Origin of the sequence: Rathayibacter sp. VKM Ac-2926 (genome assembly GCF_022815565.1) — a bacterium.
Classification (GTDB): Bacteria; Actinomycetota; Actinomycetes; order Actinomycetales; family Microbacteriaceae; genus Rathayibacter; species Rathayibacter festucae.
The window spans coordinates 449,144-506,814 of sequence record NZ_JALGRS010000001.1; the positions used below are offsets into that span (position 1 = coordinate 449,144).

Below are 57,671 nucleotides of genomic sequence, written 5' to 3' on the forward strand. Positions count from 1 at the left end.
CGAGGTCGATCAGCGGTCCGCCGCCGGCGAGCTCCTTGCTGGTGAACCAGGAGCCGATGCCCGGAATGCCGGTGCGCCGCTGCCAGCTGGCGCGGGCGTGGTAGATCTCGCCGAGCGGGGCGTCGTCGAGGTAGGTGCGCAGGTAGGCGACGTCGGCGCGGCGGCGGTGGTTGTAGGCGATCTCGAGGACGCGGTCGTTCGCGCGGGCCGCCTCGACCATCTCGGCGGCGAGCTCGGCGGTGGTGGCCAGCGGCTTCTCGCAGAAGACGTGCTTGCCGGAGGCGAGCGCGGCGACGGCGATCGGGTGGTGGAGGTGGTTGGGCACGCCGATCGAGACGACGTCGAGGTCGTCGCGGGCGACGAGCTCCTCCCAGTCGGCGTAGAGGTCGGGGACGCCGCGGGTGGCGCCGAGCTCGCGCAGGCGCTCCTCCTCCTGGCCGGCGAGCGCGACGACGCGCGCACCGGGGAGGGCCTGGAAGGCGTCGAGGTGGGTGGTGCCGGCGAAGCCGAGGCCGACGACGCCGACGCGCAGCTCCCCCGGGATCTCGGTCGTGCCTGTGTTCTCGGTCATGCCGTCGAGCCTAGTCGAATTGATTCGAGCGCTCGATAAACAGGTGGGTGGGTCTCGATACGCCGCCCGCGGCGGCTACTCGACCAGCATGCAGTGACCGGCGAAGGACAGCTTCATGCTGGTCGAGTAGCCCCGCAGGGGCGTATCGAGACCACCGTCGTCAGCAGGGTGGATCTCGATACGCCCGCTCCGCGGGCTACTCGATCAGCATGCAGGCGCGCGCTGCAGGCGCACCGCGATGTACTCGCGGCCCGGCAGGTCGATGCGGAAGCGGCCCGAGTAGGTGCCGGGCAGGCGCTCGACGGTCATCGCCCAGGTGTCGAGGACGTCGACCGTGTACGAGACGTCGGGCTCGAGCAGGAAGCGGCGGTAGGTGGGGCGGTCGAAGCCGAAGTAGTAGAGGTAGTACTCGCCCTCGACGCCGGCGCGCGGCACGTCCCAGTCGAGCGGGATCGGCTCGAGGCCGTTCGCCGGCCCCTCGGCCAGCACCGACTCCAGGAACGCGATCCGCGCCGGGCTCGTCCCGCGCAGCTCGCCGCCCTTCGACCACCAGAGCACGTCGTCCGGGTGCACGTAGGTCTCGCCGTGGCCGACGTAGCCGCCGCGCAGCGCGCCCTCCCAGAACCGCCGCACCAGCTCCTCGCCGGTGATGTTGCCCCAGCCCTGGTCGATGTCGCCCTCGTAGGCGCACTCGTCGATCACGACCGGCTTGCCCCAGCGGCGCCACTCGGTCGTCATCTCGGCCGTCTTGTAGACGTCCTGCCGCTGGATGCTGGCGTGCGTGATCCACGGCCGGGAGTGGTCGTAGAACTCGCGGCAGTTGTGGATCGAGAGCAGGTGCCGCGACGGGTCGTCCTCCCCCACGATCCCGGCGAAGCGCTCCCAGTCCTCCTCGGTCTTCTCGAACAGCAGGTCGTACTCGTTCGCGAGCGACCACCAGACGTTCGCGAACGAGGCGAGCCGCGCCACGGCGTAGCGCACGTAGCGGTCGTCGGCGACGGCGTCCATCGTCGAGAAGCCCCAGCGGTCGTAGGCGTGGAAGAGGATGAGGTCCGCCTCGATGCCGAGCTCGCCGAGCTGTTCGATCCGCCGCTCGAGGTGCGCCCAGAACGCCGGATCGAAGCGCTGCCAGTCGAACCCCGCCTCGGGCGAGCCCTCGAACGGGTAGAGCTCGGGCTCGTTCTCGTTGAAGAGGTACGACTTCGGGAAGACGCACATCCGCATCTTGGTGAAGGGGGCGGTGGCGAGCGCGGCGAGCGTCCGCTCCTCCAGCTCGTCGCCCTGGTGCGTCCAGGCGTAGGAGGTGGTGCCCAGCGGGCGGTGGCGGGTGCCGTCGGCGTGCGCGAAGTGGAAGGTGTCGGCCACCCGCACCGGGCCGTGCTGCCCCGCCACCGCCGCGGTCACCGAGACGGAGCCGGTGACGCCGTCGAGCGAGCGGGCGTTGCTCGAGGTGGTCCAGGCGTACTCGCCGGCGGCCTCGGGCATCCAGCGCAGGCGGTGGACGCCGTCGCCGTCGTAGAAGCCGGGCACGCGCACCGAGCCGGCGGGCCCGTCCACGATCGCCGAGAGCGCGACGTCGACGAACGGGTTGCCGTGCGACGGGCCGCGCAGCTCGATCTCGACGCGCCCGAAGACGGTGGCGGTGGCGGGCGCGGAGACGACGGCCGACGCGAGCGGGACGTCCTCGCCCTCGTAGTCGCCGGAGGGCTCGACGTACCTCTCCTGCTCGCGGACCGGCGCCGGCTCCTCCGTCGGGATCGCGGCGACCTCGGCCAGCAGCGCCTCGCGCTCGGCCGCGTCGAGCGACTCCTCGGTGTCGACGACGAGCCCCAGCGGATAGCTGTGCAGGGTGTGCAGGATCGAGGAGTGCACCAGCCCGGGGAGGCGGCGCTCGACGATCGCGTGCCCGCGCGGGTCGCGGAGGACCTCGAACAGGCGCGTCTCGCGCGAGAACCGCTCGGCGGTGTCGGTGGTGTGCGGCACGGTCAGCCCTTCACGGCGCCGGCGAAGGCGCCCTCGACGAAGTAGCGCTGGAACATCAGGTAGACGATCAGCACGGGGAACACGGACATGATGGTGAAGGCGTTCAGCGGCCCGTACGAGCTGGTGAACTGCGACTGGAAGCCCTGCAGCGCGAGCGGGATCGTCCAGGAGTCCTGGCTCTGCAGCAGCGCGAGCGCGATGGAGTACTCGTTCCAGGTGGAGACGAAGTCGAGGATGAACAGCGCGGCGAGGGCCGGGCGGGCCAGCGGCAGGATGATCGTCAGGAACAGCCGCCAGTTGCCGGCGCCGTCGATCCGCGCGCTCTCGTCGATCTCCTCGGGGATCTGCCGGAAGAAGCCGTAGAGGATGAAGGTCTGGTACGGCAGGCCGAACGCGATGTACGGCAGGATGATGCCGAAATTGCTGCTCAGCAGCCCCAGCCCGTTGATCACCTGGAAGAGCGGCGCGATCGCGACCTGGATCGGCACCATCGCGCCGAGCGCGATCACGCCCATCAGCAGGCGCTGCCGGCGGAACCGCATCCGGGCCAGTGCGAAGGCGGCGGCCGCCGAGATGAAGAGGCCGATCGGCACCTTGAAGAGCGCGATGATCAGGCTGTTGCCGCCCGCGGTGAGCAGGTTGCCGCGGTCGAGCGCCTCGACGTAGTTGCCGAAGTCGGGCGACCACGGCGGCACGAAGGCCGGCGTGCTGAAGATGTCGGCCTCGCTCTTCAGCGAGGTGAAGACCATGAAGATCAGCGGGACCGCCCAGATCAGGACGGCGAAGACCAGCGCGATCCAGAGGCCGATCCGGATGTAGTCGCGGCCGCCGACCGGGCGGCGGGGGCGCTTGGGCGGCGCGACCAGGCCGGGTGCGCTGGTCGGGATGCTCGTGACGCTCATGAGTTCTTCTCCTGACGAGCCGTCCACACCATGTACGGGACGACGATGACGAGGGTGATCACGAGCAGGACGGTGGCGATCGCGTTGCCCTGGCCGTACTCGTGGTTGTTGAAGGACTGCTGGAACGACCAGAGCGCGAGCACCTGCGTCTGCTGCGCCGGGCCGCCGCCGGTCATGCCGACGATCAGGTCGAACACCTTGATCGAGTTGATGATCGTGAGGACCACGACGACGACCGTGGTCGGCCGCAGCGCCGGGATCGTCACGTTGCGGAACACCTGCCAGGCGTTCGCGCCGTCGAGCCGGGCCGCCTCGACGTGATCGGGCGAGACGCTCTGCAGGCCGGCGAGGAAGAGCACCATGTTCGTGCCCGCGATCTGCCAGACGAAGGCCGCGAAGATCGAGTAGAGCGCGAGGTTCTTGTCCCCGAGCCACTGCACCTCGGCCAGCCACGGCAGATCGAACAGCTGGGCGAGGTTCACGCCCACGCCGTAGTTCGGGTTGTACATCCAGCGCCACATGTTCGCGATGGCGATCGGGGCGAGCACGCCCGGGATGTAGAAGAGCGAGCGGAAGGCGTTGCGCCCGAACAGCGGCCGGTTCAGCGCCAGCGCCATCACCAGTCCGAGGCCGACCGGGATGAAGAGCGACAGCACCACCCAGATCAGGGTGTTCGAGAACGCGGTCCAGAACACCGGGTCCTGGGTGAAGATGCGGACGTAGTTCTGCAGTCCGACGAAGACCTGCGGGGCGCCCTGGAAGCCGGACCACTCGAAGAAGCTGAGCCGCACCGACTCGAGCGAGGGGCCGACCACGAAGACGAGGTAGGCGGCCAGCGCCGGCGCGAGGAACGGCAGGGCGGCGACGAAGCCGGTGCCGCCGAAGCGGGCGAGGGCCCGGCGGCGCGGATGCTTCCTCCGCGGCTGCTCCGGCGCGGACTGCCGCGGGCGGGCGGGGGTGGATGTCGTCATGGCGGACCTCTCGGACGTCTCGGACGCGGGGTGCTCGGGCACGGCGGCGCTCGGGCGGAGGGGACGCGCGGCCCCCTCCGCCCCGGGCGTCACTGCTGGTCGATGAACTTCTGGAACTCGGCGCCGGCGTCGGCCGGGTCGAGGTCGCCGGTCGCGACCAGGTTCTGGATGCGCCAGTACTCGGTGGTCTGCGACTGCGAGAGGTTCTGGTCGTTGTTCATGTAGACGCCGGTCGCCGCCTCGGTGATCGGGTTCCAGAGGGCGTCGAAGGCGCTCTGGTCCTCGGGGGTGACGTCGACGTTGACCGAGCGGCTGCCGAAGGTGGCGATGAACTTCGCCTGCGCCTCGGGCGAGGTCAGGTAGTCGAGGAACTTCGCGGCCTCGTCGGCGTGCTCCGAGTTCGCGGAGATGTAGTTGTTCTCGTTGAAGCCGTAGATGCGGTCGGTGCCCGTGGGGAAGGCGAAGATGCCGACCGAGTCCTCGGACATCCCGGCGTCGCGGATCTGCTGGTTGAACCAGTCGCCCTCGATCGCCATGGCCGCCTTGCCGGCGAAGAAGAGCGAGCTCGACTCGTCGTTGTTGATCGAGATGAAGCCGTCGTTGACGTAGTCCGACGTCCAGGTGGCGAACTCGGTGAAGGTGTCGGTGACGCAGGACTCGTCGGCCCAGCTCGCCTCGCCGGTGACGAGGGCCTGGTAGCCGTCGGCGCCGCACTCGGTCTCGAGCAGGCTGTCGAGCAGGCGCATCACGTGCCAGTTGACGGTGCCGCCGAACTCGAACGGGGTGATGCCCGCGTCCTTGAGCTTCCCGGCGTCCTCGACGAGCTCGTCGTAGGAGGTGGGCGCGGCGTCGATGCCGGCCTGCTCGAAGAGGTCCTTGTTGTAGAAGACCGCCTCGGTGCGCTGGGTGTAGGGCACGCCGTCGTAGCCGCCGTACTGGGTGACGGTGGACATCGTGGTGTCGGAGAATCGGTCGGCCCAGCCGTACTCGTCGTAGTACTCCTTCAGGTCCAGGCTCGCGCCGGCGTCGATGAACTCGCCGCCGAGACCGGGGCCGGCCCAGGAGAAGAAGAGGTCGGGGGCGCCGCTCGTGCCGAGCGTGGTGCGCAGCGCGTCCTTGTGGGCGTCCACCGCCCGCTGCTCGACCTTGACGGTGATGTCGGGGTTCGCCTCCTCGAAGTCGCTGACGATCTCGTTGATCGTCGCGTTCGCGGAGTCGGCCGACTCGGTGAGCTTGAACCAGGTGATCTCGGTCTTGCCGCCGGAGTCGCCGCCGCTCGCGGAGCAGCCGGCCAGGCCTGCGAGGAGAAGAGCGCCCGTGGCGAGGGCGACGGATCGGGTCAGAGCACGGGAACGGGTCAGAGCACGCATCGTCGCGTCCTTTCGCTGCTCGACATCGCAGCAGCGCGACATCGACGTCGGATCCGCCGATCAGGGCCGGGACTGGAGCTCCAACGGCGGTGGATGAGGGATACGTTATCGATAACACATTCGGGCGACAATGCGCGCAACCGGTTGATGGGTCACGATCGGGTAACGGCGATCGGCCCGGAATCGGCTCAGTAGAGTGAGCGGGTCGCCGCCAGGGAGGGAGCCTCGATGCCGAGCACGTCCCTGCCCCGCGCGCGGCCGAGCATGGCCGACGTCGGGCGGCACGCCGAGGTCTCGGCGCAGACCGTCTCCCGCTTCTTCACCGGCGGCTACGTCGCTCCGGCGACCCGGGTGCGCATCGAGGCGGCCATCGCCGAGCTCGGCTACCGGCACAACCGCGTCGCCCGGAACCTCCGGGTCCAGCGCACCGACACCGTCGGCTTCCTCGCGATGGGGCCGCTGAACTACGGGCACTCCGAGCTGCTGACCGGGGTGAGCCGCGCCGCGCGCGCCGAGGGGCTCTCGCTGATCACGGCCCTGCTCGAGGTCGGGCCGGACGCCCCCGGAGCCCGCGAGGAGATGCGGCACGCGGTCGACAAGCTGCTCTCCTTCCAGGTCGACGGGATCATCGTCGGCACGCCCTACGGCGGGCTCGACGAGCTGGTCGAGTACATCGCCGCCTCGGTGCCGGTCGTGACGCGCTCCGAGCGCGGCGGCCCCGTGGGCGACTCGACCTACGCCGACTCCTACGGCGCCGGCCACCTCGGCACCCGGCACCTGCTCGAGCTCGGGCACCGGCGGATCCTGCACCTCGCGGGCCCCGGCGACCGCAACGAGGCCGTCGACCGCGAGCGCGGCTACCGGGCGGCGCTGACGGAGGCGGGGGTCGCCCCGCTCGAGGTGCTGCGCTGTGCGGAGTGGGACGCCGAGTCGGGAGCCGCGCAGGGCCGGGCCGTCGACCCGGAGTCGTTCACCGCGGTCTCGGCCGCCAACGACCAGATCGCGCTCGGCTTCCTCCGCGCGATGTCCGAGCGCGGCCGGACGGCGCCCGGCGACTACTCGATCGTCGGCGTCGACGACATGCCCGACTCCGCGTACTACTCGCCGCCGCTGACGACGATGCACCTCGACCACCAGCTGCTCGGCGAGAAGGCCCTGCAGATGCTGGCCGCGCGCATCCGCACCGGCGAGCGCCAGGAGCGGACGGCGGTCACCGCCCGCCTGGTGCTGCGCTCGTCGACGGCGCCGCTGCGCTGATGCGCGGTCTCGAGACGCCGCAGCGCGGCTACTCGACCACCATGGGAAGAGCCGCCTGCCTCATGCTGATCGAGTAGCCCTCGCAGAGGGCGTATCGAGATCCACCGTGCTGCAGGACATGGTCTCGAGACGCCGCTCCGCGGCTGCTCGACCAGCACGGGATGCGGCTCGACCGGTGTGCTGCCGGCCTCGTGAGTCCGCTGGGCGCCCGTCTACGGGAGGCGGATCAGGCGGGCTCCCCGGACCTCCAGGTGGACGAGCGCTCCCTCCGGAGTACGGCCCGACACCTGGGTGATGCTCGAGACGCGCCTCGTCTCGAGGTCGTGCGCCGAGAGCGTCGTCGACCGGGTGAGGGTCCGGGTCTCGCCCGGCGCGAGGAAGACCCGCTCCTTCCCGCCGCGCAGCCGCACGTCCTGCAGCTCGACGTCGCCGGTGTTGGTGACCGTCACGGTCCACGTCACCCTCGTGCCGATCCTCGGCTTCTCCCCCGGAGCGAGGGCCGGCGAGCCGGCGACGCGGCCGGCGAGCCCGGGCACCGCGGGGTGCTCGACCGCGGGGGTCGGCGTGGGCGTGGGCGTGGACGTGGGTGTGGGTGTGGGTGTGGGTGTGGGTGTGGCCGTCGGAGTCGGCGTCGGGGCAGGAGTCGGCGTCACGGCGGGGATCGGCAGGCGGTAGGAGTAGTCGGGACTCGCATACGAGCCGGTGGGAGTGGGGATCCGGCCGAAGCTCCCCGCGGTCTCCGCGTATCCCCTGTCGAGATCCTGCTGCGTGACCGTCCTGTTCTGGACGACGTCCGTCGACCGCCCCGGCTCGATCCGGGTGCCGGCCAGCGTGAGCGGGACGTCGCCGGTGTTCGCGACATGCAGCGTGTACTGCACCGGAATGCCGACCTGCACCGTCTCGCCCGGCTTGATGAGGAACTTGCCGGTGACGGTGATCGTCATCCCGGGATGCTCGACCACGGGTCCCGCCGACGGAGCGGACGTCGGCGTGGGGACGGTCGTCGGCGACGGGGCGACGGTCGGCGCGGGAGCAGGAGGCCCGGAGTCCACCGTCAGCGTCGCACCCGGAATCGGGATCCGGACGGAGTAGGACGGAGTGGTGTAGAAACCGGTCGGCGTGGGCACCCGCCCGAGACTCCCCTCGACCTGCACGAAGCCCTGCTTCAACTGCTCCGGACTGGCGTCCGCGATCAGGGGGAGGTCGACCGAGTGGCCGGGCTGGAGCAGCATCCCCTCGATGACGAGTGGGACATCACCCGTGTTCACGACGTGGCGGAAGATGTGCAACGGGGTCTCGACCGAGACCGTCTCCCCCGGCCTCAGGTCGAAGCGTCCGGTGACGGTGATCGTGATCCCGGGGTGCTCGACCGCGACGGACGGCTGCGGACCGGCGCCGGGGATCCGGAGGAAGTACTCGGCGATGGAGTACGGGACGGTCGCGCCCGCGGGGGTCCTCAGGGTGCCTTCGTCGCCGGCCGTCCGGACGACCCCGAGGACGAGGTCCTCCGGTGCGACAGTTTGATTCTCGATCCATTCGTATGTCGCACCGACGGCGAGCTCCTCCCGGAGGCCCTTCAACGGGACGTCGCCGGTGTTCTTCCAGCGGTAGGTGAACGTGACCGGGGTGCCGACCACGATCGGCCGACCCGGCTCGACGACGAACGCTCCGGTCACACTCGTCTCGACGGCGGGGTGCTCGGCCGCCTGGGTCGGCACCGAGGATGACGGGGCGGGATCAGCGGCCTGGGCGGTGGTCGCCGCCGCGCCGAGCAGCGCGACGGTCATCAGGACGGAGGCGGCGGCCGCGGGGCCGCGGTGGCGACGGCGGGTGCGGAGGGGCCGGGGGCGAGGACGGGACACGGGTGCTCCTCAGGGGTGGCGAGCGGGGTTCGGGGGTCGAGCCCGGACAGGGTCGCACCCCGGCCGCGCTCGCGCCCAACCTCTGACACCGACGCGGCAGAACGGCACGGATCGTGCGGTGCAGCTGGACCTCAGCTGCGCGCGGACTCCACGGCGGACAGGCGGGCGAGCAGCTCGGCCAGGTCGCGGCGCACCACCGGGGCCTCGAGCGCGTCGCGGTCGGCGGCGTCGTAGGCACCGGCGAAGGCCTCGAGCTGGCGGTGCAGCTCGGTGCGCGCGGTGCCGCGGGCGACGGGCTCGAGGCGCTGCGCCAGGCGGACGCCGGCGCGGACCACGAGCGGCTGGTCCAGCGCGTAGGCGCGCAGGGCGAGGTAGACCTCGGCCAGGAGGTCCGCGGCGGTCGGCCAGGTGCACCACAGCCGGGCGACGCCGTCGGCGTCGCGGAAGCGGGTGCGCGGGCCGTCGCCCCGGCAGAGCTCGACGAGCGCGCCGGTCAGGGCGTCGAGTGCGCTGACCGCGGTGTACGGGTCGTTGGTGCCGGTCGCGAGGCCGCGGACGCCGATCTCGACGACCTGCTGCACGGCGTAGCGGAGGTCCTGGTGCGGGGTGCGCGCGTCGGCGATCACGACCGCGGCGAGCGCCGCCTCCTCGAGGTCGCTCCCGCCGACGAGCTCGAGCACGGGGTCGCCGGCCAGGACGTGGTCGCCGGGCGAGGCGAGCGTCCGCAGCACCGCGTCGTGGCGGGCGCCGAGTGCGACGAGGCGCTCGAACTCGAGCTGCTCGACGTAGCCGGAGCGCGGCGCCGTCAGCACGACACCGCCGGCGGGGAAGGGCTCCTCGCGCCGGTCCCGCTCGTCTTCGTCGCCCGACAGCTCCGCGATGACGTCCTCGAGCTCGCCGAGCACGCGCTTCTGCAGCGTGGTCACCTGCACCGACAGCGCGATGTGGTGGATGAAGTAGACCAGCACCGCGACGTCGCCGACGGCCAGCACCACGGCGAAGCCGACCGCGACGACGGGCACGAAGGCGAGGGTGGCGTCCTCCTCGGTGTGCACCGAGCGGAGCACGATGAGCGAGTAGAGGAACGTCGAGGTCAGCACCGCGAGGACGACCTGGTTGCCGCGGTCGGCCATGAAGTTGCGGACCAGCCGGGGCCCGTAGGCGGAGGACGTGGTGGCGAGGACGGAGATCGTGATCGAGAACGAGGTCGCGGCGACCCCGAGCATGGTGCCGCCGATCGCGGAGAGGATCGCCCGGCCGCCGGTCGCGGAGAGGTCCTCGACGAGGGGGAGGTCCTGGATGCCCGCGCGGATCAGCAGCCGGTCGAGCTCGATCAGCCCGAAGGCCAGGGCGATCGCGAGGACGCCGAACAGGGTGGGTAGGAACCAGAACGATTCGCGGGCGTGCAGGAGCCGGGAGCGCATCCTCGAAGGCTAGACGGGCGGGTCTCCTCCATGCTGATCGAGCAGCCCTCGAGAGGGCGTATCGAGGTCCGCCGTTCTGCCGGACGTGGGTCTCGATACGCCCTGCGGGCTACTCGACCAGCATGGGTCGCCGCCCCTGCGGGCAATCGCGGCCTACGGGACGATGACCGCGCGGCCGCGGACCGTGCCGTCGTGCAGGTCGGCGTAGGCCCGGGGGGCGTCGGCGAGGGCGTAGCGCTGCACCTCGACGTCGATGCGGCCCGCCTTGGCGAGCTCGAAGACCTCGATCAGCTCGCTGCGGGAGCCCCAGTAGGGGATCCGCAGGGCCGCGTCGTAGGCGATCGTGCCGAAGCCGACGGTCGCCTGGCCGCCGCCGATGCCGACGATGGTGACGTCCGACTCGACGGCCGCGACCGCCGTGGCCGTCGCGATGGTCGGGCCGGCGCCGACGAAGTCGAAGACGGCGTCCGCGCCCAGCCCGCCGGTGATCTCGCGGATCCTCTCGGCGGCGGAGGCGTCGCTGATCAGCGTGACGTCCGCTCCGACGTGCTTCGCCAGCTCGAGCTTCTCCTCGCTGACGTCGAGCGCGATCACCGTCGCGCCGGAGAGCGCCTTGAGGATCTGGATGCCGACGTGGCCGAGCCCGCCCGAGCCGATGACGACGGCGTAGGTGCCCGCGCCGAGCTTCGGGAGGCTGCGCTTGATCGCGTGGTACGGCGTGAGCCCGGCGTCGGTGAGCGAGACGTTCTTCACCGGGTCGAGGTCGCCGATCGGGATCAGGTGGCGGACGTCGTCGACGATCATGTACTCCGCCATCGAGCCCTGGTTGCCGAGGCCGGGCGGGCGGATGCCCTCCGCCTCGGCGTTGGTGCAGTAGTTCTCCGCGCCGCGCGAGCAGTTGAGGCAGTGGCCGCAGCCCCACGGTCCGTAGACGGCGACGGCCTCGCCGATCTGCAGGCCGGTCTCGACGCCGGGGCCGAACTCCTCGATCACGCCCGCACCCTCGTGGCCGAGGGTGAGCGGCAGCGGGTAGTGCTGGGCGAGGTAGTCCTCCTCGGGGAGGCTCATCACGTAGTCGTCGGAGTGGCAGACGCCGGCGGCGGTCACCTTCAGCAGGATCTCGCCCGGACCTGGCACGGGCTTCTCGATCTCGACGACCTCGGGGGCCTGTCCGACGGTGGTGTAGCGCAGTGCCTTCACGGTTCCTCCTTCGCCGGGCCGCGCTCCGCGCAGTCCGACATCTGTCTGCTATCGGGTGCCCCTCCAGTATCCGCCGCTCTCCGTCGGCGCGCTCGGACCGCCGGGGAGGGTTGACCTCGGCCCTCGCGCAGGACGAGGTCCGAGCCGTGGTGTATCCATGGGGAGGGCGCAGGCGGACCGCCCGGGACGACGGAAGGCGCGAGGACATGGCCCCACCGCGCCGGAAGGCGACGCTCGAGTCGGTCGCCGAGCGCGCCGGGGTCTCGCTGAAGACGGCGTCGAACGCGGTCAACGGCACGGGCCGGATGGCCGACGGCACGCGGGAGCGCGTCCGGGCCGCGGTCGCGGAGCTCGGCTACACGGTGAACGTCGCGGCCCGCAATCTGACCCGCGGACGGACCGATGCGGTGACGCTCGCCGTGCCGACCCTGAAGGCCGCCTACCTCGCCGAGCTGGCGGAGGCGGTCATCGAGACCGCCCGCGACATGGACCTCGCGGTCTCCGTCACGACCTACCCCGACGACGGCGGGGACGGCTCGCGCCGGCTGCTGCAGCGCTTCAACTCGCAGCTCACCGACGGGCTGCTGCTCTCGCTGTCGGAGCACGAGACCCTCGACCGCTCGGCGCTCGCCGTCGAGTACCCCCTGGTCTGCCTGGGGACCCGCGACACCTACGAGCTGGTGGACCGGGTAACGACCGACGACGTCGCCGACGCCCGCGCGGCCACGGCGCACCTCCTCGCACGCGGCAGCACCGCGCTGGCCGTCGTCGGCGCGCACTCGCCCTTCGACGCCGACCGGATCGGCGCCGCCCGCGAAGGGAACGCCGAGCAGCGGCTGCGCGGGGTCGTCGAGGAGCTCGCCGCCGCGGGCCGCGCGCTCGATCCGCGCCTGGTGGGCGTCACGGGCTACGACTGGACGATCGGCTCCGGCTTCCGGGTCGCCCGCGCGCTCGTCGAGGCGGGGGTGCCGTTCGACGGCCTGGTCTGCTTCAACGACGTCCTCGCGACCGGCGCGATCTCGGCCCTGCGCGAGGGCGGACTGCGCATCCCGGACGAGGTGCAGGTGATCGGCTTCGACGACATCGAGGAGTCGGCGTTCCTCTCCCCGCCGCTCACCTCGATGGACTCGCGGATCGAGTGGATCGCCCGCACGGCGCTCGAGCGGCTGGTCGCGCGGATCGACCGGGTGGAGGCTCCCGCGACCACGCTCTTCGCCCGATCGCAGGTCGTCGCCCGCGGCACGACACGCTGATCAGAGAAAAGTCTCCTTGCCCTCACAGGATCCTCCAGGCTAGATTCGCGTTCGTGGTACAGCGCTGTACCACGGTGGACCTGCGACGACGGAGGCACGACATGACGCGTACGACGACGAGGCGGCTCCCCGCCCTGATCGCTGCTCTGCTCGCCGGGCTGCTCGTGCTCGCCGGCCTGTCGCCCCTCGCCGGGCAGACCGCCGAGGCCACCGAGATCCGGACGACGACGGTCGCCTTCACCGAGACCACGACCGTGCGCGGCACGCCGGACGCCACCTTCTACGAGGGCGCCTGGTCGAAGAACAGCACGCACACCTGGGCGACCGGCGGCGCGGCCTTCGAGATCGCCTTCACCGGCGAGACGGTCGCCCTCTCGGGCCGGAAGGCCACCACCAACGGCACCGCCGACGTCTTCGTCGACGGCGTGAGGATCGGCTCGGCCGACTACCGCGGCACCCGATCGACCACGACGGTCCCGATCGCGAGCTTCACCGGGCTCGCCCCCGGCGACCACGTCCTCCGGGTCGTCACGGTCGGCTTCATCAACCACGCCTCCGCCGAGTTCACCAGCGCCGTGCTCGTCGACGAGCGCGCCCGCCTCGCCGCCGCGCTCGACCGGGTGGGCGCGCTCGCCGCAGCCGACTTCACCGCCGCCTCCTGGGCCCCCTTCTCGACCGCCGTCGCGACCGCGACCGCCGCCCGCGACGACGCCGCCTCGACCGACGCCGCCCTGCTGGCCGCCCGCAGCGCCCTCGAGGCCGCCGAGACCGGCCTCGTCCGGATCTCGGGACTGCGCGAGCGGCTCGACGAGTACCGCACCCGCGTCCCCTCCGCCTACACCGCCGCGTCCTGGGCACCGTTCGCCGCGGCGACGGTGACCGCGGGCGAGGTCCTCGACGACGCCGGAGCGAGCGCCGCCGCCGTCGTCGCCGCGAAGAACGGGCTGCAGACCACCGCCGCCGCCCTCGTCCCGCTCGCCGACGGCACGCTCGAGACCATCGAGAACGATCGGTTCTGGCTCGACACCGCGGGCGACCCGATCTTCTCCCAGGGCGGCGGGATCTTCCGCTTCGGCGACCGCTACTACTGGTACGGCGTCGAGTACACCGGCTCGCAGCTCTACTACGACTCCCCGACCCGCACCTACACCCGGGCCGGCGAGGGCGACTTCGTCGCGGTGACCGCGTACTCCTCCGAGGACCTCGTGAACTGGACGTTCGAGAACGACGTCGCCACGAGGGACACCGCGCTGCACATCCCCGCCTCGAAGGACGTCACGGGCAGCTACTTCTCGGACATGGAGACGCTCGCCGACGCGGTCTGGATCGGCCGGCTCGGCGTCGCCTACAACGAGCAGACCGGGAAGTACGTCCTGCTCACCCAGTTCGAGAGCCCCGACCCGGCCCGCGTCACGAACGCCGGAGTCCTCTTCCTCAGCGGGGACTCGCCCGTCGCCGACTTCAAGTACGCGAACCTGCAGACCCATATCCCCGGCGTCTACCGGAACCCGAGCAAGCCGGGCTGGGAGCAGGGCACCGGCGACCAGACGGTCTTCACGGACGACGACGGCGCGGACTACCTCGTCTTCTCCTACCGCGACGGCCGCAGCCGCACCTACGTGGGCCGGATCAGCGACACCGACTCGCTCTCGGTCGAGACGGCCGTCGAGGTCTACCGCGGCGCCGGGCGCGAGGGCAACGCGATGTTCAAGCTCGACGGCCAGTACTACGTCGCGAGCTCGGACCTGCACGGCTGGAACACCTCGCAGACCTACCTCGTGCGCTCGCTCGAGGGCCGGATCCAGGGGCCGTACTCGAGCATGTACGTGCTGCCCGGCACCGAGAAGGACTACAGCCACGTCACCCAGAGCGGCTTCTTCCTGACGGTGCAGGGAACCGAGCAGGACACCGTGATCTACGCCGGCGACCGCTGGGCCGACTTCGCCTGGAACGGCCTCGGCTACAACCAGTGGCTGCCGCTCAGCGGGACCGGCGCGGACGTCCGCTTCGAGTCCCTGAGCGAGTGGGACCTGAACGCCCGCTCCGGCGAGTGGCAGGTCGGCGCCGGCAACAACTGGATCCTCAACCCCGACTTCGCCGCCGACCGGATCGCGGTGACCACGGTCACCGGCTGGACGCAGACCACCGACCCCGCCTCGACGACCACCGGCTTCGTCTCGAACCCCTCGCCCGGCGCCGACGGCTCGCGCTACGCGCTCCGGCTCGGCGCGGCGCAGGCCTTCTCGGGCGGGGTGCAGCAGCAGGACGAGGTCCCCGCGGGCGTCTACACGCTGTCCCTCCGCGCGGACCGGCCGGGCGGACTCGACTCCGCGCGGATCGTGGTCACCGGCGCGGACGGCGTCGAGCACCGCACCGAGATCCCCGCCACGAGCGGCTGGGCCGACGTGCGCTCGGCGGAGTTCTCGCTGCCGGCCGGCACCGCCACCGTCGCGATCCTGGCGAGCGGCCCCGGCGGCGCGGGCCTGACGGTCGACGCGCTGGCCCTCCGGCGCCAGGCCGCGGCCACCTGGTCGGCGACCTCCGTCTACCAGCAGGGCGACAGCGTGCTCTTCCAGGGCTCGCTCTGGCGGGCCTCGTGGTGGACGAGCAACCAGACCCCCGGCGACCCGAACGGCCCGTGGCAGCAGCTCGCGACCGCACCCGACGGCACCGCGGTCTGGACGGCCTCGCGCATCTTCGACACCGGCGACGTCGTCGTCCACCAGGGCCAGCGCTACCGCGCGAAGTGGTGGACCCGCAACCAGACCCCGGGCGACCCGTACGGGCCCTGGCAGCCGCTCGGCTGAGCCCGGGCGCCCCCTCCGCTTTTTCCTCCCGCAGCACCACTGCATCCGCAGCAGCACTGCACTTCCCACACAGCACCCCCACCCACACAGAAGGAACGAATCCGTGCGAAGAAGCTCCAAGAAGTTCACGACCGTCGTGGCCGTCTCCCTGCCCCTCGTCCTCGCGCTGAGCGCCTGCGCGGCCGGCGGCGGCGGTGGCGGGAACGCCGCCGGCGGAGGCGACGGCGACGAGACGCTCAGCGTCTGGGCCTGGGACCCGGTGTTCAACATCGCGGCCCTCGAGGAGGCCGAGAAGATCTACCAGAAGGACCACCCGGACTTCAAGCTGGACATCATCGAGACCCCCTGGGACGACCTGCAGCCCAAGCTGACCACCCTCGCCCAGTCGCAGCAGTACGAGGAGCTGCCCGACGTCTTCCTGATGCAGAACAACGCGTTCCAGAAGAACCTCGTCAACTACCCGGAGATCTTCAGCGAGCTGCCCGCCGACGCCGTCGACTTCACGGAGTTCCCCGAGGCCGTCGCCGCCTACTCGACCCTCGACGACGTGCACTACGGCGTGCCGTTCGACTCCGGCACCGCGGTCACCGCGCTGCGCACCGACGTCCTCGAGGCGGCCGGCTACACGATCGACGACTTCACCGACATCACCTGGGAGGAGTTCCTCACCAAGGGCAAGGACGTCCTCGCGAAGACCGGATCGCCGCTGCTCTCGGGCCAGGCCGGCTCCTCGGACATGATCATGATGATGCTGCAGAGCGCCGGAGCCAGCCTCTTCGACGACGAGGGCAACCCCACCATCACCGACAACGACGCGCTGCTCGCCGCGATCGACGTCTACAAGCAGCTCGTCGACTCGGGCGTCTTCGTCGAGGTCAACTCGTGGGACGAGTACCTCGGCACCTTCGTGAACGGCTCCGTCGGCGGCACCATCCAGGGCATCTGGATCGTCGGCTCCATCCAGACCGCCGAGGACCAGGCCGGTGACTGGGCGATCACGAACGTCCCCTCGCTCGACGGCATCTCCGGCGCGACCAACTACACGGCCAGCGGCGGATCGTCCTGGGCGATCAGCGCGAACGCCGACGTCGACCTCGCGGCCGACTTCCTCGCCTCGACCTTCGCCGGCTCGACCGAGCTCTACGACACGATCCTGCCGAAGTCCGGCGCCGTCGCGAACTGGCTGCCCGCCGGCTCCTCGACCGCCTACGAGCAGCCGAACGAGTTCTTCGCCGGCCAGCCGATCTTCGCCGAGGTCGCCGAGTTCGGCGCCGAGGTGCCGAGCAACAACACCGGCGCCTACTACTACGAGGGCCGCGACGCCGTGAGCGCCGCGATCACGCAGATCATCGGCGGTGCGGACCCCGCCTCGGCGCTGGAGGAGGCGCAGAAGAACGTCGAGTTCGCCATGAGCTAGGGCTCGCCGCGAGCCGGCGTCACCGAGACCCGACGTCGCCGCGAGCCGGCTCGCACCCCGGGCCGGGGAGGACTCCTCCTCCCCGGCCCGTCCCTCCCCATCCCTCTCCTTCCGAGAATGCGAGCCCGCCCGTGTCGACCTCCGCCCCTCCGCGCCCGCGCCTGCGCGTCCCACCCCGGCCGCAGCGCGATCTCCGCAGCCGCCCGATCCGCATGACCGGGGAGCGCCGCCGCAGCCTCACCGGCTGGGCCTTCCTCCTGCCGGCGGCGGTGCTCATCTTCCTGGTGAGCTTCCTGCCGATGATCCAGGCCTTCCTGCTCTCGCTGCAGACCGGCCGCGGGGCGAACCTCAGCTACGCGCAGCCGTTCTGGCTGAACTACGAGCGCCTGCTGCAGGACGAGATCTTCCGGCTGACGCTGCAGAACACCTTCATCTACCTGATCATCCAGGTGCCGGTGATGCTGATCATGGCGCTGGTGCTGGCCAACCTGCTCAACACCAGGAACCTGAAGTTCAAGACCTTCTGGCGCACCGCGATCTTCCTGCCGTGCGCCGTCTCCCTCGTCGCCTACTCGCTGGTCTTCCGCACGATCTTCGCCAACGACGGCTTCGTCAACGACGTGCTGATGGGCATCGGCCTGATGGACTCGCCGATCAACTGGCTCGGCAATCCGGACACCGGGCGCTTCGTCATCATCCTCGGACTGCTCTGGCGCTGGACCGGCTACAACATGGTCTTCTACCTGGCGGCGCTGCAGAACGTCGACTACTCGAGCATCGAGGCCGCGCGGATGGACGGCGCGAACGCGCTGCAGACCTTCTGGCACGTCACGATCCCGCAGCTGAAGCCGATCATCCTGCTCACCGCGATCATGTCGACCAACGGGACGCTGCAGCTCTTCGACGAGTCGTGGGCGCTGACCAGAGGCGGCCCGGCCTACACGACCATGTCGATGTCGCACTACCTCTACGAGGTCTCGTTCCTGAAGAACCCGAACTTCGGCTACGCCTCCGCCCTCTCCTACGTGATCCTCATCCTCGTCGCGGTCCTCGCGTTCGTTCAGCTGAAAGTCGGTGACAAGCGTGATTGAGCGCGTCAGCACCCTGCCCGCGATCGAGGACGTCGAGTCCGTCACTCCGAGCGAGTCCGTCCCCGTCCGCAGCGCGCCGCTGTCCTCGCGGCTGCGCGGCCTGCCGAAGTACCTCTTCCTCTCGGTCTTCGCGCTCTTCTCGATCTTCCCGCTCTACTTCATGGCCGTCTCGGCGACGAACACCAGCCAGGACGTCCTCGACTCGCGGATGATCCCGGGCCTGGCGCTCTTCGACAACTTCGCCGGACTGCTCGATCTGCAGGACGTCGGCTCGGCGATGTGGAACTCGGCGACCGTCGCGGTGGGCACCACGGTGCTCGCGCTGATCGTCTGCTCGATCGCCGGCTACGGCTTCGAGGTCTTCCACTCGCGGGCAAAGGACCTCCTGATGGCGGTCCTGCTGATCGCGATCATGATCCCGTTCGCGGCGACGATGATCCCGCTCTTCCAGGTCTTCGCCGAGGTCGGGATGATCAACTCCCTCGGCGCGGTCATCATCCCGGCGATCTCGACCCCGTTCCTGATCCTGCTGTTCCGGCAGGCCTCGCGCTCGTTCCCCTACGAGATCATCGAGGCCGCGCGGATCGACGGGGTCAGCGAGCTCGGGATCTTCGCCCGGATCTACCTGCCGTCGATGCGCTCGACCTATGCCGCGGCCGCGGTCATCACCTTCATGACCGCCTGGAACAACTTCCTCTGGCCCAAGGTCATCCTCGTGAACAACGACTTCCAGACCATGCCGATGCTGATCTCGAACCTCAGCGCGGGCTACGTCGTCGACTACGGCGTGCTGATGCTGGCCGTCTTCCTCGCCTCGGTGCCCACCGTCATCGTCTTCATGGTCCTGCAGCGCTCCTTCGCCGAGGGCATCACCGGGGCGATCAAGTGAGCCTCGCGGAGCTCCCGGGCGAGGCGGCGTCGACCGCCGGGTTCGACCTCGCGCGGCTCTCCGACCCCGGCTTCTTCGCCGAGAACCGGCGGCCGGCGCACTCCGACCACCGCTGGTTCCGCTCCTCGGACGAGGCCGCGACGGGCGTCAGCTCGTTCGAGCAGTCGCTGAACGGGCTGTGGCGGATCCACTGCGCGCCCCGCCCGGCCGACGCACCGGCCGGCTTCGAGCGGCCGGACTTCGACGCGGGCGACTGGGAGCTGATCCCCGTGCCGGCGCACATCCAGCTGCACGGCCACGACCGCCCGCAGTACGTGAACACGCAGTACCCCTGGGACGGGCGCGAGAGCATCCTGCCCGGGCAGGCCCCCGAGCGTTTCAACCCGACGGCCTCCTACCGGACGACCTTCGAGCTGGACGCGCCGCTCGCGCCCGGCGAGCGGATCGCGCTCGACGTGCGCGGCGCCGAGAGCACGATCGCGCTCTGGCTGAACGGCGTCTACCTCGGCTTCTCGGCCGACAGCTTCTCGCCCGGCGAGTTCGACCTCACCGAGGCGCTGCTGCCCGGCGAGAACCTGCTCGCCGCGCAGGTGGTCAAGTGGAGCGCCGGCTCGTGGCTCGAGGACCAGGACTTCTTCCGCTTCTCCGGGATCTTCCGCGACGTCGTGCTGCTGCGCCGCCCGCGCGTGCATGTCGAGGACCTCCGCGTGCGGACGTCGGTCGACGACGACGGGGCCGGCATCGCGGTCGAGCTGCGGCTCGACGGCGCGGGCTCGGCGACGGTCGAGCTCGACGGCGTCGGCCCGCTGCGGCTCGATCCGGACGGCGTGCACCGCCTCCGGCTCGCGGAGCCGCGGCTGTGGAGCCCCGAGGACCCGCACCTGCACCGCCTGACGGTGCGCGTGCGGGACGCGGACGGCGCCGTGACCGAGGTGGTCCCGCAGACCGTCGGGCTCCGCCGCTTCGCGATCGAGGACGGCGTGCTCAGCCTCAACGGGCGGCGGGTCGTCTTCCGCGGGGTCAACCGGCACGAGTTCGGCCTGCAGGGGCGGGTCGTCGACCGGGCGCAGACGGAGGAGGACCTCCGGATCCTGAAGCGGGTGGGCGTCAACGCGATCCGCACCAGCCACTACCCGAACAACTCCTACTTCTACGACCTCGCCGACGAGTACGGCTTCCTCGTGATCGACGAGATGAACCTCGAGACGCACGGGCTGTGGGACCGCGTCCGCTACCTCGACGCGCCGCTCGCCGAGTCGGTGCCCGGCGACGACGGCCGGTGGGCGCCCGCGCTGCACGACCGGGCGCGGAGCCTGCTCGAGCGCGACAAGAACCACCCGAGCGTGGTGATGTGGTCGCTCGGCAACGAGTCGTTCGGCGGCACCGTCCTCCGCGATCTCGCCGACTGGTTCCGCGCGGTCGACGACCGTCCGGTCCACTACGAGGGGGTGCACTGGGACTCCCGCTATCCGGAGACGACCGACGTGGTCAGCCAGATGTACACGCCGGCCGCCGAGATCGAGCAGTACCTCGCGGAGCACCGCGACAAGCCGTTCCTGCTCTGCGAGTACGCCCATGCGATGGGCAACTCCTTCGGTGCGGTCGACCGCTACCTCGATCTCGCCGAGCGGGAGCCGCTGTTCCAGGGCGGCTTCATCTGGGACTTCGCGGACCAGGCCGTCGCGATGACCGACCGGCACGGGGTGCCGTTCCTCGGCTACGGCGGCGACAGCGGGGAGTCGCCGCACGACGGCGACTTCAGCGGCAACGGGATCCTCTTCGCCGACCGCACGCCGACGCCGAAGCTGCAGGAGGTGGCGCACCTGTACCAGCCGTTCCGCGTCGACGTCTCGGCGTCGGAGATCGTGATCGGGAACCGGCTGCTGGCCACCTCCTCCTCCGCGTACGCGGCGGTCGTCGTGCTGCGGCGCGAGGGACGCGTGCTGGCGGAGCGGGAGCTCGCGACCGACGTCGCCGCGGGTGGGTCGTCGACCTACCCGCAGCCGGTGCCGCTGCCGGAGCTGCCGGGCGAGTACACGCTCGACGTCGAGCTCCGGCTGCGCGAGGACACGCGGTGGGCGACGGCGGGACACGTCGTCGCGCGCGGGCAGCACGTCTTCGAGATCGCGGGGTTCTCGCGGCCGGAGCACGCGCCGAGGCCCGAGCTCATCGACGGCACCCACAACGTGGGCGTCGTGGGCGGGCACTTCAGCGTCCTCTTCTCCCGCCTGCACGGCGGGCTGATGTCGTACCGCTGGGGCGGCGGGCCCGAGGGCGGCCGGGAGCTGCTCACCTCGATCCCGATGCCGTCCTTCTGGCACGCGCCGACCTCGAACGAGCGCGGCTGGGGCGGTCCCTTCGAGGACGGGCAGTGGCTGCTGGCGAGCCGCTACGCGCGGGCCGCGGGCGAGGCGCTGCGAACGGCGCGGGTGTCCGTCGAGGAGCGCGCGGTGGTCGTCGGCTTCCGCTACGAGCTGCCGACCACTCCGCGCGCGGTCTGCGACGTCGACTACCGGGTCACCGGCGACGGGCGGATCGAGGTGACCGTCGCGATGACGGTGCCGGACGGACTGCCCGATCTGCCCGAGTTCGGGATGCAGCTGACCACCGGCGCCGACGCGCACCGGCTGCGCTGGTACGGCGACGGACCGGACGAGTGCTACTCCGACCGCCGGCTCGGCGCGCGTCTCGACGTCTGGGAGAGCGACGTCGCGCGCGAGCTGACTCCCTACCTGAAGCCGCAGGAGTCGGGCAGCCGCACGGGAGTGCGCTGGGCCGAGGTGACCGACGACGCAGGCTTCGGGCTGCGGCTCGACTGCGCCGGCGAGATGGAGTTCTCGGCCCTGCCGTGGACCCCGTACGAGATCGAGAACGCGCAGCACCCGAACGAGCTGCCGCCGGTGCAGCGCACCGTGCTGCGCCCGGCGCTGCGCCGCCGCGGCGTCGCGGGCGACGACTCCTGGGGCGCCCGCCCGCACCCCGAGTACGAGGTCCGGCCGCTCGACGGCCGCCTCGAGTTCCGCTTCGGCCTGACGGGCGTCGGCGGCTGACGCGCGGGTCTCGCTACGCCGCTGCGCGGCTACTCGACCAGCATGCTGGCGCCCCCTCTGCCGGTCGCGCGCATTGTGCTGGTCGAGCAGCCCGCGCCGAGGCCCTCCATGCTGGTCGAGTAGCCCGGGCCGCGGCCCTCCATGCTGGTCGAGTAGCCCGCGCCGCGGGCGTATCGAGACCCCGCCGCGCACAACATCAGCTGAGAGCACAGGGCCTCCCCTGTCAGCGGAGGGACCCCCGTCTCAGCTGATGTTGTGCAGGACTTAAGCGGCAACCCGCACAACATGCCGGCCGCGCAACCCGCGCCGCGGCCCTCCCTGCTGGCCGCGCACCCCGCACCCATGCTGGTCGAGTAGCCCGCGCAGCGGGCGTATCGAGACCCACCCACCCACCCCACGCACTCCCCCGCAACAGCCCCGAAACGCGCGCTCGCTAGGGTTCCCGGAGCAGTGCCGGCGGACGCCGGCCGGAACGCGGGAGAGCATGCAGAAGCGGATCGTCCTCGGAGTCTTCGAAGCGGGCACCCCGCACGTCGGCGGCACCATCAGCTGGTCGCACCCGCGCAGCCGCGACGGCGACTTCCGCGACATCGACTACTGGCAGCGGATGGCGCGCCTCCTCGACGACGCCGGCTTCGACTTCCTCTTCTTCGCGGGCGGCTCCTTCGGCTACTCCTCCCGCCGCGGCGAGCTCTCCGACGTCCTCGTCGAGGCCGGCATGACCTTCGCGCTCGACGGCGCGTACCTCATCCCCGCGCTGGCGGTCGGCACCGAGCGGCTGAACTTCGTGGTCACCAGCACCACCGGCGCCGACCACCCGCTGCACGCGGTGCGCAAGTTCTCCACCCTCGACCACGTCACCCGCGGCCGCATCGGCTGGAACATCGTCACCGGCGCCTCGCAGAACACGATGGCCGCGATGCTCGGCCAGTCCGCGATGGTCCCGCACGACGAGCGCTACCGCGCCGCGCAGGAGTACGTCGACGTCGCCTTCTCCTTCTGGGAGGGCGGCAACGACGACGACGTCATCGTGCTCGACCACGAGCGCAACGTCTTCGCCGATCCCGAGAAGATCCGCCCGGTCGCCTACGAGGGCGAGTTCTACCGCTCGCACGGCTACCACACGCTGCCGCCGTCGCCGCAGCGCTCGCCCCTGCTCTTCCAGGCCGGGACCTCGCCGGTGGGCCGCGCCTTCGCCGCGAAGAACGCCGAGTGCGTGTTCGTGCAGGGCTCGACCTACGGCAAGGTCAAGGCGGACATCGTGGACATCCGCCGCCGGGCCGCGGAGAACGGCCGCGACCCGCAATCGGTGAAGGTCATGGTCGGCGTCACGATCGTCGTCGCACCGACCTCGGCGGAGGCGGCGCAGCTGCGCGCCGAGTTCGACGCGCTGCAGACCGACGAGCTGGCCGCGCACTACTACGCCGGCAACACGGGCGTCGATCTGCTGGCCTACGACCTCGACCGCACGCTCGCCGAGCAGCTGGTCCTCGACGACCAGGCCGGGCAGATGGGCACCAGCAACATCGAGCGCTTCCTCACCCGCCCGGACGGCACGGCGCCGACGGTGCGCGAGATCCTCGACGAGCTGAAGGGCAAGGGCACCCGCGGCTTCGCGATCACCGGCGACCCCGTCGAGGTCGCCGACGAGCTCGAGCGGATGATGGACGAGACCGACCTCGACGGCATCATGCTCGAGGCCGTCTTCGGCCTCGCCTCGATGCGCGACTTCATCGAACTCGTGCAGCCCGAGCTGCGGCGCCGAGGCCGCCTCGACCCCGAGCCCACCGGCGCCACCTTCCGCGAGCGCATGCTCGGCACCGGCCCGCACCTCGCCCCCGAGCACCACGCGGCCACCTTCCGCCCCTGAGCCGGCGGGTCTCGATACGCCGCTTCGCGGCTACTCGACCAGCATGGGGTGGGGCCCGCCGTGCTGCGGGTCGGCCCCGATTCATGCTGATCGAGTAGCGCTCGCAGAGCGCGTATCGAGATCCGCCCACCGCAGGCACCTGGGTCGCCCAGACGCCTCGAGGCGTCAGCTGACGCGGACGAGGGTGCGCTGCCAGCCGGAGGAGCCGTTGGGGGCGACGCCCGCGCGGTCCTCGATCTGGAGCATGCCGTTGGCGTCGGTCGCGCGGACGGCGACGTAGTGGGCGCCGCTCGCGGCATCCCAGTCGATGTACCACTGCACCCAGGTGTCGAGGTTGACCGGGGTCGACAGCGTGGCCTCCTGCCAGTCGCCGTCGTCGATGCTGACCTCGACCTTGGCGATGCCGGTGGTCTGCGCCCAGGCGACGCCGGCGATCTTGGTCGCGCCGGCGGGGATCGCGGCGTCGATGCGCGGGGTATCGATCCGCGAGGACATCTTGATCGGGGCCTCGGCGTCGTAGCCGCGCGGGGTCCAGTAGGCCTCGTCGGCGGCGAAGGTGGTGACCTTCAGCTCGGTCAGCCACTTGGTGGCGGAGACGTAGCCGTAGAGGCCGGGGATCACCATCCGCACCGGGAAGCCGTGCTCGAAGGGCAGCGCCTCGCCGTTCATCCCGACGGCGAGGATCGCGTCGAGGTTCTCGTCGGTGACCGCGGAGAGCGGGGTGCTGGCGGTGTAGCCGTCGACGCTCGTCGAGAGCAGCATGTCCGCGCCGCTCTGGACGCCGGCCTTCTTCAGCACGTCGCGGAGCGGGACGCCGAGCCACTTGGCGTTGCCGACGAGGTCGCCGCCGACCTGGTACGAGACGCAGGTCATGGTGATGCCGTACTCGTCCAGGCCCATGTCGAAGATGTCCTGCAGCGACATCGTGATCTCCTGATCGACCATCCCGGAGATCTTCAGCGACCAGGTGGAGGGGTCGATCGAGGGCACGGTCAGCGCGGTGTCGACGCGGTAGAAGTCGGCGTTGGGCGTGTAGAGCGGAGTGAGTCCGTCGATCCCGAGGTCGGCGCCGGCCGGTACCGAGACGGTGCTGCGCGGGCTGGGCAGGCGCAGGGCGTCGCGCACGCTGGCGAGCGAGGAGGTGGCGGCGTTGACGGCGCGGGCACCGGCGCCGATCACGGCGGCGCCGACGGCGGCGATCAGGGTGACGCGGAAGAAGCCGCGGCGCTCGATGCCGACCGGGCGGGCGGCGGGGGCCGCCCCGGTCTTCTCGGCGGCGGACGCGGCGCGCCAGCGGCGGAGGCGCGAGACGGTCAAGTGCATGACGATCATCGCGACGACGAGGCCGACCAGGGTGGGCACCGCGGAGAGCGGGGTCGCGCCGGTGCGGGTGACGATCGCGGCGATCGAGAGGCCGCCGGCGATCACGAGCAGGATCTGGCCGAGCGGCGGGCGGATCAGCTGCAGCACGCCGGCGAGGGCGGCGGCGACCAGCACGGCGACGCCGATGCTCGCCAGCAGGAAGATCTTGTCGTTCGCGCCGAAGGTCTCGATCGCGAACTCCTTGAGCGGGCGCGGCACGATGTCGACCACGAACGCGCCGAGTGCGAGCACCGGGCTGGCGTTCTTCGCGACGACGAGCGCGACGAGCTCGGCGATCGCGAGCAGCACGCCCGCGACGACGATGCCGGCCACGGCCGAGAGCGCGATGAACCGCAGCTTCGGCACGCGCGGGTTCTTCCCTGTCTGTTCCATGGGAGTCATGCTCCGCCCTTGACCTGCCCGTTCGCAGTGTGGTGCCGGTTTGGTCGAGAAGTGTAACGAATAGATAACGCCCGGCGCCTCCCCCCGCCCCGATCCCCGCCGCGAGATGCCACTTATGAGCGCGACACGCCGTGAAAACTGCTCATAAGTGGCATCTCGCGGAGGGAGGAAGGACGGAGCGGCCGCCCGGAAGGGTCCCCGGGCGGCCGCTGTCGGTGGGCGGGGTCAGCCGCAGGTGCGGGCGGAGTAGGGGGCCGCCTTCGTCGTCGTCACCGCCGTGCCGTCGATCGTGGCCGTCGCGGTGACGGTCGCGGTGCCGGCCGGGATCGAGACGGCGCGGGTCGTGTCGGCCTGCGTCGCGCTCTTGCCCGCCGCGATGCCCGGGTAGGACTTCGTGGCGTAGGGCGTCGCGATCGAGATCGACGCGGCGGCCTTCGAGTCGTTGCGGGCCGTCGTCGTCAGGACGACCTTGCCGGCGACGCAGCGCGTCGTGGCCGAGACCGTCAGGTCGATCACCGCGGCGGGAGCGGCCCGAACGATCGCGAGCCGGTAGGTCGCGAGCGTCGTGTGGTCCTGCGCGGAGGAGGTGATCACGACGTCCGTGGTCCCCGAGGCCGCGAGGGTCACGGTCCGGGCGACGGTGTCGTCGATCAGCACGCCGTCGACCTTCACCAGTCCGCTGGCCACGGCCGGGTCGAGGTCGAGCGCGACGCTCGTCGTCGAGACCGGCACGGTCAGCGTGAGGTCGCGCACTCCGGCGGCGAGCGCCGGCGAGAACGTCCCGACGGACGAGGTCAGCTTCGCCAGCTCCGCGTTCGTCGCGAACCCGGTCGACTCCGTCGTGTAGACGCCGAAGACGCCGCCGACGTTGCTCGCGGTGCCGGTGCCCTGGAAGCGCACGGTCACCTTGGGGACCTTGTTCCCCTGGGCGTCGAGGACGTACGCGCCGGCCTGGTTCCGCTTGTAGCTGTCCTTCGCCGCGATCCCGTCGAGCACCGCCCGAGGGATCTCGTCGTACTGCACGTACCAGTTCAGCGCGCCCGCGGCACCCGAGACCACCTCGGTCTTGAGCTTCACGTCGTTGAGGTAGACGTCGAAGGTGCGCCCCGCGTCGCCGCCGTAGTAGCGGACGCCGAGGTAGTTCTTCGGCAGCGTGGGGTCGACGATCATGTCGTACTGGAAGTACGCGTCCGCCGACCGCTCGCCGTCGCGGTAGCCCTCGCCGCGCCAGGTCCCGACCGCCGAGCGGTTGTACTTGTAGTTCTTGTCGGCCTCCGAGTTGTTGTTGTCGAACGAGGTGAGCGAGTCGATCGTCGTCTCCTCCACCCGCAGCTGCTGCTTCTCCTTGAGGATCAGCGCCTGGGCCTCCGCGGAGTCGGGGGCGATGAGCGTCATGTAGGTCGCGTAGCGCGCGTTGTAGAGGCTGTAGTACGGCTGGAAGATCCGGGCCTCGGAGGCGGCGTCGACGTTCGTCATGCCGAAGCGCATCGTCGTCGTCCCGTTGCCGTTCGCGCCGTTCGGGAGGCGGAGCAGGTTCTGCTTCACCGAGGACTTCCACGCGGCCGCGTTCGCGACGACCACGTTCGAGTTCACCGTCTTGTCGGCGACGCTCATCTGCACGAGCACGCCCGCGGGGTAGGAGGCGTCGACGTTGTTCCGGTTCAGCTCGGTCGCGAGCAGGACGGGCCCGTAGGTGAAGGCCGTCCAGTTCGCGTTCTCGGTGTTCGCCACTGCGGCGACCGCGGCCGGCAGCTTCCAGGTGAGGGTGTCGCCCGCCGCCACCGGGACGACCGCGTAGCCGCCCTCGGTCAGCGCGGCGACGTCGCGGACGGCGCCGTTCACGGTGAGCGTCGGCGCTCCGTCGACCCAGGCCGGGATGCGCAGGCGCAGCGTGGTGCCCTCGGCGACCGCTCCCGCTCCGAGCGCCGCGATCGTGAAGCGCGCGGTGTCGGTGTTCGGGACGTCCGCCGTCTGCGTCACCTTCAGATTGCTGCCGCCCGAGGTCAGCACCGACGAGCGGAACTGGTTCACGTAGACCGTCTTCGGCCCCTCGAAGTAGATCGAGTCGCCGAGCTTGGTGAAGCTCTCGACGCCGGTGCCGTGGTCGCACCAGAACTCGTCGTGCTCCTCGCCGAACACCTTCGCGTAGCCCGCGGTCTGCGGCTGGAAGTAGGTGACCATGCCCGTCTCCGGGTTCTGCACCGAGAGCACGCCGTTGATGAACGCGTTCTCGTAGAAGTCGGCGTACTTCACGTCCTTCGTCACCTGGAACAGCGCCCGGGTGAGCTTGAGCATGTTGTAGATGTTGCAGCCCTCGGAGGTGGAGTTCTCCCCGTAGCCGGTCGTCTGCCCGTTGGTCGCGTACTGGTAGAGGGTGTCCGCGCCGTGGAAGTGCTCGGACTGGCTGTTGCCGCCGTTCGCGTAGCTGTGGCTCTCGTCCACCATCCGCCAGAAGTTCTCGGCGGCGCGGCGGTACATGTCGAGGTCCGCCTTCTCGGTGGCGGTCAGCGTCGCGTACAGCGCGGGGTCGTCGGTGAAGAGGGTGTAGCGCTTGAGCGCGCCGATCAGCTTGGGAATCGTCGTGTTCGCGTGCAGGCCGTTGAGGACGTCCTCGTTGTTCGCGAGCTTCCGGAAGAGCGCGGTCTCGTCGAAGTACTCGGCCGCGCGCTTGTGCGCCGGCTTCTGCGTGGTCTCGTAGAGGCGGTAGAGCGCCTCGTTCATCCCGCCGTACTCGGTGTTGAGCAGCTGACCCGGGTCCGCCTGGCGGCCGGCCCAGTTCGTGATCCAGGAGCCGAAGCCGTCGGCGACGACGAGCGCCTCCGCCGACACGGCGCTGGGCGCGTACTGGTGCGCGTCGAGCAGGCCCGCGAGCACCTTGTGCAGGTTGTAGAACGGCACGAGCAGACCGTCGGCGCCGGAGGGCAGGTAGCTCACCGGGAACGGCGAGACGTAGCCGGCGTTGGCCGGGTCCTTGAGCGCGTAGGCGTCCTGGACCTTCTTCAGGCCGTCGACGGAGGCGGTCAGCTTCGCGAGCAGCGCGGCCTTCGTGGTCGCGTCCTGCTCGCTCGCGTAGGCCTGGGAGAGGCCGGAGATGTAGTGGCCGAAGAAGTGGCCCTGGAACCGGGTGCCGCTCTCGCGCTCCCAGCCGCCGTAGCCGCCGGCCGTGGTCGGGGTGAGACCGGCCTGCGTGTAGAAGGAGTGCAGGAACATCTCGGGGTCGAGGCTGAGCAGGTACTCGACGGTCTGCTGCTCGCCATTGTCGAGGTACGGGTCCTGGACGGTGACGTCCGAGAGGCCGGCCTCCTGCAGGTAGCTCGAGCTCTTCACGCCCTTCGGCTGCACCTGGATCGCGAAGGTGCGGGTGACGGCCGTGCTGCCGCCGTAGGTCGAGGAGCCGGTGAGGGTGACGGTCGTCGCGGCGCCGGTGGGCGGGGTGACCGTGGCGGTGCCGCCGGAGATCGCGATCGCGGACTCGTCGGAGGAGGTCCAGCTGAGGTCGGAGCCCTTCGCGCCGCGGGTCGGCACGGAGAAGCCGGTGCTCGTGCTCGCGGGCAGGGTGACGGCGTCGAGGTCGGCCTTCGCGACGGCGGCCGGGTCGAAGGACGCGTTGTGCGCCTTGGTCAGCGCGACGACGTCGGTGGTCGTGGCGACCTTGCCGTAGAGGACGTAGTCGTCCAGGAGTCCGCGCAGGTGCGCACCGTTGTACTGCGGGCCGTTGAAGCCGAGGGTCTTGGTCGAGGTGCCCTCGGAGCCGAGCACGCCGGTGGCCGCTCCGGTCGCCTCGGACTTGGTGACGGTGGGCTGCTTGACGCCGTTGCGGTAGAACGCGACCTGCTTGGTCGCCCTGTCGTAGGTGGCGACGACATGGGTCCACTCGTTCGTCGGGAAGAAGCCGGCGCGGGCGGTGTCGATCGCGACCTTGTAGGGCTGTCCGGTCGAGGGTCCGATCGAGAGCGCGAGCGGGGTCGCGTCGCTCTCGGAGGTGAGGTACCAGCCGTCGGAGTTGTAGGCGGTCTTGTTCCAGGTGAAGACCTGCTCGCCGGTCATCGCTGCGGTGGGCTTGTACCAGAACGAGACCGTCAGGTCGGCGGGCTGGAGCCGGGCGTCGGTGCCGAGCGACACCGCGTTGGAACCGGTGAACTCGAAGGCCTGGCCGGCGAGACCGGTGCCGTAGGCGGCGGTGCCCTTCTGCATCCCGACCGTGTTGCCGCGACCGCTGGTGTCAGTGATGCTGCCGTCGAAGGGCAGCTCGAGCACCTTCGCGCTGTCGAGGGAGGTGGCCGGTGCGGCCTGCGCGGTCGGGCCGACCGCGAGCAGTCCCGCCGTCAGCGCCATCACCGCCGCGGTCGCGATCGGGATCCGTCGTCTCGTCGTCATTCGTGGGGCCTCTCGTCGTTGAGATCGGTACTGAGCGCGATGTTACCGTGAACAATTAGCTTTCGGTGAGGTTTCGGTGCGCGGGCTGAGCGGGCTCGAAGGAGCGGCGGAGCGGACCTGCTGTGAGGCCTCCTGGCGCGACGCATAGCAGGGCCGCGCGGATCAGGGCAGGGGGCTGCCGTCGCGCCGCGCCCCTGATGGGATGACGGCATGTCCGACTCCGCTGCTCGCCCGTCCCAGGACGACGACCTCCGCTCCATCGTCTACGCGAGCCACACCGCCGCCGGCCTCGAGGAGGCGGACCTGCCCGCACTGCTCGAGCAGTGCCGCGCGAACAACGAGCGCCTCGGCCTGACCGGCATCCTGCTGTTCCGCGACGGGCGGTTCCTGCAGCTGCTCGAGGGACCGAGCGCGACGCTGCGCGAGCGGATGGCGATCATCGCCGACGACCCCCGGCACGCCGGGCTGCGCGTGCTGCTCGAGGAGGCGCCGGCGCAGCGGCTGTTCCCCTCCTGGACGATGGCGTACGAGGCGATCACCGACTCGATGACGACCGAGCTGCCGGGCTACCGCAGCACCTTCGAGGACATCGACTCCGACGTCGACGCGAGCGCGACGCTGCCGGCGCTGCGCGAGCTGATCCGCTGGTTCCAGGTGCGCCACTGACGCCGAGCCGCGGGGGGGCGCTCGCTACAGTGACGGCGTGAACGAGGACGACGGGCGGGACGACGACGGGCGGGACGACGACGGCGAGCGCGAGGTCGCGGCCGAGTACCTGCGGGCCGAGCTGAGACCCCGGACGCTGACCTGGCTCCGGATGACGATCGACGCCCTGCTCGGCGGCGGCGTGATGACGACGCACGACCTCGTGGTCACCCGCCTCGACACCGGCGCCGAGGTCATCCGCACGCCCGCCGACATCGGCGACCCCTACGTCCTGCTCGGGCAGATCGAGCTGGAGCTCGAGACGAAGACCACCGCCGAGTTCCTCGAGGAGTGGCGACGGGAGTAGCGCTCTCCTCCACAGACCCGATCTTGCGGAGTTGTCCGAGGGTTCCGCTCGACGGCCGCTCGGGTGTCGGTGGTCCCTGGTTCAATACGCGTATGGATGAGCACAGCGACCCGGTAGCGGCAGGACAGCCGAGCGCGCTCTCGGCCGTCGACGCGCTGACCGACATCGCCGCGGAGATCGGACGCACCTCCGCACAGCTGCTCCTCACCCGCGCGCAGACCCTGCACCTCGCCTACCGCGCGGCCGTCACCGTCCCGGACGCGTTCGCCCGCGGCAAGTCGCTCTCCCGCAGCGAGGCGCACTCCCTTGTCGAGCGATCGATCCGCGCCGAGTTCGCGGTCAAGCTCCGCCTGTCCGAGCGGGCCACGGAGACGGTCCTCGAGCACGCCCGACTGCTCATCGAGGACCTCCCCCGCACCCGCGCCCTGCTGGCCGAGGGCCGGCTGCTGTGGGACGCGAGCGAGATCGTCTGCGCGACCGCCGCCACCCTGCCCGCCGGCTCCCGCGCCCGGTTCGACGAGCGCGCCGCCGAGGTCGCACCGGACGTGACCCCGACGCAGCTGAGGCGGATCGTCGCCCGACTCCGCGACGAGCTCCACGAGGAGCCTCTCGCCCAGCGGCACGTCCGCGCCCGGCAGGACCGCGCCGTCTGGATCTCGCCGGAGGTCGACGGCATGGCGACGCTCTGCGCGCTGCTGCCCGCGCCGGACGCGATGGGCATCGCCGAGCGTGTCGACCGCATCGCCCGCAATCTCCGCGAGGGTGGGGACGGTGGCGACGAGCGCACGCCGGCACAGCTGAAGGCCGACGTGCTCACGGATCTGCTGCGCGACGGCGACATCGCCGGCACCACGCCCGCGGGCGACGGGCCTCAGCTGTCCGCGTCGTACGTGCCCGGAATCCGCGCGGAGGTGCGGCTCACCCTCGCCGCATCGACTGCTGCCGGTCTGGACGATGCCCCCGCGGACCTCGACGGCTACGGCCTCATTCCGGCCGATCTCGCCCGAGCGCTGGTCGAGACGGGCGCGTCGTTCACCCGAGTCCTCACCGACCCCGATACCCGCGCGGTCGTCTCCGTCGGCCGCACCTACCGAGTCCCGCCCCCGCAGATGCGCCTGCACCTCCAGCTGCGCGACCAGACCTGCCGCTTCCCCGGCTGCACCCGCACCGCGTCCCGGGCGGAGGCCGACCACACTCTCGAATGGAGGAACGGCGGAGAGACGTCCCTCGAGAACCTCGTCTGCCTCTGCACGTCCCACCACCACGTCCGCCACGGCGACCGCTGGACCTACGTCCCCCGCAAAGACGGCAGCATCGTCTGGACCACCCCCACCGGCCGCCTCGTCACGATCCGCCGACCGGCCCTCGCCGGCGCCCCACCGGGCCCCCGCTTCGAGGACTCACCACCCCCGTTCTGACGAACGCCGGTCCTGACGCGCTGCGCGCTCCTCGACCAGCATGCGCCGCTCATGCTGATCGAGTAGCCCGCGAAGCGGGCGTATCGAGATCCACCACCACCCGGTGGGTGGGTCTCGATACGCGCTGCGCGCTACTCGACCAGCATGTTCGTTGAGCGCTTCGCGCTACTCGACCAGCATGGGTCGCTCACGCCTGCTCAGCTCGCCGGTGCCGCTTCATGCTGATCGAGTAGCCCTCGCAGAGGGCGTATCGAGATCCACCATCGTCCGGCGGGTGGGTCTCGATACGCGCTTCGCGCTACTCGACCAGCATGGGCCGCGCTTCGCGCTACTCGACCAGCATGGGCCGCGCTGCGCGCTGCTCGACCAGCGTGTTCAGGTCAGTTGCAGGTGCGGGCCGTGTACGGGGCCTGCAGGGTGGCGGCGCCGGCCGTCGCGGTGAGGGTGCCCGCGGCGACGGACGTGGCGCGCGTCGTGAAGGCGTGGGTCGCGTTCGCGCCGGGGGCCGCGGTCAGCGTGGGCGAGGTGCCCCAGGCCGAGCGGATCACGACGGTGAGCGGCGAGGTGCCGGCGTTCTTCACGACTCCGGTCACGACGACCTTGCCGGCCACGCAGCGGGTCGACGCGGTGAGCGTCGCCGTGGACGCCGCCACGACCACCGTCGCGGTCACCCGCACGGCCGTCGAACTCGAGAGCACGCGGCCGGGCGCGTTGTACTCGGTCGATCCGCCCGCTCCGACCCACTGGTTGTCGTTCGCGCCGATGGTGCGCACGACTCCGGTGACCGGGTAGCGGCCGGGAGCGGCGCCGACGGAGGAGGTGTCCCAGGTCACCGGCTGCGAGGCGGTGCCGCGGTCGTAGGCGAGGACGACGTCGGCACGGGCGGGCAGCGCGGCGACGGAGCCCACCTCACCCAGGTCGGAGCGCACGGCGGTCGCGGCGTCGGCCGCGCGGACCTCGGCGTACTGACCGGCGGTGAGCGACACGATGCCGCCGTGCTTGGTCGACGGCGCCAGCGAGAAGCCGGGGTCGTTCAGCTGGGTCCAGCCGGCGTCGAGGTCGGTGGTCACCATCGGCCGGTAGCCGGTCGAGGGGATGACGTCGACGTAGAGGTACCAGCGATCGGCGTCGTGGTCCTTGAAGACAGCGGGCCCCTCCACTCCCCCGGCGTTTCCGCCGGCCCAGACGGCGCCGATGCGGTCCTGCAGCTGCGTCCACGCGGTGGACGGGAGCCACCACTGCTTCGCGGTCGTGGACTCCATGTAGATGCCGCGGCCGGTGCCGTTGTCCTTCGAGATGCGGTAGGTCGTGCCGCCGTCCTGGATCATCGTGGTGTCGATGACGTCGGCGCCGGTGTCGATGAAGGTGCCGCCGTAGGAGTACGTGGCCTGGGTGAAGTCGGTGGTCGCACCCCAGAGCACCCGCGACGCGCCGGTGCCGGGCGTGTGCGCGGCGTTCGGGTACACGGTCGAGGACCAGTAGACGACGAACGCGCCCTTGCCGGCCCCGTTGTAGTCGGCGACCCAGGTCGCCTCGGGCGCCCACATCATGCCGGCCTCGAGCTGCTTCGTGCCGGCCGCGTCGAGCGCGACGTCGAACTGGCGCAGGTCGCTCCAGGAGACGAGGTCGCTCGACTCCCAGACGTTCATCTTCGTGCTGCCCTGCGTGGTCCAGTAGCACCAGGTGGTGCACGAGCCCGAGCCCTGGTCGCCGCCGAAGACGCGGAGGTCGGTGGCGATGATGTAGTACTTCTTCGTCTCGGGGTTGTAGGTGAGGTACGGGTCGCGGACGCCGGTCGTGCCGAGGTCGGACGCGAGGATCGGCTTCCCGCCGTTCAGCGGGTCCCACTTCTCCGGGTCGTCGCCGCGGGAGACGTCGAGGTAGATCTTCTCGGCGTAGCCCTGCGCGTCCTCGACGAAGTGCACCATCAGATAGCCGTAGGGGGTGTCCACGCCGACCTGCGGCTCGACGGTGACGGCGACGGCACGGGACTGCGCGACGCCGCGGATCGACGCGGTCGCGGTCAGCGACGACGTGCGGGCGGCCTGGCCCGCGGCGGGGCGGTCGGCGGCGAGGTTGCGGCCGTCGGCGGAGACGCGGAGGGTGGGGTCGTTCGAGGCCCAGGTCACGGTGCCACCGTAGTCGGGCAGGTTCGTGGTCGAGTCGTCGATGGTCAGCGGGGTGACGCCGTCGAGCACGGCCGCGGTGAGCGGCGCGAACGACGAGGCGTGCAGCTTCGCGTCGACGGTCGACACCGTCGCGACCTCCTCGCCGGTGAGGGCGCGGTCGTAGACGCGGAACGTCGACACCTCCCCCTTGTAGAAGGGGTCGGGGTAGGGCGCGCGGCCGATGGCGTTCAGCGACTGATCCGTCACCGAGGCGGGCCGCAGCGCGGTGGGCGCGGAGGCGACGCGGGTGCCGTCGACGTAGAACGAGATCGTGCCGGCGGCGCCGTCGATCACCGAGCTGAGGCTGTACCAGCGGTCGGCCGCGATGCCGGACGCGCCGCGGGCGTTGTTCTCACCGCCACCGCCGGTGGTCGTGATCGCGGTGCGCACCTTGTCGCGCACGGACGCGAACCAGTACTGCGAGGTGCTGTCGCTGCCGATGTTCCAGAGGAAGTGGAAGGTCGACAGCATCGAGGCGTCGGCGCGCGTCTCGATCGTGACCGTCCCTGACGTCTTGCCCGTGAGCAGGTCGTCGGGCAGCTCGACCCAGGGGGCCGCGCTGGTCTTCGCGCCGCCGGCGAGACGGAGTGACGTGCCGGTCCAGAGCGCGTCCGTCCCGTTCACGACGCGCGCGGCTCCCACGGCGCCGCCGGCCGAGTTGGGGACGGTCGCGCCGGTCGTCTGGCTGAAGCGGTAGTCGGCGAGGAGGCCGGCGGTGGGGACCGCGGCGTCGGCGGCCGTCGCGGTGGGGGCGACGAGGCCGGCGGCGAGCACCGCCCCGAGGCCGAGGGCGGCGAGGGCCGCGCGGAAGGGCGCGCGGCGGGTGGGGGTGGGCATGGTGCTCCTTTGCACGGGGGGGGGGGGTGGCTTGTCGAGACCCGGCGTCAGCAGGTGATGGCGGGGTAGGCGGCCGACTGCGTGGCCGCACGGCCCGCGTCGTCGACTCCGGCGCCCGTCACCGAGGCCGAGCCGGCGGCCAGCGTCGGCTGGCGCACCGTGAAGCTCGCCGTGGCGTTCTTCCCGCCGGCGACCGCCGGGAAGGTCTTGGTGCCGGAGGCGGTGGTGACGGTGATGTCGGCGGGCAGGTCGTCCGTGTTCTTCACCGTCGTGGTGAGCACCGGCTTGCCCGCGACGCAGCGCACCGACGAGGTGGCGGCGAGCTGCAGCGCGACCGGCGCGGCCGGCGCACCGAGCGAGACGCGGAAGCGCTGGCAGTCGTTGTTCAGCACGCTCCACTGGCCGATCCGGGTGCCGTTCTGGTCCGAGCAGTTCGACAGGTCGAGCGCCTTGCCGCTGTGCACGGCGCGGAGCTCGACGGTGCCGTCGTTGCCCGGGCGGAGCCGCCAGCTGCTGCCGGTCACGCCGCACGCGCCCTGCGTGACGGTCGCGCCGTCGGCGGTGGAGCCTCCGGTGACCGCGAGGCACTTGGCCGCGGCCGAGACGGGGTGCATCTCGACGGCGCCGTCCGCGGCGGCCGTGAACGTCACGCGCTGGCACGGCGAGCCGAGCCACTCCCGCTGCTGCAGCACCGCGCCGTCGGCGGTGGAGCAGTTCGGCAGGTCGAAGGACTTGCCGGTGACGAGCGAGGTGACGGCGACCGCGCCGACCGGGCGCAGCGCCCACTCCTGAGAGGCGGCGGCACTCGGCGTCGACTGGCGGATCGCTCCGGAGGCCGCGTCGAGCGCCTTGCCGCTGGTGCGGTTCGTCAGCGTCGAGTAGCCGCCGGAACCCGGAGCCACCGTCCACTGCTGGCAGGAGGTGGTCAGCCACGCGGACTGCTGCAGCGACGCACCCGAGGCGGTCGAGCAGCCGACCGGCCCGAGCGACGTCCCACTGCTCGCGTTCACGACGCGGACGAAGCCGTCGCCGGTGCTGTCGAGCGTCCAGCTCGCGCGGGGCGTGGCGCAGGAGCCCTGCACGACGCCGGCGCCGTCGCCGCTCTGGGCGGAGGACACCGTGGCGCAGAGGCCGGTGCTGCGGCTGACCAGCTGCCAGGCCGCACCCTCGACGCGGGCCGTGATCGGCGCGTTCTCGCCGCTGGGCACGGGGATCCGCGCGGCGGTGCCGAGCGGGACGCCGAAGTCGGGCTCGCCCTCGGCGGTCCAGTCGACGAGGTGCGCGCGGGCCGAGCGCTGGCGGCTGCAGCCGTCGTTCGGGCCGGGGTTCGCGTGGTACAGGTTCCAGGTCTCGGTGCCGTCGGGCGAGTCGAAGAAGTCGTTGTGACCGGTGCCGTACTCGCCGTTCGCCTTCGAGAAGACCGGGCCGTCGCTCTTGGTCCAGGAGGAGGCGAGCACCGGGTCGCCGGTGCCGTCGTACTCGAGCGTGCCGAGCTGGTAGTCCTCGGTGCCGCAGAAGCTCGCCGAGTAGACGATCCAGGTGCGGCCGTCCTTCTGCAGCGGGATCGGACCCTCGTTGACCGGCATGCCGATGGTCTCCCACGGCTCGACCGGCTCGGACAGCACGTTCAGCGGGCCGACCGCGGTCCACGGGTCCGACATCCGGGCGATGTAGTTGCTCTGCAGCCCGTTGCCCGGCTGGAACGCCGACCAGGTCATGAAGAGCTCGCCGTTCAGCTGCAGATAGGCGCCGTCGATGTTCCAGGAGTCGACCGGGACCGGCCGGCCCTTGTAGCTGTACGGGCCCATCGGGTCGTCGCCCGCGCTCTCGATCACCTGGAGGTGCTGGCCGTCGAAGTTCCCCGCGGTGCCCATCGTGTACATCAGGTACCACCGCCAGCCGTTCGGGCCCTCGAGCCGCTGCAGCTCGGGCGCCCACATGTTCGCGTTCCGGCCCGGGTTCGTGTCGGAGTAGACGGTCACCGGAGTCGCGGTGCCGAGCGCCGCGAGCGTCGGCGCCTTGCGCATCACCACGCGGTTGTCCCAGGTCGTGGCGACCAGGTAGTAGTTCCCGTCGTGGAACTCGATCGTCGGGTCGGCCGTGTCCGGCTCGAGCGGATTCGTGAAGGTCGACTCGCCGATCGCGGCCGCGGGGCTCGCGGCGGCCAGCGGCAGCGCCACGATCGTCGCCAGCAGGATCAGGAGACCGGCGATCAGCCGGCGGCGCAGGCCCGGTGCGGGCGCGGTCAGGTGCATGGATGACTCCGTCGTCGATCGTGATGCGGGCGCCCCCGTCGGGCCGCGAGAGCGCGGCCCCGAGAGCCGGGGCGAGAATTTGTTCACGGTAACAGCGGCAGTTGCGCAAGGTCAAACCCCTCCGAGCAACCCTTCTCCCGCCCTTTCCCACCACTGGGGCGAAACGTTTCGCTTCCGCGCTTGATCCCTCCCGCGCACCCCGCCTAGAGTCCGAGGCGAACGTTTCGTGCGATCGGAGATCCCCCATGTCAGCGCAGACCCTCTCCTGGCGCGCCGGGCCGCTCGAGCTCGAGTTCCGCCGCTCCCCCGACGCCCCCGTGAGCCTCGCGCGACTCGTCTCCGGCGAGCTCGAGATCCGCTTCGAGCACGCACTGCCGCTGGTCGGGATCCTCACCGCCGGCCGGGGCCACGTCACCTCGACCGACCGGCTCGTGCAGACCGCGATCGGCGACTCCCTCCGCTACGTCTCGCACGAGGCCGGGGGCGGGGGCGAGGCCGGGGCGACCGTCCTTCGGATCGTCTCGGCGAGCGCCGACGGCCTGCGCGCCACGACCACGATCGACGCGCTCGGCACCGCCCTCCGCGTGAGCACGACCGTCGAGAACGCGGGCACCGGGCCGGTGCTGCTCACCGCCGTCACCAGCTGGGCGATGCCTCTCGGCACCCGGCTGGACGTCGGCGCCGCCGCCGACCCGGCCGCGGACTGGGAGCTGCTCGAGGGCCGCAGCGAGTGGCTGGGCGAGGGCCGCTGGGAGGCGCGCGAGCTGCGCGCACTCCTGCCCGACCTCCATCCGGAGCACACCGAGCAGCCCCCGCGCGAGTCGGTCGTCCGCACCGCGACCGGCACCTGGTCGACCGGCGGCGCCCTCCCGCTCGCCGCGCTCCGCTCACGGCGGCAGGACGTCACCTGGCTCTGCGAGGTCGCGCACAACGGCCCGTGGCGCTGGGAGGCCGGCGAGCAGATCGGCGACGCCTACCTCGCCGCCTCCGGCCCCACGGACCGCGACCACCAGTGGTCCGTGCTCCTCGCGCCCGGCGAGCCCTTCACCTCGGTGCCGGCGCTCGTCGCCGTCGGCACCGGCCTCGAGCACGCCGCCGCGGCCCTCACCCGGGCGAAGCGGTCGGCCCGGCGCGCCCACCCCGACGACCGCCGCCCCGCGCTGGTCTTCAACGACTACCTGAACACCCTCGGCGGCGACCCGACGACCGCGAAGCTCCTGCCGCTGATCGCCGCGGCGGCCGAGGTCGGCGCCGAGGTGTTCTGCGTCGACGCCGGCTGGTACGCCGAGACCGAGTCCTGGTGGGACACCGTCGGCGAGTGGACGCCGTCGACCCGGCGCTTCCCGGGCGGACTCGGCGAGGTCGTCGACGCGATCCGCGGCCACGGCATGGTGCCCGGGCTCTGGCTCGAGCCCGAGGTGATCGGCACCGGAAGCCCGCTCGCCCGATCCCTGCCCGACGGGGCGTTCCTCTCCCGCTCGGGGATCCGGGTGGAGGAGAGCGGCCGCCACCACCTCGATCTGCGCCATCCTGCAGCCCGTGCGCACCTCGACGAGACCGTGGACCGGCTCGTCCGCGAGTTCGGCATCGGCTACGTCAAGCTCGACTACAACATCGATCCGGGCCCCGGCACCGACCGCGACGCGACGAGCGCCGGCGCCGGACTCCTCGAGCACTCCCGCGCGCACCTCGCCTGGATCGACGGCGTGCTCGACCGCCACCCGCAGCTGATCCTCGAGAACTGCGCCTCCGGAGCGATGCGCGCCGACTCCGCGATGCTCTCCCGGCTGCAGCTGCAGTCGACCTCCGACCAGGAGGATCCGCTGCTCGCGCCGCCGATCGCCGCGGCGGCCCCGCTCTCGATGCTCCCCGAGCAGGCCGCGAACTGGGCCTGCCCGCAGCCGGAGATGAGCGACGAGGCGATCGCCTTCACGCTGGTGACGGGCCTCGCGGGCCGGCTCCTCCTCACCGGCCACCTGGATCGGATGACGGCGCAGCAGCGCGCGCTCGTCGCCGAGGCCGTGCGCACCGCCGGCGAACTCCGGGCGCACCTGGTCGCGTCGGTGCCGCTCTGGCCGCTCGGCCTGCCGGGCTGGACCGACCGCTGGGTCGCCTCCGCGCTGCGCGGACCGGACGCGATCTCCCTCTCGCTCTGGGACCGCGGCGACGACGCGGGCGAGACGACCCTCGCGTTCCCCAGCCTCCTCGGCCGCGCGGTCGAGGTGCGGACGGCCTTCCCCGCGAGCCTGCCCGCCTGGGCCACCCGCTGGGACGCGGGGGCCGGCCTGCTCACCGTCCGCTCCATCGCCGGGGAGCCGGGCGCCCGCTCGTTCGTCCTGCACGACGCGGGCCGACTCCCGAGAGAGCGATCCCACGGGTCCGCTTGACTATGCTGAACGGACCCGCGATGTCGAGCCCTCGTCATCCCGCCGCACCGAGGGTGCCCGGCTCTCCCCTCAGGGGAGCGGAGGAGGTCCGCGCCATGGCCGATCGGCCCAACCTCCGGCATGTCGCCGCGGTCGCCGGCGTCTCGCACATGACGGTCTCCCGCGTGCTCAGCGGGCACCCGAACATCAAGGAGTCGACCCGGCAGAAGGTCCTCGAGGCCGTCTCCGAGCTCGACTACCGCCCCAACATCGCGGCGCGCTCGCTCGTCACCCAGCGCACCGACCGCATCGGCGTGATGATCGAGAGCGGCGCCGAGTTCGGCCCGTCCAGCACCCTCCGCGCCATCGAGCGGGCCGCGCGCGAGAAGGGCTACTCCGTCACCTCCGTCGCGCTGCGCGACGACCAGGACATGAGCCCCGTCGACGCGATCCGGCACCTCTCCGGTCTCGGGATCGACGCGCTCTGCGTGATCGCGCCGCGCTCCTCCTCCGTCGCGACGCTGCGCACCGTCGAGATCGGCGTGCCGACGCTCGTCGTGAAGTCCGACAAGGACGCGAACTTCCTCACCGTCTCGGTCGACCAGCAGGCCGGGATGAGCCAGGCGGTCGACCACCTCGCCTCGCTCGGCCACCGCGACGTGCTGCACATGTCCGGCCCGCTCGACTGGCTCGACGCCCGCGCCCGCGAGCGCGCCTTCCACAGCCGGGCGAAGGCGTGGGGGATGCGCGAGCGCCCGATCGTCATCGGCGACTGGACCCCGGACTCCGGCTACGAGTTCGCCCGCAGCCTGCAGTCCGTCCCGGAGTTCACCGCGATGGTCGTCGCGAACGACGAGATGGCGCTCGGCGTCATCCACGGTCTCGTCGAGCGCGGCATCCGCGTGCCGCAGGACGTCAGCATCGTCGGCTTCGACGACCTGCCCACCGCCCGGCACTTCCTGCCGCCGCTGACCACGGTGCGGCAGGACTTCGACAAGCTCGGCACCACCGTCGCCGAGGTGATCCACGCGCGGATCCGCGGCCAGGAGATCCCGCAGCGCACCCGCATCCCCACCGAGCTCGTGGTGCGCGAGTCGACGGCGCCGCCCCGCAGCTGACGCTCGCGACCGGCGCTCGCGTATCATCGGCGGCACCCCTGGCGCGACGCTCCCCCGGCGCCGCCCCGCACACGAACCGAGGACGGCACGTGTCAGTTCAGTCGACGACGACTCCCGCACGCCCCGGTCCCGCACGCCCGGACCCGGTCGTCGAGATGACGGGCATCCACGTCTCCTTCTCCTCCGGGCCCGCGCTGGCCGGTGCGCGGCTGCGCCTCGTGCCGGGCGAGATCCACGGCCTGATGGGCGAGAACGGCGCGGGCAAGTCCACGCTGATCAAGACGCTCACCGGGATCCACCAGCCCGACGCCGGTGAGATCGTCGTCGACGGCGTCGCCCGGCGCTTCAGCGGACCGGCCGACGCGAAGGCCGCCGGCATCACCGCGGTCTTCCAGGACGAGCGGCTGACCGACAACCTCAGCATCGGCGAGAACGTGATGATCGGGCACGAGATCCGCGGGCGCCTCGGCATCTCCTGGTCGCGCACCCACGCGCGGGCGGCCGAGATGCTGGCCGAGCTGGGTCTCGAGGACCTCGATCCGCGCCTGCCGCTGCGCTCGCTGTCGCCCGCGATCCGGCAGCTGGTCGCGATCGGCCGCGCGATGGTCGACCGGCCGCGGGTGCTGATCCTCGACGAGCCGACCTCGAGCCTCGACCTCGGCGACGTCGCCCGGCTCTTCACGGTGCTGCGGAGGCTGCGCGGCCAGGGCGTCGCCATCGTCTTCGTCTCGCACTTCCTCGAGCAGGTGCTCACCCTCAGCGACCGCATCACCGTGCTCCGCGACGGCTGCACCGAGGGCGAGTACCCGGCCGGGCGGATGGACCGGGCCGAGCTGATCGCGAAGATGATCGGCAAGGACATCGACGCGCTCCGGCAGATCGGCTCCGACCGCCGCGAGCACCGCCGCCAGCCCACCGGCCCCGCGATCTACCGCGCGGTCGGCATCGGCCGCCGGGGCGCCGTCTCCCCCACCGACATCGAGCTGCACCGCGGCGAGATCGTCGGCTTCGCGGGCCTCCGCGGCTCCGGACGCACCGAGCTGGCGTCGCTGCTCAGCGGCGTCGAGCGGCCGGACAGCGGCGAGGTGCTGATCGACGGCGAGCACGCGGACATCGTCGACCCGGTGTCGGGGCTGCGGAACCGCATCGCGCACTCCAGCGAGAACCGCCGCGAGGACGGGATCATCGGCGACCTGTCGCTGCGCGAGAACCTCGTGCTCGGGCTGCAGGCGCTGCGCGGTTGGGCGCACCCGCTGTCGGCCGCCGAGACCGACACGCTCGTCGCCACCTACGTCGAGGCGCTGAACATCACGCCGGCCGACCCGGACATGCCGGTGAAGTACCTCTCCGGCGGCAACCAGCAGAAGGTCGTGCTGGCGCGGTGGCTCGCCACCCGGCCGCGCCTGCTGGTGCTCGACGAGCCGGCCCGCGGCATCGACGTCGCCTCGAAGGTCGAGATCCAGGCGCACATCGCCCAGCTCGCCAAGGAGGGGGTCTCCATCGTCTACATCTCCTCCGAGCTGGAGGAGGTGGTGCGCCTCAGCGACCGCATCGTCGTCTTCAAGGACCGCGAGAAGATCGGCGAGGTCAGCAACGGCCCCTGGCTCACCGTCGACACCATCGTCGAGATGATCGCCGCGGACACCACGGACGACGACGCGGCCGACGACGCCTGGTGACGCGCCTCATGCTGATCGAGTAGCCCTCGCAGAGGGCGTATCGAGATCCGGGGGACACGGTTGACCCCTGTGAAACGTCTCACGTAGGGTGGCGCGGGACCGGGGAAAGCGCATTCCTGCATCCCGGACCATCGATGCCGAGGGATTCAATGCCGAATTCACGTCCGTTCCGTCCGACCACCGCCGCCGGGGCGCTCCGCTCCGGCCTCGGCCTCGCGCTCGCCGCGGGGCTCGCGCTGACCGGCGCGTCCACTGCCGCAGCGCAGACCACCGCGCCGCCCGCCGTCCCCGCCAACCCCGTCCTCACCGCGCAGCTCGAGGACCTCGACCGCGGGGTCGTGGCGCTCGCCTCGCCCGACGGCGGCGTCTTCGTCAGCTGGCGGCTGCTCGCGACGGAGGTGACCGGCTCCTCCGACAGTGGGATGGTCGGCGCCGACTTCGCCGTCTACCGCGGGGCGGAGCGGATCGGCGTCGTCACCGACAGCACCAACCTGCACGACCCGGCGGGTGCGCCCGGTGACGAGTACCGCGTCGTCCCGCTCGTCGACGGCGAGCCCGGCGAACCGAGCGCTCCGGCCACCGCCTCTGCGGACGCCTTCGAGACGCTGCCGCTGCAGAAGCCGGCCGACGGCGTCACTCCGGCCGGCGAGGCCTACACCTACAGCGCCAACGACATGAGCGTCGGCGACATGGACGGCGACGGAGACTACGAGTACGTCGTGAAGTGGTACCCCTCGAACGCGAAGGACGTCTCGCAGAAGGGCTACACCGGCAGCACCTATCTCGACACGTACGAGGCCGACGGCACACTGCTGCACCGCATCGATCTGGGCGTGAACATCCGCTCCGGCGCGCACTACACGCAGTTCCTCGTCTCCGACTTCGACGGCGACGGCCGCTCCGAGATCATGACGAAGACCGCGCCGGGCACGACGATCCTGCCCGGCGGCGACACCGCCCGCGCCGAGTCGATCACGCTCCTCCCCGAGGACGTCGCCGCGGGCGTCACCCCGCAGGACGACTACCGCCTCTCCGCCGCCGGCTACCGCGAGCACCTCATCGGGATCTTCGAGGGCTGGGGCACCCGCGAGGAGGTCACCTCCGGTCAGTGGCCCGCCACACTCGAGGAGGCGTTCGGCATCGCGCCGACGCACGCCTACCCGCTCGACCGCGCCGGGGCGACGGAGCTCGCCGACTACTTCATCGACGTCTACGCGCCGAGCCGGAGCGACCGCAACGACCTGACCACCTTCGAGGGCTTCATCCTGACCGGCCCCGAGTACCTCACGGTCTTCGACGGCGAGTCCGGCGAGGAGCTGCAGACCGTCGCCTACGAGCCGGCCCGCGGCGACGACGGCCTGCTCTGGGGCGACTACGCCTACTCCCGGATCGAGCCGGGCAACCGCAACGACCGCTTCCTCGCGGGCGTCGCCTCCTTCGACGGCGAGACGCAGTCCGCCGTCTTCGCCCGCGGCTACTACACCCGCGCGGTCGTCGTCGCCTACGACTGGGACGGCAGCGAGCTGTCGCAGCGCTGGGTCGCCGACAGCGGTCACGTCCCGCTGACCAACCCCTTCAACGACACCCCGCACGGCCGCGAGGGCTCCAGCCCGGAGTGGGCGACGCTCACCACCCAGGGCTTCCACTCGCTCAGCGCGGCGGACGTCGACGGCGACGGCCGGCAGGAGATCGTCTACGGCTCCGCCACCCTCGACGACGACGGCAGCCTGCTCTACAGCTCCTACGACACCCTGCCCGAGGGCAGCAGCGCGCCCGGCACCGAGGCCAAGCTCGGCCACGGCGACGCGATGCACGTCACCGACATCGACCCGGCGAACCCCGGGCTCGAGATCTTCAGCGTGCACGAGGGCGGCGTCGGCGCGCCCTACGGCTACGCGCTGCGCGACGCCGCGACCGGCGAGGTGCTCTTCGGCGCCTACTCCGGCAAGGACACCGGCCGCGGGATGATCGGCGACATCGACCCCGCGATCCCCGGCCAGGAGGTCTGGGCGATCGGAAAGCTCTCGGCGAGCGGCGACCCGCTCGACGGCGGGGATCCCGCCGAGCAGCCCGGCACCAACCAGAGCATCCGCTGGGCCGCGGACATGACCACGCAGATCGTGGCCAGCACGACGATGCAGGACGCGACGCCCGTCACTCCGACGATCGTCACCGGTGACGGCACCGTGCTGCTCTCGGCCGAGGGCACCGTGACGAACAACGGCACGAAGGGCAACCCGTCTCTCGTGGCGGACGTGCTCGGCGACTGGCGCGAGGAGCTGCTGCTGCCGACCGCGGACTCGAGCGCGATCCGGATCTACTCGAGCACCGAGGTCACCGACCGCAAGCTGACGACGCTGATGCACGACCCGCAGTACCGGGTCGAGGTCGCGCGCCAGCAGACCGCGTACAACCAGCCGTCGTACACCTCGTACGGCCTGGCGAGCGACATCGACTGGTCGACGGTCCCGGTGCTGGCGCAGGAGGGGACGGAGCCGGTGCCGACGCCGACGCCCACTCCGGAGCCGACCGCGACCGCCACCGCGACGCCCGTGCCGATGCCGACCGAGACCGCGCCGCCCGTGGTTCCGGCGCCGGGCGATCCCGCACCGCACGAGCCCGCGCCCGTCGCCGGACCCGACGGTGACCTGGCCGCCACCGGCACCGACCTGTCGCTGCTGCCGCTCGGAGCGCTCGCGCTCCTGCTCGGCGGCGGGGCGCTGCTCCTGCGGCGCCGCCTGCAGCACGGCGAGTAGCACCCGCCTGATGCCGGTCGAGTAGCCGCGCAGCGGCCTCCATGCTGGTCGAGTAGCCGCGCAGCGGCGTATCGAGACCCGCCCCTCCCCCGGGAGGCGGCGGGTCTCCGGCGTTAATGCACGATCGTTACCGGAGACGCCGATGCGCTGTTGCGTCACAAGAATTGTTCACGGTAACATTTTGCCCAGGACGCACCCGGACGTGTCACTTCACGACGGGCGTCCACCGCACATCCTGCACTCACTGCACCTCGGGCGCCAGGCCCGCACTGCACTCATCACATCCGGGCCCCTGGGCCCGCACCCACGGGCGCTCCCGCGCGTCCGTGATCTCAAGGAGGAGATCCATGTACAACACGAGGCGTTTCGGCCAGTTCCTCGGTTTCGCAGCAGTCGGCGCACTCGCGCTCGGCCTCGCCGGCTGCTCCGGCGGCTCGGACACGGCCGCGGGCGGCGGAGGAGACGACGTCACCACCATCGGCTTCGTGGCCGTCGGCCCCGAGGGCGCGTGGCGTCAGGCGAACGAGACCAACATCGAGGAGACGTTCACCGCCGACGCGGGCTACGACCTCAAGTACGCCCCCGCCACCAACGGCGACCAGAAGTCGCAGATCGACTCCTTCACGTCCTTCGTGGACGAGGGCGTCGACATCATCCTGCTGTCGGCCACGGAGGGCTCCGGCTGGGAGGACTCGCTCGAGCGCGCTCAGGAGGCCGAGATCCCGGTCATCCTGATCGACCGCGGCATCGAGCCGGACAACAGCGACCTCTACGTCACCCGCATCGCGCCGGACAACATCGCGGTCAGCACCTCGGTCGCCGACTGGGCGAAGAGCGCCTTCCCGGACGGCGCCAAGTACTTCACCCTCGAGGGCCCCGCCGGCGTCTCCGTCGTCAACGAGCGCAACGAGGGCTGGGACGAGGTCATCGGCGCCGACTCCGCCTTCACCAAGGTCGGCGCGCAGACCGCCAACTGGTCCACCGAGGAGGCCAAGAGCGTCTTCGAGACCGTCCTGAAGTCGAACAACAACGACGTCCAGATGGTCTTCGCGCAGAACGACGAGATGGGTCTCGGCGCGGTCCAGGCCGTCCAGGAGGCCGGCCTCACCCCGGGCGTCGACGTCAAGATCGCCACGATCGACGGCACCAAGAACGCCCTGCAGGCCCTCGCCGACGGTGAGCTCAGCTTCGTCGCCGAGTACAACCCGCTCTTCGGCGAGACCGCCCTCGACGCCGTCGAGAAGACCCTCGCCGGCGAGACCGTCGAGTCCTCGATCGTCGTCCCGAGCGAGACCTTCGACTCGCCCGAGGCCGCGGCGACCGCCCTGCCCGACCGCAAGTTCTAGAAAACACCTCTAAGCACCACCCCCCTCCGGAGCGACCGGGACCCCACCGCGGGTCCCGGTCGCTCCCACCTCCGGCGCAGAGCAGCGCCACTCGAGAACGGAACGACGCGACATGGCGGATTCGCCTCCGATCGTCGAGATGAAGAACATCTCGATCAGCTTCCCCGGCGTCAAAGCCCTCGACGGTGTCGACTTCCGCCTGTTCCCGGGCGAGGTCCACACCCTCATGGGCGAGAACGGCGCCGGCAAGTCCACCCTCATCAAGGCGCTGACCGGCGTCTACAAGATCGACAGCGGCGAGATCGTCGTCGGAGGGACGCCCCGGCGCCTCGCCGGCACCGCGGATGCGCAGGCGGCCGGCATCTCGACCGTCTACCAGGAGGTCAACCTCTGCACCAACCTCAGCATCGGCGAGAACGTCATGCTGGGCTACGAGGTGCGCGGTCCCTTCGGCATCAACTGGCGGGCGACCCACGACGCCGCGAAGCGCGCCCTCGAGCGCCTCGGCCTCGGCCACCTCGACCCGCGCCGCCCGCTCTCCTCGCTCTCGATCGCGATGCAGCAGCTGGTCGCGATCAGCCGCTCCACGGTGAGCGACTCTCGCGTGCTCATCCTCGACGAGCCGACCTCGAGCCTGGACGCGAACGAGGTCGAGAACCTCTTCGTCGTCATCCGCCGCCTCCGCGCGGAGGGCGTCGCGATCCTCTTCGTCTCGCACTTCCTCGACCAGGTCTACGCGATCAGCGACCGCCTCACCGTGCTGCGCAACGGCACCTACGTGGGCGAGTACCTCACCCACGAGCTCGACCGCACCTCGCTGATCTCCAAGATGATCGGCAAGGACATCGCCGCCCTGCGCTCCCTCGACTCCGAGCGCGCGGACAGCGACCACCTCTACCGCGAGGCCCCGCTCTACACCGCGAAGGGCCTGGCCAAGAAGGGCTCCATCGAGTCCACCGACCTCACCCTGCACCGCGGCGAGGTCGTCGGCTTCGCCGGCCTCCTCGGCTCCGGCCGCACCGAGCTCGCCCGCCTGATCTACGGCGTGGACAAGCCCGACACCGGCGAGATCACACTGCACGGCAAGAAGGTCGACGTCCCGACGCCGACCGCCGGACTCGCGCACAAGATCGCCTTCTCGAGCGAGAACCGCCGCGACGAGGGCATCATCCGCGACCTCTCGGTCCGGGAGAACCTCATCCTCGCCGTCCAGGCCAAGCGCGGCTGGGCCCGCCCCCTCTCCAAGAAGGAGAAGGACGAGATCGTCGCGAAGTACCTCGTCGAGCTCAACGTGCGCCCCGCCGACCCGGACCGCCCGATCAGCAAGCTCTCCGGCGGCAACCAGCAGAAGGTGCTCCTCGGGCGCTGGCTGGCCACCGCCCCGGAGATCCTCATCCTCGACGAGCCGACCCGCGGCATCGACGTCGGAGCCAAGGCCGAGATCCAGGAGAAGGTCGTCGCCCTGGCCGGCGAGGGCGTCGCCGTGGTCTTCATCTCGTCCGAGCTCGACGAGGTCGTCCGCCTCAGCGACCGCATCATCGTCCTCAAGGACCACCGCGTGATCGCGGAGATCCTCAACGGACCCGCTGTCACTGCGGAGTCGATCGTCACTACCATCGCCGCAGAGGGAGTCGTCGACGAGGACGTCGTCGTTCTCGAAGGCGCCACGCAGGAGGCCGCATCATGAGCAGCGACACGCGACCGGACCGGGGCTCGCTCCTCGCGAGCCTGATCCGTCGTCAGTACTTCTGGGGAGCGGTGGCCATCGTGCTGCTGCTGCTCGTCAACGTCGTCAAGGACCCGAGCTACCTCGGCGTCACCGTCAGCCCGACCACGGGCTATCTCGTCGGCAACGTGATCGACATCGCCCGCGCCGCCGCCCCGATCCTGATGATCGCGGTCGGCATGTGCCTGGTGGTCGCGACCGGCGGCATCGACCTCTCGGTCGGCTCGATCATGGTCGTCGCCGGCGCCGTCTCGATGGAGTTCCTCAACGCCCAGGGCGCGCCGGACTCGCTCGGCGCCGCCGCGGCCGCCTTCGGCCTCGCGCTGCTGGTCGCCGGAGTGCTGGGCGCCGTGAACGGCGTCCTGGTCTCGGTGGTGGGACTCCAGCCCTTCATCAGCACGCTCGTCGTGATGCTCGCCGGCCGCGGCCTGGCGAAGGTCATCACGGGCGGCCAGAACACCGCCGCCACGAACGAGCCGTTCCGCTGGCTCGCCAACGGCTACGTCTTCGGACTCCCCGTCGTCTTCCTGCTCGCCATCGCGATCGTCGTGGTCGTCGGAGTCCTGGTGCGCCGCAGCGCGCTCGGCCTGATGATCGAGGCCATCGGCATGGACCCGAAGGCGGCCCGCCTCGCCGGCATCAACCGCCGCGGCCTGCTGATGACCGCCTACATCGGCTCCGGCGTCCTCGCCGGCGTCGCGGGCGTCTTCGCCACCGCGAGCGTGATGACGGTCGACGTCTCGCGCACCGGCTACCAGCTCGAGCTCGACGCGATCCTCGCGGTCGTGGTCGGCGGCACCTCCCTCGCGGGCGGCAAGTTCAACATCACCGGAGCGGCCGTCGGAGCGATCCTGATCGCCACCCTCGACAAGACGGTCGTCTTCCTCGGCGTCTCGTCCTCGGCGACACCCGCCTTCAAGGCGATCGTCATCGTCGCCCTGTGCCTGCTGCAGTCGGAGCGGGTCCGCTCCGCCTTCAAGAACCGTCGCGAGGCGCGCCGCAGCGTCCCGCAGAAAGAGGCGATCCCCGCATGAGCGCCGTGCTGACCCGACCCGCCCCGCCGGCGAAGTCGAACCGCTCCTCCGCCACCTCGTGGCTGAGCCAGCACCTCGACAAGCTGCCGACCCTCGCCGCCCTGGTCATCTTCCTGGGCATGATCGTCTACGGCGAGGTCGCCTACGGGCGCATCCTGCAGGCGAGCACGATCTCGAACCTGCTGATCAACAACGCGCACCTGATCATCCTCGCCGTGGGCCTCACCTTCGTGATCCTCACCGGCGGCATCGACCTCTCGGTCGGCGCGGTGATCGCCTTCAGCAGCGTGAGCGGCGTGCTGCTCATCAACAGCGGCTGGAACCCCTGGCTCGTGATGCTGCTGATGGTGCTGATCGGCTCCGCGTTCGGCCTGATCTCGGGCGTGCTGATCCAGTACTTCAACGTCCAGCCGTTCATCGCGACCCTCGCGATGATGTTCCTGGCCCGCGGCCTCGCCTCGATGCTGAGCACCGTCCCGGAGCGCCTCCCCGAGGACTCGGCCGTGCTGTCGCTCGCGACGCCGATGAAGCTGATCGACGGACCGAAGGTCAACGACTTCGTGATCAGCCCCGGCGTGATCATCGCCGTGCTCGTCGTCGCCGCCGCGTTCTTCGTGCTGCACCGCACCCGCCTCGGCCGGACGGTCTACGCGATGGGCGGCTCGGAGCCGTCGGCCGCGCTGATGGGCCTGCCCGTCGTCCGGACCAAGCTGCTCATCTACGTGATCAGCGGCACCCTCGCGGGCCTCGCCGGCGTGGTCTACACCGCCCGCCTCGGCAGCGCGCAGAACATCACCGGCACCGGCTGGGAGCTCGACGCCATCGCGGCGACCGTCATCGGCGGCACGCTGCTGACGGGCGGCGTCGGCTTCGTCCTCGGCTCGGTGATCGGCGCCCTCGTCCTCGGCCTGATGAACGTCCTGATCACCCGCGACGGCGGCATCCCGCCCGAGGCGACCACCATCATCACCGGCGGCATCCTGCTCGTCTTCGTGCTCCTGCAGCGCGCAGTGATGGCCCGCAACCGGACCTGACGTCCGGGCGCAGCGCCACTCGATCCGTCATGAACGGTCGCCTCGGAACTCTCGGGGCGACCGTTCTCGACGTCTCGGCGCGACCGATCCGAGGCGCGGAAATCCCCTTCGGATTCCCGTCGCGTTGACGTCAACATCGTGTTACCGTGAACATCGCCGGTGCGTGCCGGAGCCTTTCCCTTCAGCAATGGTGCCGAACTAGGAGCAAGTGCGATGAAGCCCTTCCTGCGACCGGTCGTCCTCGTGACGGCTCTCGCGCTCACCGTCCCGCTGCTGACGGCGCAGTCCGCCGCAGCCGCTCCGGCCGACGATCTCGTCCTCCGCTACGCGCTCGACGCGACCAGCGGCACGACCGCCGTCGACAGCTCCGGCAAGGGCCGCGACGGCGTCCTCTCCGGCGGCGCGGTCGCCTCGGGCGCCGCGGGCGTGACGCTCGACGGCGTCGACGACTTCGTGAAGCTGCCCGACAACGTGCTCGCCGGCCTCAGCTCGATCACCGTGAGCACCGAGGTGCTGGTGAAGCCGAGCCAGGGCACCCCGTACTTCATCTGGGGCCTCGGCAACACGACGAACAACGCGGGCAACGGCTACCTGTACACGACGGGCAACAGCTACAAGACCTCCATCGCCACCGGCAACTGGACCACCGAGCAGACCGTGAACTCGGGAGCCGACCTCGCCCGCGGGGTCTGGAAGACGCTCACCTACACGCTCGACGACGCCTCCGACACCGCGCGGCTCTACCTCGACGGCACCCAGGTCGCGCAGCAGACCGGCGTGACCATCACCCCCGGCGCGATCGGCGGCGGCAGCACCACCGCGAACGCGATCGGCCGCTCGGTCTACACCGGCGACAAGTTCCTCGCCGCCTCGGTGCGCGACTTCCGCATCTACAGCAGCGCGCTCAGCGCCGCCGACGTCGCGACCCTCCAGGCGAGCGACGGCACGCGCACCACCCGCGACGCCGCCGCGCTGAGCCTCGGCGACCTCTCCGCCGTCACCGCGAACCTCACCCTGCCGACCACCGGGCCCAACGGCTCGGCGATCGCCTGGTCCTCGAGCAACGCCGCCGTCGTCTCCTCGAGCGGAGTCGTCACCCGGCCCGCCACGGGCACCGCCCAGGCCGTGCTCACCGCGACCGTCACCCGCGGCTCCGCGACGCAGACCCGCACCTTCACCGCCACCGTGCCCGCGCAGGACGCGAACGCCGACGCGCAGAAGGCGCTCGACGCGCTGAGCATCGTCAACGCCGGCGACGTCCGCGGCAACGTCACGCTGCCCGCGAAGGCCGGCTCCTACGACGTCACCTGGACCTCCTCGAACACCGCCGTCGTCAGCACCACCGGCGTCGTGAAGCGCCAGGCCGCCTCGACCCCCGTCACCCTCACCGCGACCGTCCCCGGCACCACCGCCACCCGGCAGCTCCCGGTCACCGTGACCGCCGCGCCCGCGGACCTCGACACCGAGTACGACGCCGGCTACCTCTGGACCCACTTCGCCTCGACCGACTACGAGAAGATCTACTTCGGCTCCAGCACCGACGGCCTGCACTGGTCGAAGCTCAACAACGACAAGGCCGTGCTCGCCAACCTCGCCGGCACGCTCGGCGTCCGCGACCCGCACCTGGTCCGCTCCCCCACCGGCGACGAGTACTGGATCCTCGGCACCGACCTGCACGCCGAGGGCACCGCCGGCGGCGGCTCCTGGGACCAGGTGAACGCCAGCCAGAAGCTCGTCGTCTGGCGCTCCACCGACCTCGTGACCTGGGGCCAGCAGAACCTCGTCTTCGCCGGCGCGCCGAACGCGGGCAACGTCTGGGCGCCCGAGGCGATCTGGGACGAGGCCACCGGCCAGTACTACGTCTACTGGTCCGGCCGCGACAGGACGCAGGTGAGCACCGACGACTGGGCGCTGCGCGTCTACGTCTCCACCACCCGCGACTTCCAGACCTTCTCCACCCCGAAGGTCTGGCTCGACGAGAACTCGTCGACCAACAACGCCGACGGCCCGAACATCATCGACACCACCATCGCCGTCGAGAACGGCGTCTACTACCGCTTCTCCACCTCCGACTGGCGCACCGTCGTCGACAAGGCCTCGAGCCTGGCCGGCCCGTGGACCCGCGTGATCGCCCGCGGCGAGGAGACCTCCCGCGGCCTCGCCGACCACCTCGAGGGCCTCACCGTCTACCAGCTGCCCGACGGCCGCTGGGTCGTGATGGGCGACTCGTTCGGCTACTCCGCCTACGTCACCGACACCCTCGCGGACATGCTGTTCACGGCCCTGCCCGTCGGCACCACCGGAGCGAACACCTACTCGTTCTCGAAGCCCTTCCGCCACGGCTCGGTGCTGCGGCTCTCCAGCGCCGAGGAGGCCCGCATCACTGCGGCCTACGGCGCCACGAGCACCGGCCCGACCCCGAAGCCCGTCAACTCGAAGGGCGAGATCCTCCGTTACACCTTCGACGGCGGCTCCGGCACGACCGTGACCGACAGCTCGGGCAACGGCCTGAACGGCACGATCGTCTCGGGCGGCACCTGGCAGACCGGCTCGGTGAAGCTCGACGGCACCGACGACTACATCGAGCTGCCCGACGACCTGCTCGCCGGCGTCACCGACGTCACCGTGCAGACCGAGGTCTGGATCGACCCCGCGCAGAGCGGCGCGTACTTCCTCTACGGCCTCGGCAACACCACCAACGGCGCGGGTGACGGCTACCTCTTCACCTCCGGCAACAACTACCGCACCAGCCTCACCACCGGGAACTACACCACCGAGCAGACCGTCTCCTCCGGCTCGGCCGTGCCCCGCGGGCAGTGGGCGCAACTGACCTACACACTCTCCGGCACCACCGCGACGCTCTACCTCGACGGCGTCCGCGTCGGCGGCGGCACCGTCACGGCCGACCCGAAGGACATCGGCGGCGGCACGACCACAGCGAACTCCATCGGCCGCTCGAACTACGACGCCGACAACCGCTTCCGCGGCCAGGTCCGCGAGTTCGCTCTCTACAACCGGGCGCTGAGCTCGGCGGAGGTGCTCGCCTCCTCCGGCAACACCACCGTGCTGGCCGACGTGACGCTCACCGGCGACGTGCTGAAGACCGCACCGATCGTCGACCAGGGGACCCGCACCGTCACCCTCCCGGTGAAGCCCGGCACGGACCGCTCGAAGCTCACCGCCACCTACTCGACCGCCGCGGGCGTCACCGCGAGCCCCGCCTCCGGCACCGTCCGCGACCTGCGCACCCCGCAGACCGTCGTGCTGACCCCGGCCGGCGGCGGAGCGACCACCACCTGGACGCTCAAGGCCGTCGAGATGAAGAGCCCCGTCCTCCCGGGCCTCTACGCCGACCCGAACATCGCGGTCTTCGGCGACACCTACTACCTCTACGCGACGTCCGACGGCTTCCCCGGCTGGGGCGGCAAGACCTTCTACGCCTGGTCGTCGAAGAACCTCGTCGACTGGACCCGCTCCGCGCAGCCGATCCTGACCCTCGACGGCGCGAACGGGAACGTCCCGTGGGCGACCGGCAACGCCTGGGCGCCGACGATCATCGAGAAGGGCGGGAAGTACTACTTCTACTTCTCCGGCCACAACGCCGCGCTCGACCGCAAGACGATCGGCGTCGCCGTGGCGTCGAGCCCGATGGGCCCGTTCACCGCGCAGCAGTCCCCGATGATCACCAACGGCGAGTCCGTGAAGTCCGGCCAGGCCATCGACCCGGCCGCGTTCACCGACCCGGCCACCGGCAAGAGCTACCTCTTCTGGGGCAACGGCGCACCCGTGTACGCCGAGCTCTCGGACGACATGCTCTCGGTCAAGGCGGGCACCATCAAGACGATCTCGGGTCTCACGGACTTCCGCGAGGGCGCGTTCATGAACCACCGCAACGGGCTCTACCACCTGACCTACTCGATCGACGACACCGGCTCCGAGAACTACAAGGTCGGCTACGCGACCTCGACGAGCATCGACGGACCGTGGACCTACCGCGGCGTGATCCTGGAGAAGGACCCCTCGCAGGGCATCCTCGCCACCGGCCACAGCTCGATCATCAACGTCCCCGGCACCGACGACTGGTACATCGCCTACCACCGCTTCGCCATCCCCGGCGGAGACGGCCAGCACCGCGAGACCACCATCGACAAGGTGACCTTCGACCCGGCGACCGGCCTGATGCAGAAGGTCGTCCCGACCCTCACCAGCGTCAGCCCGCAGACGGTGCCGACCGCGGCCCCTGCCATCACGGCGACCGCCACGGCGTCGACCCGCTGCGTGCAGGGCAAGGTCGTCCTCTCGGTCGTCGCGACGAACCCGAACGCCTTCCCGGTGAAGATGGTCGTCACCTCGACCTCGGGCTCGAAGACGTTCGAGGAGGTGGCCGCCGGCAAGTCCGTCACCCACTCGTTCACGACCCGCACCGCCGCGCTGCCCGCCGGCTCCGCGACCGCCACAGCCACCGCGTTCGTCGCGGGCAAGCCCGCCACCGCGACGGCCACGGCGCCGTACGCGGCGGCGAGCTGCGGCTGAACCCTGTTCCTTCCAAGACTCCACTGACCACCCGACACCACTGAACCGGACGGCGACGACGCCGTCTCGAGAACGGAGAACACCCTGATGAACACTCGCTCCTTCCTCCTCCGCGGAACCGCCGGCATCGCCGGAGGCCTGCTCCTGCTCGGCGTCGCCGGCACCGCGTTCGCCGACGAGCAGCAGGGCGCCGACGACGTCGACGTCAACGTGCAGATCGCCCCGCTCACCGGCGGCGGCGCCCTCTCGATGACCGTCGCGAGCGACTCCACCGCCCTGACCGAGAACGGCTCGACCAGCGTCGTCCGCCAGTTCACCGGCACCCTGCCCACGGTCACCGTCACCGACACCCGCGACGCCGCCGACATCCCCGCCGGCGCCGGCTGGTACGTCCTCGGCACCGCCAGCGACTTCACCTCGTCGACCGGCGACACCATCGGCGCGGAGAACCTCGGCTGGGCGCCGAACCTGATCGACGGCGGCGACTCCGGACTCGTCGCCGAGGGCGACGTCGTCGACACCGCCATCGACGGCGGCCCGGACGGCGTCGGCCTCGTCGACCAGGAGCTCCTGGCCATCACCAACGACAGCGCTGGAGTGGCCGAGGAGGGCTCCTGGACCGCGAACGCGGCCCTGACCCTCAAGACCCCGACCACCGTCGACGCGGGCGACTACAGCTCGACCCTCACCCTCTCCCTCTTCGAGTAGGCCCCGTCATGCTGGTCGAGTAGCCGCCGCAGGCGGCGTATCGAGACCCACCCTGCAGGACACGGTGGATCTCGATACGCCCGCTCCGCGGCCTACTCGATCAGCATGGAACGGACCCGCTCCGCGGGCTGGTCCCGCGAGCGGTCGGCCCGCGCTGTCCATGTCGGTCGAGTAGCCGCCATGGGCGGCGTATCGAGACCCGGCGTGCTGGACACGGTGGATCTCGATACGCCCGCTCCGCGACCTACTCGATCCGCATGCAGCGGCCCCGCCCGCTCCTTGCATGCTGGTCGAGTAGCCGCCGCAGGCGGCGTATCGAGACCCATTCCGTGAGAACCTGGACTCCCCATGACCTCCGTGCTCCGCGCCCTCCTCGCCGTCCTCGTCGGCGCGCTCGCGCTCACCGCCGCTCCCCCGGCCCTCGCCGCGACCGACCAGATCACCTGGGCGGTCAGCCCCGCGACCGACGGCGCCGTCGACAAGCGCTCCTGGGTCGAGCTCGACCTCGACCCCGGCGCCACCGCCGAGGAGCAGGCCGCGGTCCGCAACCTCAGCGACCAGACCGTCACGTTCCGCATCGACGCGGCCGACGGCTACTTCACCGACAAGGGCCGCTTCAACATGCTCCCCTCGGACCAGGAGTCCGTCGACGCCGGCACCTGGATCACCGCCCCCGAGACCGTCACCGTCGAGCCCGGCGGCACCGGCATCGTCCCCTTCACCGTCACCGTCCCCGACGACGCGGAGCCCGGCGACCACGCCGCCGGCCTCGCCGCCTCCCTCGTCTCCGTCGGCACCGACGTCGGCGGCTCCTCCGTCGGCGTCGAGAGCCGCATCGGCTTCCGCGTGATGACCCGCGTCACCGGCGACGTCGCCCCCGCCGTCGCCGTCGAGAACCTCACCGGCGACTACCGCCTCTCCTGGAACCCCTTCCAGCCCGGCTCCCTCACCGTCACCGCCGACATCGTCAACACCGGCAACGTCCGCCTCCTCCTCGACGGCAGCGCGACCGCCCAGGGCGCCTCCGCCCCGCTCGTCGCCGCCGACGCCGCCCAGCAGGAGCTGCTCCCCGGCGACCGCCGCGCCGTCACCCTCCAGCTCGACGACGTCTGGCCCCTCTTCGCCGTCGGCACCGACCTCACCGTCGCCCCCACCGTCGTCACCCCCGAGGGCCTCGACCCCGTCGACATCGCCCCGCTCACCGAGTCGACCACCACCGCCGCCGTCCCGCTGCCCCAGCTCGCCGTCCTGCTCGGCCTCGCGCTGATCCTCGCCGCGCTGCTCGCCGGCCGCACCCGCTCCCGCCGCCGCGTCGCCACCCTCGTCGAGCAGGCCAAGGAGGAGGGCCGCCGCGAGGCCGCCCACCAGCCCTCCTGACCCCGGCCCCGTCCGTCCCCCTCCGCGAGATGCCACTTGTGCACGCTTTCCACGGCGTGTCGCGCTCATAAGTGGCATCTCGCGAGAACTCAGACGTCAGCGGGTGGACGTGACTCCTCTCGGCGGTCGCGAGCGCACACTCCGGGGACACCCTGGAGCGTGGCCTGCACGAAGCATGACCCGCCTCCTCACCAGGACGACCGTCGACATCGACGAGGTCTCCCTCGACGGCGCTCATGTCGCTGA

34 protein-coding genes (1 of these 34 cut by a window edge) are annotated in these 57,671 nt (G+C 71.2%); 22 read left to right on the top strand and 12 right to left on the bottom strand.

Features of this window, described 5'->3' with window-relative positions; genetic code table 11:
* From MT351_RS02165 to MT351_RS02185, 5 genes are all read right to left on the bottom strand, one after another.
* Nucleotides 1–571 carry the 5' portion of a Gfo/Idh/MocA family protein gene (locus tag MT351_RS02165; RefSeq protein ID WP_243581110.1) on the bottom strand. Its footprint begins 557 nt before the window's first position, so only the first 571 of its 1,128 coding nucleotides appear in the window; it begins with the start codon at nucleotides 569–571; its stop codon lies beyond the left edge, outside the window.
* A 204-nt stretch (nucleotides 572–775) separates the two neighbouring features.
* Complete coding sequence (locus tag MT351_RS02170; protein ID WP_243581111.1) at nucleotides 776–2,554, bottom strand: DUF5605 domain-containing protein; 1,779 nt, start codon at nucleotides 2,552–2,554, stop codon at nucleotides 776–778.
* Nucleotides 2,555–2,556: 2 nt separating this feature from the next.
* Nucleotides 2,557–3,456 carry a carbohydrate ABC transporter permease gene (locus MT351_RS02175; protein ID WP_123734670.1) on the bottom strand — a complete coding sequence of 300 codons (900 nt, stop codon included), beginning with the start codon at nucleotides 3,454–3,456 and terminating at the stop codon, nucleotides 2,557–2,559.
* Nucleotides 3,453–4,427, bottom strand: coding sequence for a carbohydrate ABC transporter permease (locus MT351_RS02180; protein ID WP_243581112.1), 975 nt, complete (start codon nucleotides 4,425–4,427; stop codon nucleotides 3,453–3,455). The genes MT351_RS02175 and MT351_RS02180 overlap by 4 nt, the downstream gene beginning before the upstream one ends.
* Before the next feature lie 89 nt (nucleotides 4,428–4,516).
* Complete coding sequence (locus MT351_RS02185; protein WP_123735536.1) at nucleotides 4,517–5,797, bottom strand: ABC transporter substrate-binding protein; 1,281 nt, start codon at nucleotides 5,795–5,797, stop codon at nucleotides 4,517–4,519.
* Nucleotides 5,798–6,025: 228 nt separating this feature from the next.
* Here MT351_RS02185 and MT351_RS02190 point away from each other — a divergent pair, with 228 nt between their 5' ends.
* Complete coding sequence (locus MT351_RS02190) at nucleotides 6,026–7,054, top strand: LacI family DNA-binding transcriptional regulator (protein ID WP_243581113.1); 1,029 nt, start codon at nucleotides 6,026–6,028, stop codon at nucleotides 7,052–7,054.
* Nucleotides 7,055–7,266: 212 nt separating this feature from the next.
* On the opposite strand, the gene MT351_RS02195 is transcribed toward MT351_RS02190, so the two are convergent.
* The 3 genes from MT351_RS02195 to MT351_RS02205 form a co-directional block, all read right to left on the bottom strand.
* Nucleotides 7,267–8,916 carry a hypothetical protein gene (locus tag MT351_RS02195; protein WP_243581114.1) on the bottom strand — a complete coding sequence of 550 codons (1,650 nt, stop codon included), beginning with the start codon at nucleotides 8,914–8,916 and terminating at the stop codon, nucleotides 7,267–7,269.
* A 131-nt stretch (nucleotides 8,917–9,047) separates the two neighbouring features.
* Nucleotides 9,048–10,340 carry a DUF2254 domain-containing protein gene (locus MT351_RS02200; protein WP_132435204.1) on the bottom strand — a complete coding sequence of 431 codons (1,293 nt, stop codon included), beginning with the start codon at nucleotides 10,338–10,340 and terminating at the stop codon, nucleotides 9,048–9,050.
* Between the two features lie 153 nt (nucleotides 10,341–10,493).
* Entirely contained in the window at nucleotides 10,494–11,540 is a 1,047-nt protein-coding gene (locus MT351_RS02205; protein WP_132435206.1) for an NAD(P)-dependent alcohol dehydrogenase, read from the bottom strand.
* 206 nt (nucleotides 11,541–11,746) lie between these two features.
* Between MT351_RS02205 and MT351_RS02210 the strand changes: the two genes are divergently transcribed.
* The 7 genes from MT351_RS02210 (at nucleotide 11,747) to MT351_RS02240 (ending at nucleotide 23,917) form a co-directional block, all read left to right on the top strand.
* The gene (locus MT351_RS02210) at nucleotides 11,747–12,793 is read left to right on the top strand and encodes a LacI family DNA-binding transcriptional regulator (RefSeq protein ID WP_123734665.1); all 1,047 of its coding nucleotides are present in this window, start codon (nucleotides 11,747–11,749) and stop codon (nucleotides 12,791–12,793) included.
* Nucleotides 12,794–12,894: 101 nt separating this feature from the next.
* Nucleotides 12,895–15,600 (top strand): carbohydrate-binding protein, encoded by a 2,706-nt coding sequence (locus tag MT351_RS19865; RefSeq protein ID WP_132435208.1) that lies wholly within the window; start codon nucleotides 12,895–12,897, stop codon nucleotides 15,598–15,600.
* Between the two features lie 103 nt (nucleotides 15,601–15,703).
* The gene (locus MT351_RS02220; protein ID WP_132435210.1) at nucleotides 15,704–17,017 is read left to right on the top strand and encodes an extracellular solute-binding protein; all 1,314 of its coding nucleotides are present in this window, start codon (nucleotides 15,704–15,706) and stop codon (nucleotides 17,015–17,017) included.
* Between the two features lie 212 nt (nucleotides 17,018–17,229).
* Complete coding sequence (locus MT351_RS02225; protein WP_123446593.1) at nucleotides 17,230–18,108, top strand: carbohydrate ABC transporter permease; 879 nt, start codon at nucleotides 17,230–17,232, stop codon at nucleotides 18,106–18,108.
* Nucleotides 18,101–18,997, top strand: coding sequence for a carbohydrate ABC transporter permease (locus MT351_RS02230; RefSeq protein WP_243581115.1), 897 nt, complete (start codon nucleotides 18,101–18,103; stop codon nucleotides 18,995–18,997). The genes MT351_RS02225 and MT351_RS02230 overlap by 8 nt, the downstream gene beginning before the upstream one ends.
* Nucleotides 18,994–22,047, top strand: a complete 3,054-nt coding sequence (locus MT351_RS02235; RefSeq protein WP_132435212.1) for a glycoside hydrolase family 2 TIM barrel-domain containing protein — start codon at nucleotides 18,994–18,996, stop codon at nucleotides 22,045–22,047. The genes MT351_RS02230 and MT351_RS02235 overlap by 4 nt, the downstream gene beginning before the upstream one ends.
* 484 nt (nucleotides 22,048–22,531) lie before the next feature.
* Nucleotides 22,532–23,917 (top strand): NtaA/DmoA family FMN-dependent monooxygenase, encoded by a 1,386-nt coding sequence (locus tag MT351_RS02240; RefSeq protein ID WP_132435216.1) that lies wholly within the window; start codon nucleotides 22,532–22,534, stop codon nucleotides 23,915–23,917.
* A 165-nt stretch (nucleotides 23,918–24,082) separates the two neighbouring features.
* Here MT351_RS02240 and MT351_RS02245 read toward each other — a convergent pair whose 3' ends face one another.
* Both MT351_RS02245 and MT351_RS02250 read right to left on the bottom strand, forming a co-directional pair.
* A complete protein-coding gene (locus MT351_RS02245) occupies nucleotides 24,083–25,672 on the bottom strand; it encodes a molybdopterin-dependent oxidoreductase (RefSeq protein ID WP_132435218.1) in 1,590 nt (529 codons plus the stop codon).
* 234 nt (nucleotides 25,673–25,906) lie between these two features.
* Nucleotides 25,907–30,058, bottom strand: a complete 4,152-nt coding sequence (locus MT351_RS02250; RefSeq protein ID WP_132435220.1) for a beta-L-arabinofuranosidase domain-containing protein — start codon at nucleotides 30,056–30,058, stop codon at nucleotides 25,907–25,909.
* Between the two features lie 210 nt (nucleotides 30,059–30,268).
* Here MT351_RS02250 and MT351_RS02255 point away from each other — a divergent pair, with 210 nt between their 5' ends.
* From MT351_RS02255 to MT351_RS02265, 3 genes are all read left to right on the top strand, one after another.
* Nucleotides 30,269–30,724, top strand: a complete 456-nt coding sequence (locus MT351_RS02255; protein WP_243581116.1) for a BLUF domain-containing protein — start codon at nucleotides 30,269–30,271, stop codon at nucleotides 30,722–30,724.
* Between the two features lie 37 nt (nucleotides 30,725–30,761).
* Entirely contained in the window at nucleotides 30,762–31,070 is a 309-nt protein-coding gene (locus tag MT351_RS02260) for a hypothetical protein (protein WP_123734658.1), read from the top strand.
* 92 nt (nucleotides 31,071–31,162) lie between these two features.
* Nucleotides 31,163–32,488, top strand: coding sequence for an HNH endonuclease signature motif containing protein (locus MT351_RS02265; protein ID WP_243581117.1), 1,326 nt, complete (start codon nucleotides 31,163–31,165; stop codon nucleotides 32,486–32,488).
* Nucleotides 32,489–32,868: 380 nt separating this feature from the next.
* On the opposite strand, the gene MT351_RS02270 is transcribed toward MT351_RS02265, so the two are convergent.
* On the bottom strand, nucleotides 32,869–35,493 hold the full coding sequence (locus MT351_RS02270; RefSeq protein ID WP_123734656.1) for a LamG-like jellyroll fold domain-containing protein: 2,625 nt from the start codon (nucleotides 35,491–35,493) through the stop codon (nucleotides 32,869–32,871).
* A gap of 47 nt (nucleotides 35,494–35,540) precedes the next feature.
* Nucleotides 35,541–37,748, bottom strand: a complete 2,208-nt coding sequence (locus MT351_RS02275) for an RICIN domain-containing protein (RefSeq protein WP_207905688.1) — start codon at nucleotides 37,746–37,748, stop codon at nucleotides 35,541–35,543.
* A gap of 245 nt (nucleotides 37,749–37,993) precedes the next feature.
* On the opposite strand from MT351_RS02275, the gene MT351_RS02280 reads away from it, so the two are divergent.
* The 11 genes from MT351_RS02280 to MT351_RS02330 all read left to right on the top strand — a co-directional run bounded on the left by MT351_RS02280 (nucleotide 37,994) and on the right by MT351_RS02330 (nucleotide 57,425).
* Nucleotides 37,994–40,135, top strand: a complete 2,142-nt coding sequence (locus tag MT351_RS02280; protein WP_123734655.1) for a glycoside hydrolase family 36 protein — start codon at nucleotides 37,994–37,996, stop codon at nucleotides 40,133–40,135.
* 95 nt (nucleotides 40,136–40,230) lie between these two features.
* Nucleotides 40,231–41,232, top strand: a complete 1,002-nt coding sequence (locus MT351_RS02285) for a LacI family DNA-binding transcriptional regulator (RefSeq protein WP_165908983.1) — start codon at nucleotides 40,231–40,233, stop codon at nucleotides 41,230–41,232.
* A gap of 155 nt (nucleotides 41,233–41,387) precedes the next feature.
* Nucleotides 41,388–42,911 carry a sugar ABC transporter ATP-binding protein gene (locus tag MT351_RS02290; RefSeq protein WP_123734654.1) on the top strand — a complete coding sequence of 508 codons (1,524 nt, stop codon included), beginning with the start codon at nucleotides 41,388–41,390 and terminating at the stop codon, nucleotides 42,909–42,911.
* Nucleotides 42,912–43,060: 149 nt separating this feature from the next.
* Nucleotides 43,061–45,667, top strand: coding sequence for a rhamnogalacturonan lyase (locus MT351_RS02295; protein WP_165908984.1), 2,607 nt, complete (start codon nucleotides 43,061–43,063; stop codon nucleotides 45,665–45,667).
* A gap of 347 nt (nucleotides 45,668–46,014) precedes the next feature.
* The gene (locus tag MT351_RS02300; protein WP_123734653.1) at nucleotides 46,015–47,013 is read left to right on the top strand and encodes an ABC transporter substrate-binding protein; all 999 of its coding nucleotides are present in this window, start codon (nucleotides 46,015–46,017) and stop codon (nucleotides 47,011–47,013) included.
* A gap of 112 nt (nucleotides 47,014–47,125) precedes the next feature.
* A complete protein-coding gene (locus MT351_RS02305; protein ID WP_123734652.1) occupies nucleotides 47,126–48,700 on the top strand; it encodes a sugar ABC transporter ATP-binding protein in 1,575 nt (524 codons plus the stop codon).
* Nucleotides 48,697–49,773, top strand: a complete 1,077-nt coding sequence (locus MT351_RS02310) for an ABC transporter permease (RefSeq protein ID WP_123446515.1) — start codon at nucleotides 48,697–48,699, stop codon at nucleotides 49,771–49,773. The genes MT351_RS02305 and MT351_RS02310 overlap by 4 nt, the downstream gene beginning before the upstream one ends.
* Complete coding sequence (locus MT351_RS02315) at nucleotides 49,770–50,807, top strand: sugar ABC transporter permease (RefSeq protein ID WP_123446514.1); 1,038 nt, start codon at nucleotides 49,770–49,772, stop codon at nucleotides 50,805–50,807. The genes MT351_RS02310 and MT351_RS02315 overlap by 4 nt, the downstream gene beginning before the upstream one ends.
* 213 nt (nucleotides 50,808–51,020) lie before the next feature.
* Nucleotides 51,021–55,340 (top strand): family 43 glycosylhydrolase, encoded by a 4,320-nt coding sequence (locus tag MT351_RS02320; RefSeq protein WP_243581118.1) that lies wholly within the window; start codon nucleotides 51,021–51,023, stop codon nucleotides 55,338–55,340.
* 87 nt (nucleotides 55,341–55,427) lie between these two features.
* The gene (locus MT351_RS02325) at nucleotides 55,428–56,048 is read left to right on the top strand and encodes a hypothetical protein (protein WP_123734650.1); all 621 of its coding nucleotides are present in this window, start codon (nucleotides 55,428–55,430) and stop codon (nucleotides 56,046–56,048) included.
* A gap of 348 nt (nucleotides 56,049–56,396) precedes the next feature.
* Nucleotides 56,397–57,425, top strand: a complete 1,029-nt coding sequence (locus MT351_RS02330; RefSeq protein ID WP_123734649.1) for a WxL protein peptidoglycan domain-containing protein — start codon at nucleotides 56,397–56,399, stop codon at nucleotides 57,423–57,425.
* Nucleotides 57,426–57,671 lie beyond the last annotated feature (246 nt).

Coding starts and splice junctions, on each gene's coding strand:
- MT351_RS02175 (WP_123734670.1), bottom strand. CDS start 3,456: ATGAGCGTCACGAGCATCCCGACCAGCGCACCCGGCCTGGTCGCGCCG.
- MT351_RS02180 (WP_243581112.1), bottom strand. CDS start 4,427: ATGACGACATCCACCCCCGCCCGCCCGCGGCAGTCCGCGCCGGAGCAG.
- MT351_RS02185 (WP_123735536.1), bottom strand. CDS start 5,797: ATGCGTGCTCTGACCCGTTCCCGTGCTCTGACCCGATCCGTCGCCCTC.
- MT351_RS02190 (WP_243581113.1), top strand. CDS start 6,026: ATGCCGAGCACGTCCCTGCCCCGCGCGCGGCCGAGCATGGCCGACGTC.
- MT351_RS02200 (WP_132435204.1), bottom strand. CDS start 10,340: ATGCGCTCCCGGCTCCTGCACGCCCGCGAATCGTTCTGGTTCCTACCC.
- MT351_RS02210 (WP_123734665.1), top strand. CDS start 11,747: ATGGCCCCACCGCGCCGGAAGGCGACGCTCGAGTCGGTCGCCGAGCGC.
- MT351_RS19865 (WP_132435208.1), top strand. CDS start 12,895: ATGACGCGTACGACGACGAGGCGGCTCCCCGCCCTGATCGCTGCTCTG.
- MT351_RS02225 (WP_123446593.1), top strand. CDS start 17,230: ATGACCGGGGAGCGCCGCCGCAGCCTCACCGGCTGGGCCTTCCTCCTG.
- MT351_RS02240 (WP_132435216.1), top strand. CDS start 22,532: ATGCAGAAGCGGATCGTCCTCGGAGTCTTCGAAGCGGGCACCCCGCAC.
- MT351_RS02245 (WP_132435218.1), bottom strand. CDS start 25,672: ATGGAACAGACAGGGAAGAACCCGCGCGTGCCGAAGCTGCGGTTCATC.
- MT351_RS02250 (WP_132435220.1), bottom strand. CDS start 30,058: ATGACGACGAGACGACGGATCCCGATCGCGACCGCGGCGGTGATGGCG.
- MT351_RS02255 (WP_243581116.1), top strand. CDS start 30,269: ATGTCCGACTCCGCTGCTCGCCCGTCCCAGGACGACGACCTCCGCTCC.
- MT351_RS02265 (WP_243581117.1), top strand. CDS start 31,163: ATGGATGAGCACAGCGACCCGGTAGCGGCAGGACAGCCGAGCGCGCTC.
- MT351_RS02270 (WP_123734656.1), bottom strand. CDS start 35,493: ATGCCCACCCCCACCCGCCGCGCGCCCTTCCGCGCGGCCCTCGCCGCC.
- MT351_RS02275 (WP_207905688.1), bottom strand. CDS start 37,748: ATGCACCTGACCGCGCCCGCACCGGGCCTGCGCCGCCGGCTGATCGCC.
- MT351_RS02280 (WP_123734655.1), top strand. CDS start 37,994: ATGTCAGCGCAGACCCTCTCCTGGCGCGCCGGGCCGCTCGAGCTCGAG.
- MT351_RS02285 (WP_165908983.1), top strand. CDS start 40,231: ATGGCCGATCGGCCCAACCTCCGGCATGTCGCCGCGGTCGCCGGCGTC.
- MT351_RS02290 (WP_123734654.1), top strand. CDS start 41,388: ATGACGGGCATCCACGTCTCCTTCTCCTCCGGGCCCGCGCTGGCCGGT.
- MT351_RS02295 (WP_165908984.1), top strand. CDS start 43,061: ATGCCGAATTCACGTCCGTTCCGTCCGACCACCGCCGCCGGGGCGCTC.
- MT351_RS02300 (WP_123734653.1), top strand. CDS start 46,015: ATGTACAACACGAGGCGTTTCGGCCAGTTCCTCGGTTTCGCAGCAGTC.
- MT351_RS02305 (WP_123734652.1), top strand. CDS start 47,126: ATGGCGGATTCGCCTCCGATCGTCGAGATGAAGAACATCTCGATCAGC.
- MT351_RS02310 (WP_123446515.1), top strand. CDS start 48,697: ATGAGCAGCGACACGCGACCGGACCGGGGCTCGCTCCTCGCGAGCCTG.
- MT351_RS02315 (WP_123446514.1), top strand. CDS start 49,770: ATGAGCGCCGTGCTGACCCGACCCGCCCCGCCGGCGAAGTCGAACCGC.
- MT351_RS02320 (WP_243581118.1), top strand. CDS start 51,021: ATGAAGCCCTTCCTGCGACCGGTCGTCCTCGTGACGGCTCTCGCGCTC.
- MT351_RS02325 (WP_123734650.1), top strand. CDS start 55,428: ATGAACACTCGCTCCTTCCTCCTCCGCGGAACCGCCGGCATCGCCGGA.
- MT351_RS02330 (WP_123734649.1), top strand. CDS start 56,397: ATGACCTCCGTGCTCCGCGCCCTCCTCGCCGTCCTCGTCGGCGCGCTC.